Origin of the sequence: Paenibacillus agaridevorans (assembly GCF_018604145.1) — a bacterium.
GTDB lineage: Bacteria > Bacillota > Bacilli > Paenibacillales > Paenibacillaceae > Pristimantibacillus > Pristimantibacillus agaridevorans.
Map to the genome: position 1 here is coordinate 7,907,672 of NZ_CP075889.1, position 57,671 is coordinate 7,965,342.

General features: G+C 51.6%; 43 protein-coding genes and 2 pseudogenes (2 of these 45 running past the window's edge). 35 read left to right on the forward strand and 10 right to left on the reverse strand.

Translation table 11 applies throughout. The features are described 5' to 3' along the window. Both KJW29_RS31710 and KJW29_RS31715 read right to left on the reverse strand, forming a co-directional pair. Nucleotides 1-57 carry the 5' portion of a dihydroorotate dehydrogenase gene (locus KJW29_RS31710; protein WP_214627584.1) on the reverse strand. It extends 876 nt beyond the left edge of the window, so 57 of the gene's 933 nt are visible here — the first part of the coding sequence; it begins with the start codon at nucleotides 55-57; its stop codon lies beyond the left edge, outside the window. Further along, the gene (locus tag KJW29_RS31715) at nucleotides 38-739 is read right to left on the reverse strand and encodes an iron-sulfur cluster-binding protein (protein ID WP_214627585.1); all 702 of its coding nucleotides are present in this window, start codon (nucleotides 737-739) and stop codon (nucleotides 38-40) included. The genes KJW29_RS31710 and KJW29_RS31715 overlap by 20 nt, the downstream gene beginning before the upstream one ends. 156 nt (nucleotides 740-895) lie before the next feature. On the opposite strand from KJW29_RS31715, the gene KJW29_RS31720 reads away from it, so the two are divergent. The 10 genes from KJW29_RS31720 to KJW29_RS31765 all read left to right on the forward strand — a co-directional run bounded on the left by KJW29_RS31720 (nucleotide 896) and on the right by KJW29_RS31765 (nucleotide 9,683). Further along, complete coding sequence (locus tag KJW29_RS31720; RefSeq protein WP_214627586.1) at nucleotides 896-1,441, forward strand: NAD(P)H-dependent oxidoreductase; 546 nt, start codon at nucleotides 896-898, stop codon at nucleotides 1,439-1,441. A 144-nt stretch (nucleotides 1,442-1,585) separates the two neighbouring features. Next, on the forward strand, nucleotides 1,586-2,377 hold the full coding sequence (locus KJW29_RS31725; protein WP_214627587.1) for a formate/nitrite transporter family protein: 792 nt from the start codon (nucleotides 1,586-1,588) through the stop codon (nucleotides 2,375-2,377). Between the two features lie 14 nt (nucleotides 2,378-2,391). Continuing rightward, the gene (locus KJW29_RS31730) at nucleotides 2,392-2,940 is read left to right on the forward strand and encodes a hypothetical protein (protein ID WP_214627588.1); all 549 of its coding nucleotides are present in this window, start codon (nucleotides 2,392-2,394) and stop codon (nucleotides 2,938-2,940) included. 150 nt (nucleotides 2,941-3,090) lie between these two features. Beyond that, the gene (gene mobA / locus KJW29_RS31735; protein WP_214627589.1) at nucleotides 3,091-3,741 is read left to right on the forward strand and encodes a molybdenum cofactor guanylyltransferase; all 651 of its coding nucleotides are present in this window, start codon (nucleotides 3,091-3,093) and stop codon (nucleotides 3,739-3,741) included. 18 nt (nucleotides 3,742-3,759) lie between these two features. Then, entirely contained in the window at nucleotides 3,760-4,302 is a 543-nt protein-coding gene (locus tag KJW29_RS31740) for a hemerythrin domain-containing protein (protein ID WP_214627590.1), read from the forward strand. A gap of 60 nt (nucleotides 4,303-4,362) precedes the next feature. Next, a complete protein-coding gene (locus KJW29_RS31745; RefSeq protein ID WP_214627591.1) occupies nucleotides 4,363-6,420 on the forward strand; it encodes an anaerobic ribonucleoside triphosphate reductase in 2,058 nt (685 codons plus the stop codon). Beyond that, nucleotides 6,398-6,913 carry an anaerobic ribonucleoside-triphosphate reductase activating protein gene (gene nrdG, locus KJW29_RS31750; protein ID WP_246608464.1) on the forward strand — a complete coding sequence of 172 codons (516 nt, stop codon included), beginning with the start codon at nucleotides 6,398-6,400 and terminating at the stop codon, nucleotides 6,911-6,913. The genes KJW29_RS31745 and nrdG overlap by 23 nt, the downstream gene beginning before the upstream one ends. 2 nt (nucleotides 6,914-6,915) lie before the next feature. Then, on the forward strand, nucleotides 6,916-7,485 hold the full coding sequence (locus tag KJW29_RS31755) for a hypothetical protein (protein WP_214627593.1): 570 nt from the start codon (nucleotides 6,916-6,918) through the stop codon (nucleotides 7,483-7,485). 193 nt (nucleotides 7,486-7,678) lie between these two features. Next, the gene (locus tag KJW29_RS31760; protein WP_214627594.1) at nucleotides 7,679-9,019 is read left to right on the forward strand and encodes a sensor histidine kinase; all 1,341 of its coding nucleotides are present in this window, start codon (nucleotides 7,679-7,681) and stop codon (nucleotides 9,017-9,019) included. A gap of 1 nt (nucleotide 9,020) precedes the next feature. Beyond that, the gene (locus KJW29_RS31765) at nucleotides 9,021-9,683 is read left to right on the forward strand and encodes a response regulator transcription factor (RefSeq protein ID WP_214627595.1); all 663 of its coding nucleotides are present in this window, start codon (nucleotides 9,021-9,023) and stop codon (nucleotides 9,681-9,683) included. Nucleotides 9,684-10,477: 794 nt separating this feature from the next. Here the strand turns inward: KJW29_RS31765 and KJW29_RS31770 are convergent. Next, entirely contained in the window at nucleotides 10,478-12,481 is a 2,004-nt protein-coding gene (locus KJW29_RS31770) for a copper amine oxidase N-terminal domain-containing protein (RefSeq protein WP_214627596.1), read from the reverse strand. A 574-nt stretch (nucleotides 12,482-13,055) separates the two neighbouring features. Here KJW29_RS31770 and KJW29_RS31775 point away from each other — a divergent pair. Further along, the gene (locus KJW29_RS31775) at nucleotides 13,056-14,726 is read left to right on the forward strand and encodes a transposase (protein WP_246608394.1); all 1,671 of its coding nucleotides are present in this window, start codon (nucleotides 13,056-13,058) and stop codon (nucleotides 14,724-14,726) included. A gap of 398 nt (nucleotides 14,727-15,124) precedes the next feature. Here KJW29_RS31775 and KJW29_RS31780 read toward each other — a convergent pair. Next, nucleotides 15,125-15,925: pseudogene (locus KJW29_RS31780) on the reverse strand (DMT family transporter); the annotation flags it as partial. A 152-nt stretch (nucleotides 15,926-16,077) separates the two neighbouring features. Between KJW29_RS31780 and KJW29_RS31785 the strand changes: the two are divergent. The 3 genes from KJW29_RS31785 to KJW29_RS31795 all read left to right on the forward strand — a co-directional run bounded on the left by KJW29_RS31785 (nucleotide 16,078) and on the right by KJW29_RS31795 (nucleotide 18,738). Next, the gene (locus KJW29_RS31785; protein WP_214627598.1) at nucleotides 16,078-16,983 is read left to right on the forward strand and encodes an AraC family transcriptional regulator; all 906 of its coding nucleotides are present in this window, start codon (nucleotides 16,078-16,080) and stop codon (nucleotides 16,981-16,983) included. Nucleotides 16,984-17,123: 140 nt separating this feature from the next. Then, entirely contained in the window at nucleotides 17,124-18,077 is a 954-nt protein-coding gene (locus KJW29_RS31790; protein WP_214627599.1) for a DoxX-like family protein, read from the forward strand. Continuing rightward, a complete protein-coding gene (locus tag KJW29_RS31795; RefSeq protein WP_187103619.1) occupies nucleotides 18,061-18,738 on the forward strand; it encodes a DUF4166 domain-containing protein in 678 nt (225 codons plus the stop codon). The genes KJW29_RS31790 and KJW29_RS31795 overlap by 17 nt, the downstream gene beginning before the upstream one ends. 134 nt (nucleotides 18,739-18,872) lie before the next feature. Here KJW29_RS31795 and KJW29_RS31800 read toward each other — a convergent pair whose 3' ends face one another. Then, nucleotides 18,873-19,763, reverse strand: coding sequence for an AraC family transcriptional regulator (locus tag KJW29_RS31800; protein ID WP_214627600.1), 891 nt, complete (start codon nucleotides 19,761-19,763; stop codon nucleotides 18,873-18,875). Nucleotides 19,764-19,811: 48 nt separating this feature from the next. Continuing rightward, complete coding sequence (locus KJW29_RS31805; protein WP_246608465.1) at nucleotides 19,812-20,729, reverse strand: AraC family transcriptional regulator; 918 nt, start codon at nucleotides 20,727-20,729, stop codon at nucleotides 19,812-19,814. Nucleotides 20,730-20,806: 77 nt separating this feature from the next. On the opposite strand from KJW29_RS31805, the gene KJW29_RS31810 reads away from it, so the two are divergent. The 5 genes from KJW29_RS31810 (at nucleotide 20,807) to KJW29_RS31830 (ending at nucleotide 26,765) form a co-directional block, all read left to right on the forward strand. Continuing rightward, a complete protein-coding gene (locus KJW29_RS31810) occupies nucleotides 20,807-21,658 on the forward strand; it encodes an amidohydrolase family protein (protein WP_214627601.1) in 852 nt (283 codons plus the stop codon). Continuing rightward, the gene (locus tag KJW29_RS31815; RefSeq protein WP_214627602.1) at nucleotides 21,655-22,617 is read left to right on the forward strand and encodes an aldo/keto reductase; all 963 of its coding nucleotides are present in this window, start codon (nucleotides 21,655-21,657) and stop codon (nucleotides 22,615-22,617) included. The genes KJW29_RS31810 and KJW29_RS31815 overlap by 4 nt, the downstream gene beginning before the upstream one ends. 8 nt (nucleotides 22,618-22,625) lie before the next feature. Beyond that, entirely contained in the window at nucleotides 22,626-23,645 is a 1,020-nt protein-coding gene (locus KJW29_RS31820) for a zinc-binding alcohol dehydrogenase family protein (RefSeq protein WP_214627603.1), read from the forward strand. A 388-nt stretch (nucleotides 23,646-24,033) separates the two neighbouring features. Then, on the forward strand, nucleotides 24,034-25,440 hold the full coding sequence (locus KJW29_RS31825; RefSeq protein ID WP_214627604.1) for an MBOAT family O-acyltransferase: 1,407 nt from the start codon (nucleotides 24,034-24,036) through the stop codon (nucleotides 25,438-25,440). A gap of 41 nt (nucleotides 25,441-25,481) precedes the next feature. Further along, complete coding sequence (locus KJW29_RS31830; RefSeq protein WP_214627605.1) at nucleotides 25,482-26,765, forward strand: DHHW family protein; 1,284 nt, start codon at nucleotides 25,482-25,484, stop codon at nucleotides 26,763-26,765. 184 nt (nucleotides 26,766-26,949) lie between these two features. Here the strand turns inward: KJW29_RS31830 and KJW29_RS31835 are convergent, their stop codons facing one another. Together KJW29_RS31835 and KJW29_RS31840 are read right to left on the reverse strand one after the other, a co-directional pair. After that, nucleotides 26,950-29,313 carry an MMPL family transporter gene (locus tag KJW29_RS31835; RefSeq protein ID WP_214627606.1) on the reverse strand — a complete coding sequence of 788 codons (2,364 nt, stop codon included), beginning with the start codon at nucleotides 29,311-29,313 and terminating at the stop codon, nucleotides 26,950-26,952. Between the two features lie 97 nt (nucleotides 29,314-29,410). Next, nucleotides 29,411-30,025 (reverse strand): TetR/AcrR family transcriptional regulator, encoded by a 615-nt coding sequence (locus tag KJW29_RS31840; RefSeq protein WP_214627607.1) that lies wholly within the window; start codon nucleotides 30,023-30,025, stop codon nucleotides 29,411-29,413. Nucleotides 30,026-30,287: 262 nt separating this feature from the next. On the opposite strand from KJW29_RS31840, the gene KJW29_RS31845 reads away from it, so the two are divergent. The 4 genes and pseudogenes from KJW29_RS31845 to KJW29_RS36350 all read left to right on the forward strand — a co-directional run. Beyond that, the gene (locus tag KJW29_RS31845) at nucleotides 30,288-30,983 is read left to right on the forward strand and encodes a response regulator transcription factor (protein WP_214627608.1); all 696 of its coding nucleotides are present in this window, start codon (nucleotides 30,288-30,290) and stop codon (nucleotides 30,981-30,983) included. Continuing rightward, on the forward strand, nucleotides 30,973-32,433 hold the full coding sequence (locus tag KJW29_RS31850; RefSeq protein WP_214627609.1) for a sensor histidine kinase: 1,461 nt from the start codon (nucleotides 30,973-30,975) through the stop codon (nucleotides 32,431-32,433). Before KJW29_RS31845 ends, KJW29_RS31850 begins: the two co-directional genes overlap by 11 nt. Before the next feature lie 80 nt (nucleotides 32,434-32,513). Beyond that, the gene (locus tag KJW29_RS31855) at nucleotides 32,514-33,635 is read left to right on the forward strand and encodes a TolB family protein (RefSeq protein ID WP_214627610.1); all 1,122 of its coding nucleotides are present in this window, start codon (nucleotides 32,514-32,516) and stop codon (nucleotides 33,633-33,635) included. A 102-nt stretch (nucleotides 33,636-33,737) separates the two neighbouring features. Then, nucleotides 33,738-33,872, forward strand: a pseudogene (locus KJW29_RS36350) (mRNA-degrading endonuclease); the annotation flags it as partial. A gap of 503 nt (nucleotides 33,873-34,375) precedes the next feature. Here the strand turns inward: KJW29_RS36350 and KJW29_RS31860 are convergent. Continuing rightward, entirely contained in the window at nucleotides 34,376-35,953 is a 1,578-nt protein-coding gene (locus KJW29_RS31860; RefSeq protein ID WP_214627611.1) for an extracellular solute-binding protein, read from the reverse strand. Between the two features lie 159 nt (nucleotides 35,954-36,112). Between KJW29_RS31860 and KJW29_RS31865 the strand changes: the two genes are divergently transcribed. From KJW29_RS31865 to KJW29_RS31890, 6 genes are all read left to right on the forward strand, one after another. Continuing rightward, the gene (locus tag KJW29_RS31865) at nucleotides 36,113-38,350 is read left to right on the forward strand and encodes a helix-turn-helix domain-containing protein (RefSeq protein ID WP_214627612.1); all 2,238 of its coding nucleotides are present in this window, start codon (nucleotides 36,113-36,115) and stop codon (nucleotides 38,348-38,350) included. Nucleotides 38,351-38,631: 281 nt separating this feature from the next. Continuing rightward, a complete protein-coding gene (locus tag KJW29_RS31870) occupies nucleotides 38,632-40,131 on the forward strand; it encodes an ABC transporter substrate-binding protein (RefSeq protein WP_214627613.1) in 1,500 nt (499 codons plus the stop codon). 66 nt (nucleotides 40,132-40,197) lie between these two features. Next, a complete protein-coding gene (locus tag KJW29_RS31875; protein ID WP_246608466.1) occupies nucleotides 40,198-41,148 on the forward strand; it encodes a carbohydrate ABC transporter permease in 951 nt (316 codons plus the stop codon). A 31-nt stretch (nucleotides 41,149-41,179) separates the two neighbouring features. After that, nucleotides 41,180-42,016 (forward strand): carbohydrate ABC transporter permease, encoded by an 837-nt coding sequence (locus KJW29_RS31880; protein WP_108992994.1) that lies wholly within the window; start codon nucleotides 41,180-41,182, stop codon nucleotides 42,014-42,016. 127 nt (nucleotides 42,017-42,143) lie between these two features. Beyond that, on the forward strand, nucleotides 42,144-48,536 hold the full coding sequence (locus KJW29_RS31885; RefSeq protein WP_214627614.1) for an S-layer homology domain-containing protein: 6,393 nt from the start codon (nucleotides 42,144-42,146) through the stop codon (nucleotides 48,534-48,536). 178 nt (nucleotides 48,537-48,714) lie between these two features. After that, nucleotides 48,715-49,161 carry an OsmC family protein gene (locus tag KJW29_RS31890; protein WP_087572013.1) on the forward strand — a complete coding sequence of 149 codons (447 nt, stop codon included), beginning with the start codon at nucleotides 48,715-48,717 and terminating at the stop codon, nucleotides 49,159-49,161. An 83-nt stretch (nucleotides 49,162-49,244) separates the two neighbouring features. Here the strand turns inward: KJW29_RS31890 and KJW29_RS31895 are convergent, their stop codons facing one another. Next, a complete protein-coding gene (locus KJW29_RS31895) occupies nucleotides 49,245-50,024 on the reverse strand; it encodes a hypothetical protein (protein ID WP_214627615.1) in 780 nt (259 codons plus the stop codon). A gap of 299 nt (nucleotides 50,025-50,323) precedes the next feature. On the opposite strand from KJW29_RS31895, the gene KJW29_RS31900 reads away from it, so the two are divergent. The 6 genes from KJW29_RS31900 to KJW29_RS31925 all read left to right on the forward strand — a co-directional run. After that, on the forward strand, nucleotides 50,324-50,692 hold the full coding sequence (locus tag KJW29_RS31900; protein WP_214627616.1) for a group-specific protein: 369 nt from the start codon (nucleotides 50,324-50,326) through the stop codon (nucleotides 50,690-50,692). Nucleotides 50,693-51,601: 909 nt separating this feature from the next. Then, a complete protein-coding gene (locus tag KJW29_RS31905) occupies nucleotides 51,602-52,492 on the forward strand; it encodes a carbohydrate ABC transporter permease (protein WP_214627617.1) in 891 nt (296 codons plus the stop codon). A gap of 21 nt (nucleotides 52,493-52,513) precedes the next feature. After that, complete coding sequence (locus KJW29_RS31910; RefSeq protein ID WP_373271327.1) at nucleotides 52,514-53,344, forward strand: carbohydrate ABC transporter permease; 831 nt, start codon at nucleotides 52,514-52,516, stop codon at nucleotides 53,342-53,344. A 28-nt stretch (nucleotides 53,345-53,372) separates the two neighbouring features. Further along, nucleotides 53,373-55,145, forward strand: a complete 1,773-nt coding sequence (locus KJW29_RS31915) for a sensor histidine kinase (RefSeq protein WP_214627618.1) — start codon at nucleotides 53,373-53,375, stop codon at nucleotides 55,143-55,145. After that, the gene (locus KJW29_RS31920; protein ID WP_214627619.1) at nucleotides 55,142-56,761 is read left to right on the forward strand and encodes a helix-turn-helix domain-containing protein; all 1,620 of its coding nucleotides are present in this window, start codon (nucleotides 55,142-55,144) and stop codon (nucleotides 56,759-56,761) included. Before KJW29_RS31915 ends, KJW29_RS31920 begins: the two co-directional genes overlap by 4 nt. Before the next feature lie 78 nt (nucleotides 56,762-56,839). Continuing rightward, nucleotides 56,840-57,671 carry the 5' portion of an ABC transporter substrate-binding protein gene (locus tag KJW29_RS31925; RefSeq protein ID WP_246608467.1) on the forward strand. 671 nt of this gene lie beyond the right edge of the window, so only the first 832 of its 1,503 coding nucleotides appear in the window; it begins with the start codon at nucleotides 56,840-56,842; its stop codon lies beyond the right edge, outside the window.

A 57,671-nucleotide genomic window follows, 5' to 3' on the forward strand; every position in this document is an offset into this window, starting at 1 on the left:
CATTAAAATAGGATTGCGGAGCTTTACTCCGGCTAATTCAGAGCTCAAGCAGCTCATCGAAGTCCACCTCCTCGGCCCGAAAGACGGGTCCGACCGTGCAAGCCTTGTGATTGCCGGTTCCTACATTAATCGTACAGCCATTGCAGATGCCGATGCCGCAGGCCATCCTTTTTTCAATGGACACGTAAAGCTGGGCAGCTGTTTCTGTGGTCCGGCGCCTGAGCTCCGCCATCATCGGGAGAGGGCCGCATGCATAGATCCTGTCGAAGCTGTTCAAGTCGATCGCATCAAGTATCGTGCCACCGCTTTGGAAGGTAACATCCCCATGAAGCGCTTGATAAGAAGCAACGGCAAACGGCTCGCCGGAAAACCCAAGAAAAACTTTTGAAACCGGAAACCTCCTGGCGCTAAATAATATGGGAGCAATGCCCATGCCGCCGCCTACAAGGGCAACGCTCCCGACAGGCTCCGGAAAGCCGTTTCCGTAAGGGCCATGCAGACTCACCTTGTCGCCAGAAGATAATCGGGATAAAAGACGGGTGCCTTCGCCGTGTACGCGAAATAAAAAGGTCATTGCTGCTGGAGTAAGATCATGGATACTTATCGGTCTGGACAGCAAAGGGAATTTATCCCAGGAGCGGAGCATATAAAATTGACCGGGTTCACCATGAAAGCTGCCTTCGATTGCAAGCCGGAATACAGAAGCCGTCAGACGTTCGTTGGATAACACAGTTGCCATAAGCGTCAGCACGCCCTTTACTTGTAAATATCAAAAACGATTCCATAAAAATATCATAGTTGTCCCTATAAACCTGTGATATTGGTCATATTTGAACGCACAAATTGCTGCTACACTTTGAGCAGAGACAGTGAATTCAGCGAGGGAGGGGAACAAATGAAAACATTGGTTATCATTGCGCACCCGCAGCTTCATCAGGGATCGGGCGTGAACAAACGGCTTGCCGAGGCGCTGCAAGACGCCGGCCATGCGACCGTACATGAGCTGTATTCGGCGTATCCGAACGGAGTTATTGATGCAGCGCATGAACAAAAGTTAGTGATGGAGCATGAACGCATTATTTTGCAATTTCCGTTTTGGTGGTACAGCTCGCCGCCTTTATTAAAGCAATGGCTCGATGAGGTGCTGACCTTCGGCTGGGCGTACGGGCCAGGGGGAGACAAGCTCCGCGGCAAGGAACTGGGGCTGGCAATTACAACGGGAAGCGACGAAGAAGCTTACACGCCTGAAGGTTACAATCGCTTCACGATGGAAGAGCTGACTCGACCTTATGCAGCGACCAGCCATCTGATTGGCATGACCTTTCTTCCACTATTCGTCGTTCACGGGGCTATGCAAATCGAAGAAGAACAGCTTGAGGAAGCGGCCGAACAATATGTTCGCTATGTAAGCTCGAACGCTGCCGAAGCGGTAATGAATTAAAGAAGATCGGCTAACGGAAGGCAGCGGGCAAGCGTGCTGCGGACTGCCTTGGTATGTGAAAAAATTCACCAAGAAGATACCAGTTAAAAGATCATGTTATGTAGGAGCCCTTATAGACATCATGAGAGGGGGTTGAGGGAAAGGATGGGCTTTAAAAAGTCGGAGGAAATCGCAGAGGCGGCTATGCATGCGGGCTGCAAAAAAGCGAATATGCGAGTCTCCGAGCAAATTCCTCTTGGCTTTGCCGCAGGCGCGTTTATAGCGATAGGATATTTGCTCGCCATACGCCTGACCGCCGGATTGCCCGCCGATCTGGAATGGCTGAGTCCATTGCTAAGCGGTGCGGTGTTTCCGATCGGATTAATACTATGCCTTATTGCGGGGGGAGAGCTCTTAACCGGGAATATGATGAGTTTGTCGATGGCCTGTTTCAAAGGGCGGGCGTCGATCCGCAAGCTTGCCGGCAATTGGTTTATTATAACGATCGGCAATTTTGCAGGCGCGATATTTATTGCTTACGTATTTGGCCATCTGGGCGGAATGACGGAGCAAGCGCCGTATATGGATAAAATCATTGCGCTTACGCAATCCAAGCTTGATGAGTCGTTTATGCATGCGTTTATTTCCGGCATAGGATGCAACTGGCTTGTGTCGAGCGCGGTCTGGATGTCTTATGGCGCAAAGGACGGCGCCGGCAAAATATTGGCGATCTGGTTCCCGACGATGGCGTTTGTCGCGCTTGGCTTCCAGCATATTGTAGCGAACATGTTTTTAATTCCTGCCGCAATCTTTATTGGCGCCGCAACTTGGTTCGATTATTTCGCCAATTTCTTGCCCGTCTATTTGGGCAACTCGGTTGGAGGTGGTCTATTCGTCGCCGGAATTTATTATTTAGCTTACAGCAAAAGAAGTTCGTCCGTACATGATAAAAAATAAGGGAGAGAATCGAAATGAAAAAAATGCTCAGTTTAGCTTTGATTGCGGTCTTGACGGCAGGGTTGTTGGCCGGATGCGGAAACAACAATGAACCTGCGCCGGCTGCCACGCCTTCTCCTTCGGCTTCAGCGGATACGACAGACGCGATTACAACGGCTTCCATCGTCAACGATCCCGAAGCGTTCCTGAAGGCGATCAGCAAGGACGGCACATGGATTATCGCGGCGCTTAACGATCTTACATTCGATCAAGAGCTTGTGCTGGAAGGCGAGTTTAAAAACAAAGACGTAGTCGACCGTAAAATCGCCTTGTACACGCAAGACGAAAATCGCAAAATTACGGCATCCTTTAAGCTGACGGCTCCTAAATTAACGATCAAGAGCCCGAACGCGCGGTTGCAAGGCGGCACCTTTGTCGGCGATGTATATGTAGAAACTAACAAATTCATCCTGAAGGATGCGACGGTAGAAGGCAACGTATATTTTGCAACGGAAGAAGCGCTGAATACGTTCGACTCATCCGGCAACGGCAAAGTGACGGGCGTAACGGAAGTGAAAAAATAAATAAACAGGACCAAGAAGAGAAGGCTGAACAGGGATGCCATCCTGTTTAGCCTTTTATTTGCCCGCGTGATTCATTTCACTGTTGCAACGCCCTGTTTATGGTGTAATGAAATTATTCATTACACTTACTAAGCAGAGGGAGTGATCCAAATGCTGTCTGGCGTTATTCTTGCAGGCGGTCATCATCGGAGGATGAAAGGAGAAAATCGGGCTTTCCTCTTGTTGGAAGGCAGGACGCTGCTGGAGAGGCAAATTAGTGAAATGCGCACTTGTTGCAATGAAATTACGATTGTGGCCAATGATCCGCAGCCGTTCCTTAGAGCGGTTGACCGGGACATACGAATTATTACGGATTATTATACGGACAAAGGCGTGTTAAGCGGCATGCATGCCGGCCTGGCGCTGGCGCAGAATCAAAATGTATGGGTAGTCGGATGTCACATGCCGTTTCCGTCGGCTGATGCGGCCATGCTGTTGCAGGCTTATAAAACGGATCATGTGGATGCGGTTATTCCCTGGGTAGACAAAGGCGCATTCCCGCTGCACGGCATTTATGATCGTTCCTGCGCAGGACGAATCGGCGAGCAGTTAAATGAGGGAGACTCGTATCTATCAAGATTTTTAAATAGACTCAATTGGATCGAACTGAGCGAAACGGCCTTTCTCGCAAAGGGTGTCGGTTGTCATTTTACAAAGACGATACATTCGCCGGAGGATTATTATAGCTTGACCAACTCCTTTCTCCAGCATGAGTTCGAGTTGCTCTACGGTGGAGAAGATACAAGAAATATCGGTCTATGACGGGAGGAAAATCAAATCATGGAACAGAGTAAAGCAGGGCATACGGAGACGGGATCGGCCGTTTCGACCGTGCTGTCCGTCTTGGTCGACCGGCTGAAAGAGGAACATATCGAGTTAAAAAAAAGCATTTCCGACTTGGCGGTTAGGGCCAAGGCTGTCAAATCAGAGCAAGATTTAAGCACAGCCAGGCACGAGTTGTTTCAGCTAAGGTTACACGCCATGTCCTTCCGCGAAAAGCTGGAGCAGCATTCCGCATGGGAAGAGGAAATTTTGTTTCCTTTCTTAAGCAGCTATTTCGATCAATCCATTAAGCCTAGTCTGCTGGGTTCCATGTGGACGCTTGAGAAAGAACATGAGCTTGGAGATGACTACCTTCACTCTTTCTTGCGGACTGCAGATGAAATAAAGACCGTATCAGACAGAAAGCGGATGCATGCTGCCGCAGACGAGCTCATTCAAGCCTGTTGCATTTTGGGCAAGCACCTGGAGAGCGAGGAGCAAATTGTATTCCCGCTGACAGAGTCGGTACTGGTAGACATGGAACTCTTATTTTGCACATAAGGCGGCCATTCTCGTATCGATGGAACTGCCGATTAACAGGATAAGAGGAGTGTCGCATGGATGATTAATGATATTTGCAAGATTCAGGAAGTGAACACGCGTCTGATGAAATTATACGAAGATATAACCTTTCAAGATGCTGCTGATAGCGATATGAAGCGCGAGAATGCCAATATAGACGGCAATACCTCCATGGGCATGATGTTGAAGTACGGTTCGGAGGGCGCCAAACAATTTAACGAGCTGTTTCTTCTCAAGCCAGAGCATGCCGACGCTCATAAAAACGGGGATATCCATATTCACGATCTGGACTTCCTTTCCCTAACGACAACCTGTTGCCAGATCGATATTCGGCAATTGTTCGATGGAGGCTTCGGTACTGGGCATGGCCGTGTCAGGGAACCTAAGGATATAAGGAGTTATGCGGCGCTTGCGTGTATCGCGATTCAATCGAATCAGAACGATCAGCATGGTGGACAGAGCATCCCGAACTTTGATTACGGAATGGCGGGAGGCGTTGGCAAAACGTTTGTCCGTCATTACAGGGATAATCTGCTGAAAATGTTGAAATGGAAGTTCGGCTTGGGAGATGACGGGGAAAAGGCAGTGCTGCATCTATTCGATGAATTGAACGGTGCAGGACTGCTGCCTCGCATAAGTCGGAATCCGTATGAGAAGGAGCGGGAGAAAGAGCTGCTTGGCCAAGTGCTGAGCGATCCGATTGATATCCATGAAGCACAGCAGATCGCGGAAGCCCATGCACTGGCGGAAACGGAAAAAAGCACTTATCAAGCTATGGAGGCGCTGATCCATAACCTCAATACGATGCATAGCCGGGCCGGGGCGCAAATTCCGTTCAGCTCCATTAATTACGGGACGGATACAAGCCCGGAGGGCAGGATGATTATACGGAGTATCCTTTTGGCTACGGAACAAGGGCTTGGCAACGGGGAAACGCCTATTTTCCCTATTCAAATTTTCCGTGTGAAGGAAGGAATCAATTATAATCCGGGCGACCCGAATTACGATTTGTTGCAGCTCGCCTTCCGCGTAAGCGCCAAACGATTGTTCCCCAATTTTTCGTTCCAGGATGCGCCGTTTAACGCTCAATATTATACGGCGGGAAAACCGGAGACGGAAATTGCTTATATGGGATGCAGAACAAGGGTGATCGGGAATGTATACGACGATTCTCGTGAAATTACATTCGGAAGAGGGAATTTAAGCTTCACGACAATCAATTTGCCGAGGTTGGCTCTATTAAATAGAGGGAACATCACTTTGTTCCTCTATGAGCTTGATCGAATGATGGATATTGTCATTAAGCAGCTTCTGGACCGGTTTGAAATTCAGGCCCGCAAAAAGGTGAAAAATTTTCCGTTTTTGATGGGACAAGGGATATGGATCGATTCCGGGCTACTGAAGCCGGATGACGAAATTCGAGAGGTTATTAAGCATGGCAGCTTATCGGCAGGATTTATCGGACTGGCGGAATGTTTGAAAGCCCTCATCGGAAGCCATCATGGCGAATCCGAGGAGGCGAGGCAGTTGGGACTTCGAATAATCGGGAAAATGAGAGGGAAAATGGATGCGGCCGCCAAGGAGCATCAATTAAACTTTTCGTTGCTGGCTACACCGGCGGAAGGGCTGTCCGGCCGTTTTGTGCAGATGGACAGAACGAGATTTGGCGTCATACCGGATATTACGGATCGGGAATATTATACGAACAGCTTTCATCTTCCCGTCTATTATGCAACGACGGCCTATAAGAAAATAAGGATCGAAGCTCCCTATCACGCGTTGACGAACGCCGGGCATATCACATACGTCGAACTTGACGGCGATCCGTTAAACAACCTGCAAGTCTTTGAAAAAATGATCCGCGCCATGAAGGAGAACGGCATCGGCTACGGTTCTATCAATCATCCCGTTGACCGCGACTCCGTTTGCGGCTACACGGGCCTTATAAACGACAGTTGTCCATCCTGCGGCCGAACGGAAGAAGAAGGACCGGCTTTTGAGCGAATTCGAAGGATTACAGGGTATTTGGTCGGTACAATCGATCGCTTTAATGACGCGAAAAGGGCGGAGGAACGTGAACGAATCAAACATACCTGACAGTAAGGAGCCGGAATTGCGCATCGCCGGACTGGTACAGGAATCCATTGTGGATGGACCGGGTTTAAGACTTGTTGTATTTGCCCAAGGCTGTCCTCATCGCTGCCGGGGCTGCCACAATCCGCATACCCACTCGTATGAAGGCGGCTTAAACGTCAGTATCGACGCGATTACGAATGCCATTATTCAAAATCCGCTGCTTGATGGAGTGACCTTAAGCGGAGGCGAACCTTTTCTTCAAGCAAAGGGGTTCGCAGAGCTGGCCGCCAGAGTGAAAGCCATGGGTTTGCACGTGATGACATACACCGGATATATCTATGAAACGATCGTAGCCGGTTTAAACAGACATGACGGATGGCGCGGTTTGCTGGACAATACCGACGTTCTGGTGGACGGGCCGTTTGTGCTCAAGCAACGCAGCCTCTCTTTGCGGTACCGGGGCTCAAGCAATCAGCGGTTGATCGACGTGCAACAGCGAATTAGAGGAGGTTGACGATGAAATATTATCACCTTGTTGATCGGGATGCGCTGGAGGACCCTTCCCGCAAAACCATGTTTGTGCATAGCGCCAGACGGTTGAAGGATAAGCACTTCTATATGAGAAGAAAAATTGACACGATCTATGAGTTGAGTTTACGTATTTCTTCCGCTTCAACCGCCGACCATTTGTGCGAGTCTCTTACGGAACTTAGAGCGAAGGCGCTGGCGCTGTTCAATGCCTTGACCTGCCATGCGGAATGGGAGTCACGTGAATTTTTTGCGAGCCTGCGCTCGCTCGTCTATTTCCAAAACGATCCGAAGCTGCGCTCTTCCCTGGCATTGCTGGAGCATGATCAAGTGATCGCGCTGGACTACTTCAGAGCATTTTTGAAGAGAAGCGATGCCGCGCTTCATATTTTGCATAGCGGAGCCCTGCCTCATAACTTGGCGTTATATGAGCGGTTGAAGCAGACGGCGCATCCCGTTACCCAGGCATGTCTGATACTTAAGTGTCATTTTGATATGGAAGAAACATGTATCATCCCGCTGACTGATGAAATATTGCGGGCGATGAAGGCAGGGTAAGCTGCTTCCGTAGCCAAGAAGCCATACGAAAGCAGCAGCCGGAACGGAATTTCCAATATATGCTCCATCATTCCGAAGACTACCGGCAAAGAGGAGATCGCGCATCTGTTATCGAATACTATACCTCTCAAGTCCAACTAAACTCGGTCAAAGATCGCCAGGGCGACAAGACGGTATTCGGGGACGGGATTGCATGCTCTATTACTTCTTTGCGTTACTTGCCGCTGCCATCGTGCTGCTGGTCAACGATATTCAGAACGCCGCGAACAGGTGGGCGGCGTTCTTTCTGGTATTCGCCGCCATCGGCGGATTAGCCGACACGGCTGCGGATGCGGGATTGTCCATCGCGGCACGAGGCATCGAACTTCTTAATTTGACGGTGACTCCATATGGCGTACTTATGTTCGCGATGACGTATTCCGGACTTACGGATCGCCGTCGCAAGCCATATTCCCTGTTGAGATGGCTGCTCTTATTGCCGGTGTTCGCCATGCTTGCGGCAGGGCTGGCGATGCCGGGGCTGCCCATACGATACGGGTGGCTTCTGCTATGGAGCGGACCTTATTATGTAATATCCTGTATTTTGCTGGTTATGGCGCTATGGCGGGAGACGGATACCCGCAAGAGAAGGCAGCGTCTCGTGACGACGCTTCTGTTCGTACCTACGTTGCTGGCGGTTCTGATGTTCATCTATGTAGCGCGAACGTTCGCGCCGGACTTTCCTTTCTTCGGCTATGTGGCCGCCTTTATCTCCTATTCGCTGGCTGCGGGGCTGCTGCTCGCGTTCGCCTACGGCGTGCTCGGCGTGAGGCTGCGCTTCGAACGCGATCCTCTGGAGAGCGCCATGAAGGCGGCAAGCTCCGGGACGAATCTGCTCAATCATACGATTAAGAACGAGATCGGCAAAATCGCCATTAGCGCGGACAATGCACGCCGTTCGCTGCCGCCTGGCGTCGACGAAGAGGTGCAGCAGCATCTGGCGATTATCGAGCGATCTTCGGAGCATATGCGCGCCATGGTGGAACGGCTCCACGGCCGCACGAAGGCCATCGAGCTTCGGGAGGAGCCGGTCCGGCTCGACTTGCTGGCGAGCTCGGTCGCGGAGGATTACCGCGAACGCGCGGAGCGGGCCCAAGTCATTGTTGAAATTCATTGTCGCTGCGCTCCGACCGTGGTCTGCGACCCTGTGCATGTGAGAGAAGCGCTCGGCAATCTGCTGGCGAATGCGATAGAAGCGTCCCCTTCACCCGGCGGGAGAGTCGAGGTCGCTCTGAACGCGGGCAAACGAAACGTCACGCTGTCGGTTGGCGACAATGGTCCCGGCATGACGCGATCGCAAACGGCAAGGGCGTTCGAACCGTTTTATAGCACCAAAAACGGAGCGAATAATTACGGTCTGGGTCTCTCGTACGTCTATAATGTGATGCATGCGCACGGCGGATCGGCGGAGCTCTCGGGCAAGGAATCGGGCGGAGTGACGGCATCTCTCGTGTTCCCGCGTAAGAAGGTCTTGCGGCAGAATGGAGGCGGGTAAAATGGAGAGGAAGACGGAAGGCGGGAGCGGTCCCATTCGAATATTGATTGTGGAGGACGATCTTGACTGGATCAAAGCTATCTCTGCTTTTTTAAATAACGAATCCGACATGCTCGTGGTCGGCGCCGCAACGACAACGGATGAAGCGCTGCAACTGGCGGATACGCTGCCGTTTGACGTAGCGTTGGTGGACATCCAGTTGACGGCAGGCGGACACGAGGGGATCTACGCCGCTCTTGAGCTGCATCAGTCGCATGCGGCCAAGATCATCATGCTGACATCCGTAACCGATGAAGCCGTCATGACGCAGGCCTTTACCGCCGGGGCCGTCAATTACATCGAGAAGTCGCGCTACAGAGATCTTCCGGCAGCGATTCGAACCGCTTACCGCCATCCGGCGGCCATGGAGGCCTTGCTGAAGGAGTTCGCGCGACTGAAGCGCGAGGAGCAGCTCGGGGCGTTGACGCCGGCAGAGCGCGAGGTTTTCGAACTTATCGAGCAGGGGCATACGCAGTCGGAGATCGAGAGGAAGCTGTACAAGGCGGAGAGCACGCTTAAAAATCAGGTCAACAAAGTGTTGAAGAAGCTTGGCGTTCGGAGCAGCAAGGAAGCCGTGGAATTGGTACGCCGCAAGGGATTATTTCGCAGAGGAGACAAGCGGTAGACGCAGCAGGTAACAAAGGCGATCTGGGGGCGGCGCCCAACGCCAGACCCAACAAAAAAACAGTGGCCCGACAACAAACAGTCGCTGTTTTGGACGGGACGGCGGGTTCTTGGCTGCCACTGTTTTATTTTGAAATATAGGAAAGTATCATTTTCCCACACTTTTCCATTATTATATTGCTCGAAATCAAACGCGCAACGCCGCCAATGGAGGGAGGCCGTGACTTCGATCGAGGTATCTTCACCGTGGCAGCGAGTGGGAGGAGCGGCCAATCGTATACCGTATCGGAAAATTGAGGGAAAAGCTCCCTTTAATCTGGATAAAACGGGCTATCAGCTCGATTTAGAGGGAAAAGCGCCCTTTAATCGGGGCGATTCTACCAGAATCCAGCGTTCCGACCTGGATTAGAGGTAGGATTTCCCTCTAAAGCGCAAGCAAGGGCGTAGATGTGGGCAATAGAGGGCGTTTTTCCTCTTAGTCGAGAGGGATTCCTCCGAGCACCAATACTTCAGAAATACAATCCCATGCCCGGTAATGTCAATAATCTGCCTAAAAGCTGGAAAGATCGAAATGGTTTCTCCAATAGCAGGTAAGCCAGAAAACTGGCAAGGATATATTTTCTAAGGACTCCTAAGCAATTCTGTCAGATTAAAAACGAGCAGAAGGAGGCTGGGCGAGCTTGATAACATACAGCAGGGTACTACTCGACGTAGTACCCTTGCGGTGAGATGAGCAATGAAAAGGGCGGGAGATCACAAAATCAAAAATTTGCACAACGATTATGGAATAGTTTCTCAGTACGAATAAATCCCGGATACAGTGCCATTCGTGAATGCGATATATTGATAGCCGTATCTCCAGACTTCAATCGTAATGTTCTTTTCTACTACAGATGATTTATCATGCGGCAGTCCCCACGACAGCTCCACCTGGGCTTTATTCATACCAATGGCTACTTTAGAGGCTTTAATCTTCTCCCATGTTGCAGCGGACCAGTTATACTTTTTGTAGGGATCATATGTGAGGAACTTGGAGGAGTCCCCCAGCACATTTGGGATAACCGTCTTGTGTATGATTTCGGACTTGAGTTGCCCCCCGTCGCCCTTCTGAAAGACGATTTCGAAATTATCATTGCCTAGGGGCACGACATCCGAGACAGTAAGCTTAATAAATCTTCCCCAATTATTGTATTGATTTACCCAATAGACCTTGCCGATGTAATTGACCAGGCTGCCTTGCGCTTCCTTCTTTTTGATTTTTGGAGTGTCCGCTGACTCGATGATCATGGTCGCTGAACCAATTGATACTTTCATCTGCTTGAGCTTCGCATCCCATTGATTTTTGGAGCCTAAGGAGTTGCTTAACAAAACTGCGGGAAATAGCGCTACTCCTTTTTCTTCACGTACGGCCTGACCGAGACCGACATCCTTGCCATTTACCTTCGCTGTTTTCTGACCGACTTTTAGCTGAATCGTTGTACTACCGAGCTTGATGTCATACGTTTTATTCGCTGCGGTGTAGGTAACGACACCTCCTAGAGATTTAAAGACCGTTTGAATCGGGAGATAAATGATAGAGTTTGCATGCAGCGCACCTGTTAGGTTGTTCCCTAGACTTGAGGATATAACCAGGCTTTTACTGATCCCTCCTGCGGTAACAGTAACTTTGGCTTCTCCAACACCCAGTACCTTATAGGAACCATCATTCATCGCCTGAAGTAGGTGGGGCTTATCTACCATCAGCGGCGCGGCGGCTCTGTCTAGCGTTTCTTTATAACCATTGTTGTAATTCTGCACCACTTTGAAATAAACAAGATTGCCCACTACAGGTTTGGCGTTGTTGGTCGTGAAGGCAATGTCCGTTACTTGCGGCGCGTTAAACGAAACAGACTGATCGCCGTCGTAAAATTTCCAGTTACCATCTTTCTGCTGGACCACAATATCGGCATTAAATGTAACGAAACGATCATTGTCTGAACGTTTTGGATCATCTAATCCACCGGAGAAATGGTAGGGCATAGCCTTTGCCGCATTTTTTATGGCCTTTAATTGCGTTGCTTTTTGATCCCACACCGTTACGAGCCATACGGTTCCGTTCTTTTTGGTTGCGAGGAGGTGGTCTTCATCAATAAACTCCATATGGACGACATTTTCTAACAATAACTTTGAATAGTAAGTAAAGACTCCGTTTTCATAATCGAACCAAGAGCTACTATACATCATTACTTTACCTGCCTTATCCAGGTAAGCCATAGAATCATCGCCCGAGACCTTCAGCGAAACGATCGAAGAAGGATCTTCGATTGTTTCGACTACTTTATTTAAATTTTCCCAATTGGAATGATAGATCTCTCCATCCTCACTTAAATATGCGAATTCTCCATTAAAATAGTCAACCAGGAGAGCCTCTTTTACATCTTTCCGTTTATTGCCGCCGTAATCCCAGACCGTTCCATCCTTTTTTAAATAATAGCCGTAGAACAGCTCCTTAATGCCGGTTTGCTTTTTGTCTAAAACGGGGAGAGTTTGGTATTCCCAAGAGATCAGCTCTCCTTTACTATTAAGGGCATATCCGCCATTGCCGGTGTCTTGAATTTCAACGGCATCAATATTTATATATTCATAGCCTGATGATGTCCAAAGTCTTTTAATCCATATACTTCCATCACTCAGAAGGATGGTATTACCTTGAACATCCACGATTTTAGGAGCTTCCGTGGCAGCAAACGTTGCTTGTGGTGCGGGAAGCGCCCCTACGATAAGACAAAATGCGATAAAAAAGGTAACGAATCTCCTCATATAATTTCAACCCCTTCTTTTAATAGGAATAATGTACCATATATTTACTACTTTTGATATAAATCAATCGGAATATGTATAAGTCATGATATAGTCTGCAAATGCGCCTACAATTGCAAGGAAAACAGCCCAGTCTCCGATCTGCGAGTCTCCCTCGACGCTCTTTCCAACAGCTGCAAACTTGCCGACAAAATCATGCCCCGACGAATAATTCATAATTCGTTAAACTGTCTTAGTGAATGCCAATGAGAGAGAACGGCGCAAAAAACAGCAGCAACCAAAGACTTTATAGTCCTTGGCTGCTGCTGTCTTTTTGTAATAAAGGAAAGCAATAATTTCCCAAACTTTCTCTATAGTTCTTAGAATGAAACGCGCAACGCCGTCAAAGGACCGCGCAGTCTTTTCGCCTTGGTATATAGGAAATGATGCAACTTCAAGACTTGTGAACAACGGGTTAAAAAATCTAACGGACAGGAAGAGGCTGTCGATTCATTGTGAATAACTGATCTTCCATAGTCCATCTCCCCTGAACCCAGGTATAATGGAAGATATACTTGGGCCGGGGGTTTGTGCTGTGTTGAATAGACGTGTGCGTTACAAAGAGTTCGATCAAATGTCTTTTGCAGATATGATGGTATACTCCAAGCTTCCTGAGCATCCTTTTTGGAGTCACTTAGAGAAGAAGATAGACTTTTCTTTTGCAGATTCACTGTGCTCCGTGCTCTACTCGGGGCGCGGACAGCACCCGTATGCGCCTTCACTGAAGCTTAAAGTCCATCTTATTCAGATATACTACGGTCTTTCCGACCGCCAGGTGGAAGAGCGCATAATTAGCGACTTGTTCATCAAGCGTTTCTTAGGCTTGCCCGTCGACTTCTTTGGGTTTGATCACAGTACGATTGGCTTGGACCGCTCACGTATGGGAACCGCCATGTTTAAAGCCTGCCACTTCTACATTCTTGCCCAAATGTACAGCCATGGCCTTTGGGGCGATCACTCGGAGAAATGGATCATCGACTCGTTTGCCTCAAATCCCGCACTCTCGAAGCCGCGCACCTATCGCTTGATTCAACATGCTATGATCCGGGTCCTTCAACATTTAAAACGTAGCCATCGTGCGATATACCAACTCGCACTCGCTTCGGTTGAGACCGATGGACTCTACGCTCGCACCTCCGTACAACCATCTACTGCTGGTCACATGCTCGCTTTCAGCAAGTTGGTGGCACAAGCTTATGGTTTGCTTCAATGGTTTCAACTCGAGGATGTGTCTGCTTTGTTGCAAAAAGAACTCACGGAAAAAGAGCGCGAGACTTCTCAGCATTTGCAACGCATTTTGCAGGACATTTTAGAGCAGAACAGCCGACCTGTACCGCCGACTGATGGCGACCCGATTGACTCTGCGCGGAACCAAACCGAACAAGAGATTGTGTTTGAAAAAATCCCGAGCCATGAAAGAGCAAAGGATCGTCTTATGAGCGCTGTTGACCCGCACGCTCGAGTCGGGAGAAAGAATACATCCACCGTCACATGTGGCTACAAACTACAAAATTTGTGTGGGACCAGCTCCGTTGTGCTGAATGTGAACGCCGTACCTGCGAATGAACATGACAGAGAAGCTATGTACGCAATGGCCAAAGAAGTACAAAGCTTTTTCGAAATTTCGCCACGCGCCATGTTAGGTGACACCGCCTACGGCCACGGGTTGCAGCGCACTATGCTTGCCACTATTGGCATCCCTGTAGTAGCCCCTGTCATCCTGGGAAGTAACCCCTCAAAGGGATACGACCTCACCCGATTTAGCTATGACAAGGAAAAGGACTGCTACACTTGTCCGAACGAAAAGGATACCGTAAAAAAGCGTCATATTCCTCAAAGCAGCGGTTGGCAATACTATTTTGAAAAGACAGACTGTGAAAGTTGCCCCTTACGCTCGGCATGTACAACAGGAAAAGCAGAGCGCCGGGTATTTCACAGTGACTATTATGAAGTGTACGAGGCTGCCAAGGATTACAACGCTACGATTAGCGGCAAATTAGATCGCAAACAGCGCATGCTGGTTGAACGAAAGAACCAAGAATTGAAGAATGACTGTGGTTTAGAGAGACCCTTAACGAAAAGCCGAAAAGCGTTGCAGCTTAAAGGTTACTTGGCTGCCATGGTCGTTAATTTGAAACTCACGTTGAGGAAGCTACTTCCTCAAAGACCTGGGTTTATTCGACGTCGAAATGCCATTAGTTACTAAGTAGAATCCGACTCCCCAGCCCTCCGATCATCCCACTCAGCGGCTCCCTCCAGCACAAAATTTCCCCATTCCAGCACGCAACTCGTTCTTATCTACAGTGAATAGACAGCCTCAGGAAAGTCACTATTGGGTCGCAATGGAGCCAATTTGACCGGTGATGATGCCAATAAGGTCGTGTATGTCCTTTAAATTTTCGAAAACCTAAAAAATCGAAAAATAGCGTTATTAATGTCCGTTAGACAGCAAGTGGCTGCCGAAATCAATTTCGAGCTTAATGGCGGGCGTTCGCGCTTCCGCAAAAAACTCCGCCTTCGCAATCGTTCCGACACGAATATCGAGTACAACCCCATGCCCAGTAATGTCAATAATCCGCCTAAAAACTGAAAGAACGAAATGGTTTCTCCCAATAGCAGGTAAGCAAGAAAAATGGCAAGGATCGGTTCACCGATAATGCCGACAGAGATCGTAGTCGCACCGATCGAATTCAGCAGTAGATTAAAAATATATTGTCCGAAAATAGTGGGGATAACGGCAAGCATTAAAAAGTAAGTCCAATCGGACGAGTCGTACCCCTTCAAAGAAACTTGATTCGCCAAATTGTACGCGAGCATGACGGTGCCGCCGATCAGAAACACGATGACACTGTACGCATTGGCATGGATTTTGCGGCTGACTTGCTGCCCGGCGAGCAGATAGGCCGACACAAAAAGCGTGCCGAGCAAAGATAATCCGTCTCCGAGCAAAGCTGCTCTCGAAATCCCGATGTCCCCCCAAGCTATTACGATCGAACCCAAAAGCGCAACGATCAGGCAAATCACGGTAAGCAGACGAGCCCGTTCTTTGAACCATACATATGAGCCGATCATGACGAATAACGGCTGCAAGGATAAGATTACCATAGAACTTGCAACAGAGGTATAGACCAGCGATTCCATCCAGAATAAGAAGTGCAAGCCAAGCAGAACGCCGGCAAGAATTACGATGCTCCAGTCTTTTTTATTCAAGTTCAAGGTACGAAACGATCTCCAGGGCACAAAAGCAAGCATGATGAACACGGAAATAAACAATCTGTACATTCCGGCCACAGATGTGGGCGTATCCGAAAACTTGATCATGATGGAAGAGAAAGAGACGGACAAGATGCTGACGAACAACAAAATAAACGAACGGGACGAAGAAAATTTATTGCATGCAAACATGGTTCCTCCCAGATGCTAGAACAATTGCCTGTGCACGGAATTGTTAAAGTATGCTTAAGCTGAATATAATAATATCATCACAGTCTTTAATTTCGTGCAATAATATCTTTAATTTGTATAGAAATATCGTCATATAAAGGAGTTGCGGCCCCGTGGGGAAACCACTGCACGAAACCATACAATATCCGGACGAAGCTTTTCCGTACGTAATGTACACGCATACGAACGAAGGATCGATTCCCGATGGCAGGGGAATCAACGATCTGCATTGGCATGAAGAATTGCAGATGACCCTGGTGACCAAAGGGGAGATGACAATACAAATTAACGGCATCGATTATCGTCTGTCGACAGGCGAAGCCATATTTATCAATAAAAGCGTGCTGCACATCGTATCCCGTCTAACCCATGGCGGCGAATACGTCAGCTTTAACTTCCCGGAGAAGCTGCTCGCCTTCTACCCGGACAGCGCTATGGAGCAACTTTACGTGCACCCGGTTACTCATTCTTCTTTACTGTCATTGATAATCAGGGGGGATTCGGAGTGGCATAATCAGATTCTGAACATGCTGTGGGATATGAAGCAGGAATTCGAGAAACAAAAAGCCTGGGGATGGCAATACGAGATCTCCATTCGAACGGTACAGTTATGGATGATTCTTGTCTCAAATATGACATTGCCTGCGGAGGAGTCCTCCAAACATAACAGGCTTCAACAAGAGAGACTGCAATTAATGCTTAGCTTTATTCACCAAAACTACACGGATAATATAACCTTGAAGGAAATAGCCGAGGCCGCGCATCTGAGCGTGTCGGAGTGCACTCGCGGCTTTAAGAAAAGCATTCACATGACGCCATACTTCTACTTGGTTAAGTACCGCATCCGAAAAAGCCGCGAGCTGTTAGACTCCACGGATCATTCCGTAACCGAGATCGCCAGGAGAGTTGGTTTTAATCACGTCAATCATTTTATCCAGTCTTTCAAAAAACATTGCGATATGACTCCTAAGGAATTCCGTAACATTAAAAACGAGCAGAAGGAGGCTGGTCGAGCTTGATAGCATACAACAAGGGTACTACGCCGCGTAGTACCCTTGCCGCGCGTGGACCCACAATAGTTGGAACTGCCGCGTTCGGCCGACTGGCGTTACAATTATCGCAACAACCCGGGCGAAGGGAAGAACAGGGGAGAGCGCATATGAGAACGACGCCGATCTACGTAGAACTGGATATCGCTGCCGATATGGATGCTATATGGAGTCACACTCAGGAGCCGAACTTGCACCGGCAATGGGATTTACGTTTTACCGATATTACGTATCTTCCGAAAGAAGGAGAGAACTCTCCGCAGCGGTTTCTCTACCGGACCCGTATCGGCTTCGGGATTGCAATCGCGGGCACTGGCGAGTCAAGGAGCTCCAGATCAATCGCAACCGGAGGCGCGCTCTCCACGCTCGCATTCGAATCCGAGCAGCCGATTTCGCTTATACGACGGGGCGGCGGATACTGGCGGTACAAGCCAAACGGCGATCGAATAACCTTTAGCACGAAGTTCAATTATACGACGCGGTTCGGGATTGTCGGCCGGCTGTTGGATCGGCTGGCGTTCCGTCCGTTGTTCGGCTATGCGACCGCCTGGAGCTTCGATATGCTGCGGATCTGGTTAGAGCGCGGCATCGCGCCTGCCGTTACGATTCAGAGAGCGGTCATTCATTATGCGTGCGTAGCGTTATTGTCTCTCCTGTGGCTGTATGAGGGGCTTGTGCCGAAGCTGATTAGTCCGGATAGCGGGGAGCTTCAAATCTATCAGGCGACCGGCTTGTTCCCGAACGTGGAGCATGTATTGCTGCCTTTGTTGGGAGTGGCGGAGATCGGCATGGGGATTGCGATAGCGATATGGCATCGGCGAAGAGCGGCTTATGTCGGCCAATCTATTTTGCTCGTCCTGCTGGGGGGCGCGGCGATTGCCGGAACGCCGGAGCTGCTGTTATCGCCATTTAATCCCCTCGTGTTGACTGCTCCCATGCTGGCATTGGCGATCATTGCCGCTATGACGGCGTCTGGCGTACCGAAGGCCGGCCGTTGCCGTCGGAGGAACGAGGATGAAGTCAGCGTGGAGAAAGGAGGCGGCAGTCATGAAGTCTATCTATGAGAAGGCGCTGGGCGCCGATTTCTCCAAGCTGCACCCCCGCATAAGAGAGCGCTTCGGCTTTAGCAGCTCCGACCGGGTTAAGTCCGTTGGCCGAGGAACGATGGAGCGAATCCGTTACGCCAAGCTGGCGGCACTGCCTCTTTATGCAGGAACGAAGCGTCATATCATGTTTCCACAGGGAGGGCGCGACATCCCCTTTACAATCGAGAATTACGCTTATGTGGACGGGTATGGAAGAGAGACGGTGACATGGATTCGTTCCTTCAAGTTTCCGAACGCCATCCGCCGTTTCGACGCCACGATGATCTATAGCGATAGTCGCGGGAGGATCGTCGATTATTTGGGCACCAAGCAGCATCTCGCGGTCGACCTGCAAATATCGGCAGCTCCCAACGGGGGCATTCGCATTCGCTCGGGAGAGCAGCGCTTCTACGAAGGACTGCTGCAATTCCGATTCCCCGCAAGTCTGACCGGCATCGCCGACGTCTGCGAATGGTACGACGATCGGGCAGACTGTTACCGGATTTCGGTCGAGGTAAATAATCCGTTGATCGGCACCGTATTCGAGTACGAAGGTTCGTTCCAGGCGAGACTGGCGGAGACGGAGCAGGGCGAGATCCCGCTCGACGTCAAGCCGCTGCGCGAGGAACCGCGGGAGTAGTTGAGCGGTCAAGGCCCGGATTAGAGGGGCTCCCATTAACCGAGATGATTCAGCCCAAAAACGGCAATTCGAGCAGGATTAGAGGTAGGGTTTTCCTCTAAAGCACAAGCAAGGGCGGAGACGGGGAGTTTTTCCTACTCCAACGCCTTCTGACGGTATTGCCTCGGCGTAATGCCGCTCTCTCTTCGAAATACATGGTAAAAGTGGGACAGATCGCCGAAGCCCGATTGAGCGGCAATCTCCGTCATCGGCCAGTCGGTGCCCGCGAGGAGCCGTTTCGCCTGATTAAGCCGATATTCCGTCAGCAATTGCGTCACCGTAAAGCCCGTTGTCGCCTTAAAGAGCTGCAGCAGCTTCGAACGCGATACGGGAAACCGTTCCAGCAAGCCGTCGATCGTAATTGGGTCGCGGTACGACACGGCCATGCAGGCGACCACCTCCTGAATAAGCCGCTCGTTCGCGCCGCTGGCGAGCTGCTGCTCCGCCGGCGAATGCTGCAGCTCCCCGATCAGCAGCATCACTTCCGTCAGGCGATGCAGCATCGCTAGCTCCCGTAGCGGATCCGGCGAGCACAGAAGCTCGGCCAACCCTGCGGCCGCCGAGCGGGCGCGCTCCGATTGCGCCGCCGTCAGGAAGTAGTGGCTGCTTGTCGAGGAGCCCCCTAACAACTGGCCGAAGGGGCTTATCTTCCATCCGCATAGCTGCCCCATTGTTGCCAGATAGGCTTCGTCTATCGTCAAAATATAGCGGCTGAACGAATCCTCTCCAGAGTAGGGATGATGCACGACGTTGGGGCCGATAATCGTAAGCGTCCCGGCATGGAGCGGGTACAGCTTCTCTTCGACGATATAAGAGCCGCTGCCGCCGAGGCACAAATAAATTTCGCAGCCTTCGTGAAAATGCAGTCGCTTGCGGGGCAATTTCCCGGTTCGAAACTCGCAATGAACGGGATGCCGTTTCAGAAAGCTGTTCGTAACCTCGTCTTTTTCGTAAAGCTGCCGCGTCTCGTCTAAGGAGCTGGACACTTGTATCTCCTCCTCGCTTCAAAATCCATTTATCTGATTGATGATCAATCAGGTTTTCATTTGATCCCGATAAGCTTTGGGCGTTAACCCCGTTAACTTCCTGAACTGCTCGTAGAAGTGGCGCATGCCCAGGAAGCCGCAAGCCGCTGCGATATCTTCGATGTTGTCGTCCGTCGACAGCAGCAGATCTTTGGCGCGGACAAGCCGCTTGGCGTTTACGTAGTCGGTCACGGTCATGCCGGTCAGCCCCTTAAAGACGCGGGAGAAGTGGCTGGGGCTCACGTCCGCGCGTCCCGCCAGATCAGCAAGTCCTCCGCAGCCGACGGGATCGCGGTTCATGTCGCGCAGCGCCTGCCGGATCCAGGCCGGTCCGAAGCCGCCGGAGGCTGCGGCGGGGGCTGCGTGTACGGCAGGCAACCGCGCGAGCTCCAGCAAGAGGCGCAGCAGATGGAGCCGGATCGCGTGCCGGTAGCCCGCCTCCTGGCTGGCCATCTCCTCCGACATTGCGCGGAGCAGAAGCTCGATGCCGGTATGATCGGTCTCCGCCGGGGTCAGTTTGTAGCGCTTCTGTCCCCTGGCCATGTTGTAGCATTGGAGCGGCTCGTATCGATCGCCGAGCGAGTCGGCCTCCACGAGCGGAGGCGAGAAGAACAACGCGGTCGAAACGATGGGCTCGTCGGCGGACGGAAACGCGCGGTGCACGGTGTTGCCGGGAATGAGAAACAGGTCGCCGGGGCCTTTCTCGTAGATAGTGTGGTCGATGAAGAAGGACCCCGTGCCTTCGTGGATGTATACAAGCTCGTAAAGGTCATGCAGATGGTCCGGCCACTCGTTGTCCGAATAGCGGACTCCCTTGTAGACAAGCTCGAATGGAAAGACGGGATCGAGATGGAACGGTTTGCGAACAGGCTGCAAGCGGCAAGCCTCCAATCCGGTTATTGCCCTCAATATATCAAAATCGGACATATTATTGCAATGCGGCGACATTTCAATTTCCGATCGGCGTTCGTACAATAGAGGGAGAAGAGAGGAGTGATTGCGTCATGCGCATTGATGCCCATCAGCATTACTGGACGATGTCCCGGGACGACTACGGATGGATCACGCCGGAGCTGCCGGTTCTGTACAGGGATTTCCTGCCTCGGGACCTGGAGCCGGAGCTTGCCAGGCATGGGCTGGACGGCACCATCGTCGTTCAAGCGGCACCTACCCTTGAGGAGACGGAATATTTGTTGTCTCTGGCGGACGCTTCGGATAACATTTTTGGCGTAGTGGGCTGGCTGGATCTATTCGATCCCGCTCACAAGGAGCATTACGAGCGGTTCCGGCAGTATCCCAAATTCGTCGGCTTCCGCATCATGATTCAAGATATGCCGGATGCCAGGCGCATACTGGAGCCTCCTTTCGTGGAAGCGCTGCGCTTTTACTCCGAGCTGGACGTACCCGTCGATCTGTTGGCGACAGCCGATCAATTGGATCCTCTGCTAGAACTGCTGGATGCCGTTCCGAACCTGCGGGGCGTCATCGACCATATCGCCAAACCGCATATTGCGGCAGGGACGTTACAGCCGTGGACGGAGCAGATGGAGCGGGCCGCGTCTCATCCCCGGTTGTACTGCAAGCTGTCCGGCATGGTGACGGAGGCCGATCATCGGAGTTGGAAGCCGGAGCACTTCGAAGTGTATATCCGCCACGTTCTGGCCGTCTTTGGCGAGGATCGAGTGATGTTCGGTACGGACTGGCCGGTGTGTCTGCTTGCGGCAAGCTACGGCGAGGTCGTCGCTCTGCTGGAGGGAGCTCTGCCGAAAGACTGGGGAGAGCGGTCGCGGTCCAAGCTGTTCGGCGAGAACGCAAGACGGTTCTACAAGCTGCAAGAGACGGAGGGATCGCGATGAAATATCGTTTGCTCGGCAAGACCGGCCTTGAAGTGTCGCGGCTTGGTTTCGGCGCTTCTTCCCTGGGCTCCGTGTTCCGTCAGACGGATGACGCGGAAGGAATTCGCGCGGTGCATGCGGCATTGGACGCCGGCATTAATCTGATCGACGTTTCGCCGTATTATGGAGCGACGAAGGCCGAGACCGTGCTAGGCCAGGCTATTGCGCAGACTTCGCGGGACCGCTTTTACTTGTCCACGAAAGCAGGCAGGTACGGCGAGAACGCGTTCGACTTCTCGGCAGCGCGGATCGAGTCGAGCCTGGAGGAAAGTCTGCGGCGCCTGAATACGGATTACGTCGATATGCTGTTCCTGCATGATATCGAGTTCGTGGAACCGGACATCATCGTGGGCGAAGCCATTCCTGCCTTGCAACGACTGAAGAAGGAAGGCAAAATCCGGTTCGCGGGCATTTGCGGACTTCCGCTGGCTCTATTCGAGCAAATGCTGCCGCAGGCCGACGTGGATGTCATCATCTCGTATTGCCATTATTCGCTTAACGATACTTCGCTGCTGGGCCTGCTGCCGCTGCTGGAGGAGCGCGGCGTCGGATTGGTTAACGCTTCGCCGATCTCAATGGGGCTTTTGAGCACGAGAGGCACTCCGGACTGGCATCCGGCAAGCGCCGAGCTCAAGGAGACTTGCCTGCGAGCGGCTCGGCTCGTGGAAGAACGGGGCGAGGACATCGCGAAGCTGGCGATTCAGTTCTCGACAGCGGAGGAGCGTATCCCTACAACGCTTGTCAGTACGGCCAACCCGGCTAATATCGCGAGAAACGCGGCATGGACGGACGAGCCGATGGATCCGGAGCTGCTCTCCGAGGTGCTTGATGTGCTGAAGCCGGTGCATAACGAGACTTGGAACAGCGGTCTGCCGCGTTACAACGAATCGACGGGATCGTTTATGACAGAGAGAAAGTAGGGACATAGATGAAGGGAATCGTATGCGAGGAAATGGAGTCGTTCCGCCTGAGGGACGACCTGCCCGAGCCGGAGCTTACGGAGGGGCATGCCATCGTCGCCATTCGGAGGATCGGCATCTGCGGCACGGATTATCATGCGTTCAAGGGGCAGCAGCCCTTCTTCCAGTACCCGCGTATACTGGGTCACGAGCTGTCCGGCATTATTATTGCGATCGACGGAAACGATAGCGGCTTGTCCCCAGGCGATCGCGTGGCGATCATTCCGTACTTGCATTGCGGCAGTTGCCGGGCATGCCGGAGCGGGCAGACAAATTGCTGCGCAGAGATGCGGGTCCTCGGCGTGCATCGGGATGGCGGAATGAGGGAACGCATCTCCGTGCCGGTGTCCCATCTGCTCAACGTAAATTCTTTGTCGCTGGACGACGCTGCTCTAGTAGAGCCGTTAGCCATAGGAGCGCACGCGGTCAGGCGAGGCGGCGTCATGCCGTCCGATACGGTGCTCGTTATCGGCTCCGGTCCCATTGGGCTGGGCGTCATGGCTTTCGCCAAACATGCAGGCGCCCGCGTCATCGCGATGGACATCTCGCGGGAGCGGCTGGACTTCTGCGCTTCGTGGGCGGGGGCCGACGAGCGGATCGACGCGCTGGCGCCGAACGCGAAGGAGCAGCTTGCCGCGCTTACGGACGGCGAATATCCCGCCGTTGTATTCGACGCAACGGGCAACGCCAAGTCTATGGAGAAGGCGTTCGAGCTGGTCTCCTTTGGCGGCAAGCTGGTCTTCGTCGGTCTTGTAAAAGGCGAGATCGCCTTCTCGGATCCCGAATTCCACAAGCGGGAGCTGACGTTGATGGGCAGCCGCAACGCGACGGCGGCCGACTTTCAGCATGTGCTCGACGTTGTCGGGCAAGGTTATCTGGACATGGGCCGCTTTATTACGCATCGTTCGTCGTTCGAGGGTATGATCGAAGCGTTTGGCGATTGGCTGAATCCGGCGTCGAAGGTAATCAAGGCCGTTGTAGAAGTATAACGCTGTTATGACCCAATAAAAACCGAGTTTTGCACGGATATCATCCGGGCAAGCTCGGTTTATTTGTCTGATGCCTCTTGCCAGGTTCGGAAGTTGGGGTTATTCTTTCAAGACCCGTTAAAAAATGAATTTTCGCTGGATAAGGAGAAGTTCAATGAAATTATTGGGAGATATAAAGGGAGAGGGACAACTTTTTTGGCCGCAACCATCTTACACTTGGGATCGTCAGGAGGTTGGGATTTATCATAACGGAAGCGTTCAGGAAGGAATGCCTCGCATGCAGTGACATCTTAAAACCGTTTTATGGGAGCGGAGGGACGTGGCAACGCTCCGCTACTCCATTTTTTCAGACAATTATTGAATTATTCAACCTAGGGGGAAGCACGTTTTGGTTTTCAGTTCCGTCATCTTTTTGTTTTATTTTCTGCCGCTTATCCTGGTCTTGTACTTCGTTTTTCCGTTCAAATATAAAAATATCATTCTATTGATTTTCAGCTTGATCTTCTACGCCTGGGGAGAGCCTCGGTATGTATTTCTCATGATCGTATCCATTCTTATCAACTATGGCTATGGTATTTGGATAGATCGGTCGGAGAACAGCGATAAGAAGAGGGTTTATATACTGGCTACCGCCATTGCGGTCAATATCGGGCTTTTGGGTTTTTTCAAATATGCCAACTTCGTCGTTGATGCGGTCAATGCCGCCTTGCATACGAATTTTCATCTACAAACGATACCGCTTCCGATCGGTATTTCCTTTTATACGTTTCATGCGCTGAGCTATCTCATTGATATTTATCGCAGACAAGAGCAAGCCCAGCGGAATTTGTTCAAATTATCGTTATATATTACCTTTTTCCCGCAGCTAGTAGCAGGTCCGATAATCCGTTACAACGATGTCGCCAAGCAGTTGAGCCGGCGCGTCTTCTCCTCCACTCAATTCGCCCAAGGCATCCAACGGTTTATTCTGGGTTTGTCCAAAAAAATTCTGCTGGCCAACCCGCTCGGCGCCGTAGCGGACACGATATTTATGACATCGACATCCGACCTTTCCACTGGCAGTGCGTGGATTGGCATTATAGCGTATACGCTGCAGATTTATTTTGATTTCTCGGGCTACAGCGATATGGCGATCGGTCTGGGCAAAATGTTTGGATTCGAGTTCAAAGAGAATTTCAACTATCCCTATATCGCCAAGAGCATCTCGGAGTTCTGGCGGCGTTGGCATATCTCTCTCGGCAGTTGGTTCAGGGACTACGTCTACATCCCGCTGGGTGGAAGCAGAGTGTCGAAGTGGAAGCTGTGCCGCAATCTACTGATCGTGTGGGCATTGACAGGGTTCTGGCATGGAGCCAGCTGGACTTTCATGGCTTGGGGCATCTATTACGGAGCGCTCATCGCTTTGGAGAAATTTTATCTGGAGAAGTGGCTGTCCAAGCTCTATCCGTTCAATCATGTGCTGGTGCTGCTGCTTGTGATGATTGGCTGGGTGTTCTTCCGAGCCGACAATTTCAGCTACGCAACAGATTACCTGGCCGCAATGTTTTCTTCTCGCGGTAAAGAGATTTTGGATGCCCAGGCATTGTCGCTGCTGTCTTTGAACTGGTTCTATTTCGCCATTGCGGTTATTGTAGCCATGCCGGTATATCCGCTGTTGCAGAAACGGAAGCTTCATCCTTCGATGGGCATTGTACGCGAAGTTGTTTCATTGATTTTCTGCTTTTTCTTATTTGCGCAAGTGATATTGTATCTGGTTAATTCGACGTACAATCCGTTCTTGTATTTCAGATTTTAGCATGATGTCCAACAAAATCAAAGTTATTAGGGAGTATCAACTTGAACAGAACGTTAGCAAAAGTCTATATCGGAGCCTTTCTTACCATAATATTCGGATTTTCTATAGCCAGCGTGGTCATGCCGGACAACAGCTTCTCGGCTACCGAGAAGAGAACGTTAAGTAAGTTGCCGGCGTTCAGAGCCTCTTTGCTCTTCTCGCGAAGCTTCTTCGAGGATATGAATCAATATGCGAACGACCAGATTGTGCTTCGCGACGAGATGGTGAAGATGTATCAACGGCAGCAAAACTCCAAGGTGTTCAATGCGATGCTGTTCGAAAACTTGCTCCGTCCCGCCCCTTCGCCGAATCCGGAGAATGGGACGATTGTGACGGATTCTCGTATTGTGTCGAAGCTTGTGCTGATCAACAAGAAGTGGATATTCCCTGTTCCCAGCAAAAACGTCTTTACCAAACAGATTGACTCCGCGACCGCAAAATTGAACGAAGCGGTGAAATTTGCCGAGGAGCAAGGAACCGAAACGTATTTTGTCTTCAATCCGTCGAGAACGAAAGCATTAATGCATCTGTATCCCGCATATTTGAAAACCGATGCTTACAGCATGTCAAAACAGTATTTTTTATCCAAGCTGGATTCTTCGGTGAATGTCGTTGATATCGGGAACAAGTTCGATACGTTTAAGAAGGCGGAGCTGGAAGGGATGTACTTGGAAACCGACCACCATTGGAATGTAAGAGGCGCCTTCACCGCGTATCAGGAAATGATTGAACAAATCTCGGGCAGGTCGCCTATCTTCTCGGATGAGCCTATGGCATTGGACGATATCCACATCTCTCAATTAACGGACGGCGCGTTCGAGGGCAGCTACAACAACCAGATCAACGAAATTATCAATCCGAAGAAAGCCGACCGAACGATCATTTACGAGCCTCGAATTCCCTTCTCCTTCTCGCATTTCGAGGTCATTAACAAGGACGGTTCACAAACGATCAAATCGTTTGACGAGTTTTACGGATTCAAGCGGGGTCGAAGCACCTATACTTACGGGGCGATCTTCGGGGGCGACCGTCAGAAGATCGTATATGAGAATTCGCAAGCGAATAATGATTTGAATGTCCTGCTGCTGAAGGATTCGTTCATGAACCCGCTTACGCCATACTTGGCTCAACACTTCAACAAGCTGACCGTTCTGGACAATCGGTATTATACGGAGTTCAGTTTGCGGGACGTGCTCACCCAAGAGCATTACGATATGCTTATTATCGCCTTTCACGACGATAATCTGTTTAGCGGCACTTACGCTTTCGAGAAGAAAGCGGAATGATGGGGCCCCGCGAGTGGTTTTGCCTTGATAGCTGTTAGAATAAAAGAGAAGCTTCCATCCGATTTTGGGTGGAAGCTTCTTTGTGCGCTTTGGGGGAGCCCGATTGGCCGTCTTTACCGGTTGAATGCCATACCCGTAGCTTATTATGCCGCCAGTCCTTGAACGGTCGGCGTCTGCTAGCTGCCTAGTGAGCCTTGGACCCCTCTTTGGCTTGCAGCTCGGCGATCAGCTTGTCGCCTTCGACGTCGAGGTTCGGCAGCAGGCGGTCGAGCCACTTCGGCAGCCACCAGGCTTTGTCGCCGAAGATGGCCATGACGGCCGGCACCAGCGCCATACGAACGAAGAACGCGTCGATCAGAATGCCAAGCGCGAGCGCGAAGCCGATCTGTTTGATCATAATATCGTGCGTCAGGACGAAGCCGGCGAATACGGCAACCATGATGACGGCGGCCGCGACAACGACTCGGCTGGCTTGGTCGTAGCCATGGATGACGCTGCTTCTGCCGCGATGGCCGTGCACGTACGATTCGCGCATGGAGGAGACGAGGAATACCTGATAGTCCATCGCGAGTCCGTACAGAATACCTGTCACGAGAATCGGAATGAAGCTCATAAGCGGTCCGCCGGTATCCACGCCGAACAGATTGCTCGCCCATCCCCATTGGAATACGGCGGTCGTAATGCCGAACGTGGCAAGCACGCTGAGCAAGAAGCCTACCGTCGCTTTGATCGGAACAAGAATGGAACGGAAGACGAGCAGCAGAATGATCAGCGACAGGATCACGATAACGCCGATGTAGGTCGGGAATACTTCCGCAAGCCTGCTGGACATGTCGATGTTAATGGCGGTGAAGCCTGTTACGCCAAGCGTAACGCCGAAATGGCTTGCGATAGCGGAATCATCTTCGCGAAGCTCCTGCACGAGGTCCTTCGTCGCCGTGTCCGTCGGACCCGTCTTCGGAATCAGGCTGAGAATGGCGATGTTGCCTTCCGCGTTCATTCCCATCGGCTGCACGACGGATACGTTTTCGTTTTTCTGAATTTCCTGCACGATGCCCCCGAGCACCTCCGGAGCGATGACGCCTGCGGAATCCTTTGGTTCGGCGACGATGAGCAGAGGGCCGTTAAAGCCTTCTCCGAAACCGGCGGAAATCGCATCGTAGCTCTGGCGGGCGGCTGTATCCAGGTTCGCGCTGGCGCCGGACGGAATGCCCAGCTCCATCTTCGCTGCCGGGATCGCCGCTGCGCCCAGCAAGACGATAACCGCGAGGATGACCGGCCAGCGGAACTTCACGATGCCTTTTACCCATGCGTCGGCGACGCCATGTTGTTTGGTTGCGGCTTTGGCGCGGTTCTTCTCGCGTGCCTTATCGGAGCAGATACGTTCGCCGATCAGACCAAGCAATGCCGGCAACAGCGTAAGAGCGATCAGCACGCTGAGAAGCACCGTAACCGAAGCGACGAGAGCCATCATGCTGAGGAAGGAAATGCCGATAACGAGCAGGCCGCACAAGGCGATGATAACCGTCAGACCGGCGAAGAATACGGCGCTGCCTGCCGTTCCGACCGCGCGGCCGGCGGCTTCGCGGGCTGTCAGGCCTTGGTCGAAGATGAGTCGGCGCTGTCTGTTTACGATAAAGAGCGCATAGTCGATGCCAACCGCCAGTCCGATCATGAGGGCCAGAACAGGCGTGAACGATGTCATCGTCACAAAGGTGGAGAGGGCGAACGCGCCTCCGACGCCGATCCCTACGCCAAAGAGCGCGGTGATGATGGGCAGGCCGGCAGCGACGAGCGAGCCCAGCGATATAACGAGAACGACGGCCGCGATCAGAAGCCCGAACACTTCATTAATGCCGATAGGGACCACGACAGCCTTTAGCGAGTCGCTTGGCAGCGCGGTAATACCGCTTCCGTCGACGGATTCGGTAACGGCTTCCACCACCGTATCCGTTACGCCTTGCGGCAGCGAGTTCTGTTGCACGGTGAATTGGAATTGGAACAGGGCGATGCTTCCGTCCGTTGCGATCAACACGCCTGGTACAGGCATCCCGTTGATCATAAGCGGCATGTAAGGAGGGAGTTCGCCGCCTGCAGCATTAGCCGCATCGGCCGCTCCTGCCGCAGCGCCGGCGTCAGCGCCCTGAGCGGCCCCTGCCAGGGCACCGCCTTGCGCGGCTTGCCCTGCGCTCAGGTCCGCGCCGGCTGCGGCCGCCAGCTCGGCGGGATTAATAATGTACTCGAGCTCGTACACCTTGCCCACGGTCTCGGTAATCGTTGCGATGCGTTCCGGCGTGTCGAGTCTCTCGCCTTCAGGCGCGGTGAAGAGCACGCTGGCTTGGCCGCCGGACGCCTCCGGCAGCTCTTGCTCCAGCTTGTCGAGCACCTTCTGCGACTCCGTGCCTTCAATCTTCATCTCGGAGCTGACGCTCATGCCGTTGATGCCGAGCATGGCGCCGACGATGCCGATGATCAGAATCCATGCCGCGATAAACGCCCAAGGCTTGCCAAAGGCGGATTTGCCGATACGATACAATAATTTGGACATGCAGTTAGTGTCTCCTTTAATAGCTGAGTTTGAGCTAAAAGATTTCATTCGAACACGTCAAACGTTATTCGGTCCAATGACCTTTGGAACTACCTCGTTAGAAGCCATTCCGCAAGTAACGGAACGCCGTATCGAAGTATTCGTCGAAGGATTGCGCTTCGGGATCGTTGTCGGGCGATTCTCCCGGCAGCAACACGCGGAGCGTTCCGTCGAGCAGCGGCACAATGGTGGAGCATACGGAGCCGGCGAGCAAGTAAGTATAGTCGGGAGGATGCGTCTCCCTGAACAAGCCGGTCAAGAGATTTTGCGCTTCCCGCTGCAAGAGGTGAACAGCGCCCAGGGTGTAGGGTTTCAGGTTGGGGTAACTTTTGGACAGGGTAAAGAGCTGCTTCATTCGGCGCAAGGATTCCTCCGCCAGCTGCATCTTCACGAACTGGTACATGGCGTCGATGGGCGAGGTGGAGTCGGGCATCCGGTTTAGCAGCTCGTAGAATTCGCCGACGTCGTGATACGGCACCGACGCCGTAGCGACGGCTTCTTCCTTGCAGGAGAAATAGTTCGCGAACGTGCGGCGGGAGTATCCGGCCCGCTGGACGATATCCTCCACGACGAAGCCGTCCATCCCGCGTTCCAGCGCCAGCTGAAATGCGGCTTCCGCCAGAGCGTGCCCCGTCGCTTCTTTTTTGATTTCGCGCAAATTTGATTTGTTCATTCTTTTCAGTCACCTCCGCTCATCAAGCGCCGATCTCATAGAAGTCTGAATTCAATATAACATCGAATTTGCTCAATGAGCAATATTGCACAATGGGCAAATATTTAATATATTGTGAACGTTTCACGATCCAAGCTTCATTGTTCTAGCCTCTGTCACAATGTTGAGGTTAAACGTTTATTTGCTTAGATGGATTTTGGTTCCAGCCGGAAACCCCTTATAATAGAAGCAGACGATAACGACATGGGGCAGGTGAAATGCCATGCACGAATCAATCATGGTCATCGAGGACGAAAAAGCGATCGCGGATGCGATCGCCTATGCCTTAAAGCGCGAAGGGTATACGGTGGAGGTCATCGATCGCGGGGATCTGGCGGCGAAACGGTTAAGCGAAACTCGGCCCGACGCCATTATTCTGGATGTGATGCTGCCCGGCATGGACGGCTACGACGTGCTAAAGAAGCTGCAGGATAAGGGACAGATCGGCGTCATCATGCTGACGGCCAAGGAAGACATCGTAAACAAGGTGCTAGGGCTGGAGCTCGGGGCTGACGATTACATGACGAAACCCTTCGATATGCGGGAGCTGCTCGCGCGGCTCAAGTCCCTGCTGAGGCGGATGCAGGCCGTCGGCGAGAAGAAGGAGCCGGGAGAGATCCAGCTTGGCGGAGTGAAGGTGCATGTCGCAAGAAGATCGGTTGTCGCGGGAGAACAGAAGCTGGAGCTGACGCCCAAGGAATTTGATTTGATGGCGCTGCTGGCCTCGAATCCCGACAGAGTGTACGCAAGGGAACAATTGCTGGACCTGGTGTGGGGGATGGACTATTACGGCGGTACGCGTACGGTGGATATCCATGTGCAACGGCTTCGCAAGAAGCTGGGACCGGATCATGGCGAGATCATCCAAACCGTGCACGGCATCGGCTACAAGGCGTCCGGAGGATACAGTGAGAATTAGCATCAAGCTGAAGTTCAGTCTGTTCCTCGCCGGTCTCCTGTTGCTTACGGTAATCGTGCTCAGCCTGCTGGTCCTGCAGGGAATCGAACGGAATCAGCGCGCGCAGACGGAGGGGCTCCTCGCGCAGCAAGCCGACACGGCGAACGTCTATCTCTACCAGTCCATCATGGCGGCATCCAGCAAAGTGCCCGAGACTTATCTAAAAACCAAAGGCGCGGACTTCGGCGAGCAACTGGAGAAGCTGGTCAGCGGGCAACCGGTTGTCTTGTACGATGGGAGCGGCTCCGTTATAAGCAGGAGGACCGCGACTCCTCCATCCGCGAGCGTCAAGCAGACGCTGGCTTATGCGCTGGAGAACAAGACAGCTTACTTGGTGGAAGGGGACTCCATGTATTATTTGACCCCTTTGCGGGTGTTGGGCGAGCAGGTCGGCGTCGTCCAGTTCTATTATTCCCTCGGCGACCATCAAGCCTTTTATGACGAAATCAAGCAGTTGTTCATCTATATCGGAGCCGGCGTATTCGTGCTTAGCTTTTTATTGGCTTATCTGTATTTCAACTCGTTCGCTCGGGGCATCATCAGGCTTAACGATACGGTAGGCCGTATTCGGGAGGGACAGTTCGGGGCCCCGGTCATAAAGCGCAGGGACGAGATCGGAGAGCTTGGCGCCGGCATTGCCGCCATGAGCGAACGTCTTATGCTCACGATGCGGGATAAGGACCAGGAGCGGGAGAAGCTGTCGCTTGCGGTTCGCAAGCTGTCGGAGCTGGACCGTCAGCAGAAGGAATTTATCGGCAACGTTACTCATGAGTTCAAGACGCCGCTGACTTCCATTAAAGCTTATCTTGATCTGCTCGACATGTATCCCGACGACGAGGAGCTGCTGGCCACGGCCAAAACCCACATTGCGGGCGAGACGCAGAGGCTCTACGAGATGGTGGAGAAAGTGCTGCAATTATCGGCGATGGAGAAGTACGATTTTGAATACAGCAAGGAACGGCTCGAGGTTGCCTCAACGATTGGGTCGGTGCTGGACGGCCTTAAGGGAAAGATGGACAAGTTCGGGCTTACGCTTACGACGGACTTGCGCGAAGCTTATATAGAAGCCGACAAGGATTACATGAATATCGTGCTGGCGAACCTGCTGGACAACGCGATCAAATACAACAAGGCAAACGGCCGCATCCGCGTCAGCAACGTCGCCTTGGACAATGAGGTCGTCATCGAAATTTCCGATACGGGAATCGGCATTCCGGAAGGGGTAGCGGATAAAATTTTCGAAGCGTTTTATACAGTGGACAAAAACCGATCAAGGGAGCATGGCGGCGCGGGGCTAGGCCTGTCGCTAGCGAAGCGTTATGCCGAGACGCAGGGAGGCGCCATCTCCATCGCGAAGTCGGATGGCAGCGGTACAACGTTTCGAATCGCGTTCCCGATTCAAACCCGATAAGATTGTTTACAACTTGGAAACAACTCTTCGTTCATTCGCAACAAATGGTTGGTATTGTAAGCATCAAGGAGGCGATCACATTGAACAAAACAAAATTAGCCATCATGGCATGCGTACCCGCATTGCTGCTTACAATAACCGCTTGCAGCGGGGATGACGGAGGAAACCGCGAGATCATTCGGGAGCCAGGGAAAACCATCACCGTCATCGATAATGGGGGCAAGACTCCAGCGGCCGGACCGGCCATTACGATTGGGGGCATACAGCGATACGAGAAGGTGGATATATTCGGCTGGGTGGACGAGGACACGGTCATTATATCCAGGGAAAACGAGAAGTTGGCGAAGATGGAGCTGTCGGAGCTGTCGGATTCCTACCCGCGCAGTCTGTACAAGTTTAATCTGAAGACGAAAGAACTCGTGCCGCTGAAAGAACAGGAGAACGTCTTTTTGGGAGCGGCCAGCTTGTCGCCGGACAAAAAACAACTGATCTACCAAGAGTACACGCTTGGCGATCCCGTTTTTTATGTCATGGACCTGGAGACGTTGAAGTCGTTCCGTCTATCCGGCGAACCCATCGGAGGGGCTATGAGCGCCAGGTGGACGGACGATGGCAGCGTCATTGGCGCCTCGTACGCCGGCGGGGCCTTCACGTCTACCAAGGGCGGAGACCTTGCAAAGATGCCGGAGCTGGAGGAAGAAGGAGCATTGATCCTCGTCGCCAAGCTGGGCAGCAAGGTCTTGTACAACTCCAATGCGAATGAGACGTTAAGAGTGCTGGATCTGGACACCAAAGCGATCAAGGACATGGGATTGGGCGCCGTGAGCAACATCATTCCTTCGCCTGATGGGAAGCAGCTGCTGGTGGAACAATACGAAGGCTCCAAGGTGAAGCTGTTGCTCTGCGATCTGGACGGAGGCAACGCGAAGACGATCGCGGAAGGAGCGGAGCTTGGCGGAATCTCCTGGTCGGCGGATCAGCGGCTGATTGCATACGGCATGCAAGCCGAGGTGAGCGGCGCGACAGTCAAGGGCCTGTACGTTCACGATTTGCTGTCCGACGAAGTTACCCGGATCGCGGCCGACGTCGAAAACGTGGCAAACACCTCGTGGAGCCCGTCCGGCGACGCGTTGTCTTACTCGGTGTGGAATGGCAGCGGCTACGAAAGCAGCGTCGTCGAGATTCGTACGTCGCAAGAATAATAATAAGCGGAAACGGAGTCTCCGAACTTCGTGATCGCCTGGCGAGAGCAGTGGTCGGGGTGCGGCATTTACACCCCGACCACAACATTATTTTCTGAGGAATTGGTATTTAACGGGGTGATTTTGACGGATCAGGTCAAAAATCTCGATTGGCGAGCACTGCGTATAGATGTCGTCGGTAGAGCTCCCGATGAAGTAGTCAATGAGTGCCTGGATAAAATACGCACTTTTTTGTAAGTCGGCTCCATTTTGTAGCCCGTATTGTTCACTCTTTGTTGCATAGGGCTTTGCAAAGCCTAAGGTCGCTCATCTCCAAGAGGCCCACCGTATATCGCAATGGAAAATAGAGGGAAAATCTCCCTTTAATCTGGAAAAATCGGAATATCGGCTCCGCTTAGAGGGAAAACCTCCCTTTAATCGGGGTGGTTCGACCAGAAAACAGTGATTCGGCCAGAATTAGAGGGAGGATTTCCCTCTAAAGAGCAAGCATAGGCGGAGACGAGGGTATTAGGGGGAGTTTTTCCTCTTATTCGAGAGACCAAACAGACAGGAGTGACGCCGTTGCTTCTTTCTGGCGCCAGCACAAAAAGGACCGTCAGGATGATCTATCCTGACGGTTTTCCTTGCTACAATAGATTTATAAGTTTTCGAGAACTCGAAGACGAAATTCTATTTGGCGATAAATCCTCCCGTTAAACGCAGTCGCTCATCACTGAGAGGCCACGATAGAGGATTTCTTATTATTGGGCTGCCTCTCGCACCTGCTGCTCAAAATTGGCGATAATTTCATTGCCATAATAGTTATTCATCAGGTCGGCATGGTATTCCGGCCAGCGCGCGCCCGATTTATCGTAGAAGAGCAGCTTTTTCAGCAGTTCATTTTGCTTGGTACGAAACACGCCGACATCAATGCCGATCGGCGGCGATAACGTGACGCCCAGCTTAGGTCTTGCGGGCATTTGGGCCAGAAATTCTCTGATTTGCTTGTCTCGCTCGGTCAAGCGCGGATCGATAATCTGCAAGCCAAGCGCCATAGGGGTTTCGGGCGTGAAAAAACGCCAGATGGATAACCAGTCCAAGTCGCCAGAATCGACTGTTGGGCCGCTATTGTTCAAGAGAGTTATCGTGTTGCCGCTCCGTGTGTAGTGTTTCCCCTCCAATCCGTAATGGGTCAGCAGAAAACCTTCCTCGCTGCCAAGCCAATCCAGTATGGCGATAATCTGCTTGGCCTTTGCCGGCGCTTTATCCACAACTTTCTTGGAAAAAACGAACGGAGCGCCAGGCGAAGGGATCGTTCCTAACGGTTCGCGGCCAAGGGGGTTGAAAGGAACCCAGTTGGCTTCGGGATTGTAGGCGCGGGATAGAGACTGCAGGCTGCCAGGGTTGGCATCCAACGCAAACTCCGCCGTTTGCCCAAACACGATGCCTATTTTTCCTTTAATCGCCTTTTCCACATGCGCTGATCCTGCATTCAAAAACCAATCTCGGTCAACCACGCCCGCATCAACAACTTTTAAAATATCCTCGACCACAGCTTGCATTCGCAAATCGGATTCCATGTCAATTAATTTATCCTTGCTCATGTAAGCGGGATAGACGAGCCCGTGAAGGCCGTACTCCGGCCAATCGGTAGTGAGGCTGTTGCTGTTGCCGGATACAGAGAAGCCATACGTGTCCTGCAGCTTGTTGCCGTCAGGATCATCGTAGGTAAAGGCATGCAGCACCTCGATATATTCCTCGTAGTTGGAGGGCAGCTTCAAGCCTAGCGCATCCAGCCAATCTTGACGAATATAGTAACTGCGATAAGAATTTTTGTCATAAGGGAGCGGCGCGCGAGAGAAGCGGTTATGGATGCGATATTGCTTCAATTCCTTCTCGGTGACCCAATACTTGAAGTAATTCGGCATGGAGGCAGGGGAAACGTAAGGGCCCAAATCGGCTAGTACGCCATATAAGGCCAGCGTAGCCCCCAGATCCTCGGATTGTTCAATCCACATGTCGGGCGGATCATTGGCCAGCAGCTTTGCTTCCAGCTCTGCGGCGTAAGCTGCACCGGATGGGGCGCTCAATAGCTGCACCTGAACGCCAAATTTCTCCTCAATCGCCTGCAGGACGAAATCCTCGCCATCGGCAGGAAGGGAAGCTTGAGGATTGGCAGGAACAAATAGCGTAATTGTTTTGTCCGACACAGGGTCGGCCGCCGATATCGAATGCAGCAGGGGAACCTGCCGTGAATTCATAACCCAGACAAGGGCGCTCAGTAGAAGAAATGGCGCTACAATAAAAATTGCAATGTAAGTTCGACTAATCGTGCGCATGTTGTCCTCCCCGCCATGTACTGTAGCGCTTTCAAAACAGGATTGATGATTGTACATCGCCTGTGCTTTAATTATGTTAAACGAATTATAGGGGAAAATCAACGAACTTGACATCAAAAGCAGGACTGGCCGGTAAGGCGGTATGAAAGAGGGAGCAGCATGAAAAGCAACTGGTTCAATCGTTTGCTGATATCTTATTTGCCTATTTTTTTTATTATCAGTCTAAGCTTGTTATTTATGACCTATTTCACTTTAAATGAAATGTCTCGAGATGCCGCCATCCGTGCAAATCAAGCTTTGACAGGCAATATTGCCAAGTTGTTGGATAGCAATCTCGCAAGCATTGATGCGCTCATGCTCTATGAGATCCGCAACAATGCCAGCCTGCGGGATTTTTTCTCCGATGGAGCGGGACCGCAGCAACAGTTAATCGATGTGCAGGCGTCCGGTTTCTTGAAAGAATTTGTGCAGAACAATCCGATGCTGCATTCCCTGTACTTGTATCGTACACCCGATATGACGGTGCTTACGCCAGCTACGCGTACGAAGCTGGAGCATTTCGCGGATCGCCAGCATATTGGGCTGATGGTGAACAGCAGCGAGCTTTATAAGTGGACGGCACGTGCTATTCCCACGGATGGCGGGGATCAGGATACAGGATTGCCAGTCATTAGTTTGGCGAAAACCGCCAACTTGAAAAACTTGAGCATCATGGTTGCCAATGTGCGCATCGAACTGCTCTACGAATGGATTACAAGCATGGTAGATAAGCAATTGACATTTGTCCATATTATAGATCCACAGGGCAATATCATCGTCTCTACTGTCGAGGCTGCGAAAACGGGCACAGCGGCCAGCGCCAAGGATGTGCTATCGACAACCTCCTCGGAGCAGACAGGCTGGATTATCGCCAGCGGCAACCGCGACGTCGGCTTGTTTTCTTTTGTTTCCTCCCAATTCTATTTGTGGATGGGGGGAGCTGCTTTTATTGTGGTAGCAGGCTTTTCTTGGATTGTTTTTGTATCCAGGCGGCAATATAAACCGATTCAGGGCTTGATCAGTCTGGCTGCGCGTGCCAGGCAAGGACAAGCCTCCGCCTCGGTTGCCGTTGCAGAGGATGAATTCAAACTGATTGGTTCGGCCATCGAGGAGTTGCTTGACGAGTCGAATGCCTTGCAGGAGCAGCAGAAGGAACTATCCATTTATCACAAGCGCCATCTGTTTCTCAGCTTGATGGAAGAGGTTCACACGGAAGCCAATTTCGGGTCTTATTTGACAGAGGAAATGCTGCGGCTTGGGATAGACAAACCGACGACGGGCACGATGGTTGCTATCGTCGAAATCGATAGCTACGAGGAGTTTGCCAACCAGTATCGGGATGACCAGCACTTGCTGAAATATATTCTTGGCGCCGCCATCAAGGAAGTGACGGAAAATAAACCCTATACCGTTTGGACAGAATGGATTTCAAATGCCAAATTGGGCGTCCTGTATTTGTTCCATGATGGGGAGAGCGAGCAAGAAGCGTATGAGCGCAGTGAGGAGCTGCGCGACTGGGTTGCCAATAATATGGACTTTACGGTTACAATCGGCATCGGCAGCATGGCGCAGCGGTTAGAGCTTACGGCAGAATCGTTTCAAGGGGCGATTGCGGCTATCGGCTATAAATTCTCACTCGGTATGAACCGCCTTATTTGTTCAAGCGATATTAGCGCCCAGCCCAAGGGGGAACTGTTTCGGCAATTGCAATATGTGCGTGTCATAAGCAAATCGATAAGGCAAGGCGAGGACAAGTGGCAAGCCTACTACGAAGAGATGCTGCAAGTGTTAAGCGGGCAATTAAACACTCGGGAAGATGTCATTAATTTGATGCAAGCGTTGACTGGTTACTTACAGAAGGACATGGCTGAACTAGGGGATGAAATTTATGCGATGTGGATGGAGGAAGTCCATCCGTCACTGCAATTGATTCTAGAAGAAGAAACGCAAAAGGAAGTTGTTCATGCCTATCAGCAGCAGTTAAAAAAGGGTTTTGAGCAAATCCGTCAGTTGCGTGAAAGTAAACTGGCACATCAGCAGATGCATGTTATCAAACAATACATTGAGGAACAATATAACAACGCCGATCTGTCGCTATCCCATCTTAGCGATGTATTCAATTTTAGCACCAGCTATTTGAGCCGTCTGTTTCGTGAAGCCTTCGGCATGAAATTCATTGACTTTGTTACCAGGGTACGGATGGAAAAGGCAATTGAATTGCTTGCCGAAACGGAGGAAGCCATTCAGGATATCGGACGTGCAGTCGGTTATGACCAATCGTTGACCTTTATCCGGGTGTTTAAAAAGTATACGGGGGAGACACCGGGGCAATATCGAAAGAAACTTTGGACGGAATAAGGGGCAGGATCAAGAAGGCGACCATCAAGTTAAAGCCATAAATGGCGGTGCAATCTCCATTGCATCGCCATTTTTTGCGCCGTTTTATAAGGAAAGTATAAAAAAAGGCTATTGTATATAAAAGGTCTATCGACGGTTTTGCAGCCTGGGTAGAGGTTTCATCTATATCAAATAATTCGTCTATGTACATAAGCAATTTGCGGATGTTACGTTGGCAAGGCAATCGTAATAACAATTCATTTGGAAAGGGGATCAACATGAAAATGAAAGGGAGAATGAGAATGGGTTTGAAGCAAGGAATGAGAAAAACGGGGTTTCAGTTTGTTTTGATTAGTTTATTGATTGTCGGATTGTTATCCGCCTGCGCCGGTGGAAACAACACAGGGGGGAACGGCAACGCCGGGAGCGGGCAGCAGGAAAATGTAAATCCGGAAAGCAGCTCTAATAGCGGAGCCGATTCTTCGACCGGAGTGTATGCAGAGAATGGCTTGTCGAAAGAGGAGAAAGTTACTCTAAAATTGGCCTTCTGGGAAAATGGCGGCGGACGGGAATGGATCGACCACGCTATTGAAACGTTTACGGCAAAGTTTCCAAATGTAACTTTTGATGTTACCTACTCTCCGACGATTGAAACCATCATCGCTACCAAAATTGCAGCCAATAACGATAGCGATATGTATGATATTTTTTCTACCTCGATAGCCGGGGAGGGCATACATCAGAGTCTGGCTGCCGCCAAGAAAATAGAGCCTCAGGATGATCTGTGGGATCGCAAAACCTATGATAGCGACAAAACGTTGCGAGAACAGCAATCCGGTGTTTATGAAGGAACGGGCAGTATAGAAGGCATTATGTACTCGTTGCCAACAACGCAAAGCGTTACCGGATTGTTTTTTGATAAAAATCTATTCGAAGAAAAAGGATGGAATCAAAATCCCCGCACCTGGTCGGAGTTCATTGAACTGGTAGATACGATAAAGGCGGATGGACTTACTCCAATTACTTATCCCGGCAAATATCCGGCTTATCTGAATTTCAGCTTCGGCTTGGCCCAACAATATTCTATCGCCGAAGCTAATGGCAAACTGGACGAATTTAATGATGTATATCGCAATTATAAGCATCCTTACTTTACTCGCGAGGAGACCAAGCAACTCTACAACAATATTTATGAGTTAGGTAAAAAGGGAGCTTTTCCGAACGGTGTTGCGGCTTTAACACATACGCAATCGCAGATGCAATTGCTGCAAGGCCAGGCTGCGATGGCTTCCACGGGGGAATGGGTACAAAATGAAATGAAGGAGTCTACGCCAAATGGCTTCCAATGGGGCTTCATGCTTGTGCCGATGACCGAGAATCCGGATGATACCAAGTATCATATGAGCTATACCCAGGGCGGCCACTATATTTGGGCGGCTAAACCGGAGTTGAACAAGCAATGGGCAAAAGAATTTATCGTTTGGCTCTGGAACCTGGACGTGCAATCTCTTGTTGCGGAAAAAGGAGGCTCTCTGCCTGTTCGCAGCGATTTTATGAATAACCCGGAATTGGTAGAGAAATTGCAAGATGCCCCCAAGGCGGTTATGGAGTATATGAAAAACAATCAAGTGAAAGGTGCCAGCTTTTCTCGTGATGGTGTAGTTTCCGATATTAATGCCGATCGAGCTAACACGATTGTGACGGAAATGCTTAATGATGTGGCTTTGGGCAGGCTTGACCCGGCTGCCACATTGCAGGAAGCGGATGACTTGTTGAAAAAAGCAATCGAGTCAGTAAAATAATAGCTGGCTTTGGTCAGGCGCTTGCTGCGGAGGCAGCGCTTGGCCATACAGAAGGAGAAGAATAAATTGATTCAAAAACAGGAGCGTGCAGCATCGCTAAATTATGGAAATCGTCCGGGTTGGAAAAGCAAAGAAGCTTCGCAAAAGTGGATATTTATTTTAATGGCCACGATTCCGGCATTCGGCGGTTATCTATTATTTACACTCTATCCGAATCTACTGTCGGTGTACTACGCGTTGCTTGACTGGGACGGCATCCGCGAACCGAAATTTGTCGGTATTCAAAACTTTATCGTCATGTTTGAAGATCCATTCGTCTGGCGGGCGCTAAAAAATAATGTACTATATGGCGTTATCGTGCCGCCGTTTGTCATTGTCGTATCGATCTTGCTGTCTTACATTTTGGTATATAAGAGCTATCGTATGAATGCCGTTTACAAGGTGCTATTTTTTTTCCCGAATGTGCTGTCTGTCGTCGCGGTAGCCCTCTTATGGGCATTTATATATGATGGATCATTCGGCATCTTAAATGCCGGTTTGAAGCTGGTTGGCATTGACGTTGGCAACTATTATTGGCTGGGGGAAAAAAGCACCGCTATGTGGGCCATTATTCCGCCGACGGTATGGTGGGCAGTGGGCTTCTACTTTGTCATTTTTATGAATGCCATGGTCGGAATACCCAAATCGCTTTATGAAGCTGCTATTTTGGAAGGGGCCTCTCATAGACAACGGCTTGTGCAAATTACGTTTCCGCTCCTCATGCCGATTATTCGGGTCTCGGCGATCTTTCTCATGTTAAGCATGTTCAAAGGCTTTGAAAATATATTGATTTTAACAAATGGCGGACCTTCGGGATCTACCAATGTCATCGGACTCTACATGTTTAATATTGCTTTTGGCACGGGCAATCATAATTATGGTTATGCATCAGCAATCGGGATGTTTCTGTTCGTTATTCTCGTATTGGCGAAGCTGCTCATTGATAAGCTGACTGCTGGCCGGGATGCGGAGTATTAAGCTTGCTTCGCAAGGTTTGGGAGGATTTGTTGTGAAAGAAAAAAAATCAATTGCGGATTGGCTGTGGAATCTTGCGCTTCTGTTATGGGCGCTAACCATTATTTTTCCATTAGCCTGGATTTTTTATGAGTCGCTGAAGACGAATCAGGAGTTTTTTCAAGATGTGTGGAAGCTGCCTGGCCAACTGATTTGGCAAAATTATTCGGATGCCTGGAACGAATACAGAATCGGGCAGGCAATGCTTAACACCGTTTATTATGTTGGCGTTAGCCTTATAATCGGCACTTTTCTGACAGCGATTAATGCATATGTGTTGACTCGCATGCAATTTAAGGGACGCTCGGTCATGTGGGGACTTATTATGTTGTCCCTATTTTTACCTGGCATTAATGCGCTTGTACCCCAGTATGTGCTAATGCGCGATCTGGGGCTTACAAACAGTCTGACAGGCCTTATTATCCTCGATAGTTTTAGTGAAAGCGCTTTTTACCTCATGATGTTAGGCGGATTTATGCAATCCTTGCCCAAGGAATTGGAAGAGAGCGCATCTATTGACGGCGCTTCCATATTTCAAACGTTTTTTAGAATCATTCTTCCGCTGTCGACTGCGGGGATTGTAACGGTTGCGATCTTTAAATTTTTGAATTTGTACAATAACTTTTTAGGTCCGTTTATTTATCTCAGCGATCCGGACAAGTATACGGTTGGCGTAGCCATGTATCAGGCGAATCAGATTATGCATTACAAGTCCGACTGGGTAACGTTATTTGCCGGGCTGATGATTACGATGGTGCCACTGATTGTTATGTATATGGTGTTTCAGAACCGGGTTCGGGAAGGAGCCACATTAGGGGCGATAAAAGGGTAGCTGCCTGCTGGCAAATGACCGTGTTGCAAAGTGTTTACTAACGGATCGAATCGTACTTCCCCCTTTCCTGCGCATAGAAAGGGGGAAGCGGCCTGGTCCGAACTACTGGTAGAGGAGCAGATATCGCATGAAAAATAAAAGATTCAAAAAAACAGGCGTTATGGTTCTTATTTGTGCCTTGTTAAGCTCACTTGTCGCCAATGTAAGCGTACTGGCCAATGAATCCTTTTCAGTTGATCCCACATTCGACAGGCATGCTTTTCCGATTGGCATATATGTTCCGCCGGCGCCGCATGAAAGCAACAGCACAGTAATGAAGGAAATCGCCGATATGAATGTCAATTTTATCGTCGGCGGCAATTCCAACTATTACATCGATACGAATCAACGGATTCTGGATTTATCCTTTGAGAATGATCTTGATCTGTTGGTTGCGCACACCAGCTTTCTTTTCAAGGAAGAGTTTATTAACCAGTTCAACAGTGATCAAGAAGTGACAGTCGCACCAGGACAAACCTGGGTGCAATCTTTCCAGGTCCCGCTTGAAGGCGAGGGATGGAGCATTTATGATGTCAACTTTGCAGTGTCCGATTGGCCCGAAGAGGCGATTCTCAAAGTCGTTGTTTACGGTGCTGATTCTGTAAGCGGCATAAGAACCAGCGAAAAGGTGTTAGAACTCGCTAATATGTCCTATATTCCCAGGGATGAAGAGGGGTACCTGATTCCTAAAATCGGGTTCGGCGAGTTTCCAGTCAACAAGGGACAAACGTATTATTTTGAATTGAGCACTACGCATGCGGAAGGAATCAAGATCAGATCGAATTCCGCCAATGTGTATCCGCAAGGAATATCCTATCTGAATGGCGCTGCCCAGGCGGGAGATCTCAGGTTCAAAGTCGACTTTGGCGCTCATCTGTATCAAGAGGGCTTCAATGGCACAGAACGGGCAATGCCGTCACCGGAAGCGCTGGGCACCGTGTCAGATTACTTCAAGCACCATCCTGCCATGATGGGCTACACGCTGCTGGACGAGCCTTCCGCCGATGAGTTTCCTGGTGTGGAAGCAACAATGAATATGTTGAAGGAGTCGGACCCGTACAATCCGTCTTTTGTAAATCTGTACCCCAGTGAAGCGCAATCGCCGGATTTACGCTGGGATCAATTGAAGATAGATGCCAATGCGACTACGGAAGAGCTAAGCTCGGCCAAGCCTCTCGGGCAGACTTTCCGCACAGGCAGCGATCAGACCGGGCTGCATACGGTGCAGTGGTTTGTTGACCAGGCTACCTGGTCCAATGAGGAAGAGCTGACGCTCACGCTGTGGGATTCGCAGAACAAGGAACAAATTGTGGCGCGGCAAACGCTGAACCGTTCAGAGGTTACGGATAATTGGCCGGTATTCACGTTGCATGCTGAAGTTGAGCCGGGTACGATGTACTATATGGAGCTGACCCATAATGGCGGCGGCAATGATGCCATTGCTGTTACTCGTTCTGTAATTGGGCACAAATGGTACAATTACGGAAACGCTTACATTGAAGGCAGCAACGTGAAGGCGGACTTCTGGTACACCATTAATCGGGTTATTGAAGGTTTTAGCTATGACGATTATGTATACAGATGGGTGAGGGCAGAGCCGGAGTATGTTGGTTTTGACACGTACCCGTTCAGAGTGAATGGGCTTTTCGAAGCGTACTATTACAATCTGGAAACGATACGACGACAATCGAAAGAATCCGAACTGGACTTTTGGTCCTTTTTGCAATCAATCGGATTTGGCGATCAGAATGAGCCTTTGAGCGCGCGGGTGCCTAATGAAGATGATTTGCGCTACAATATTTTCACCAATCTTGCGTACGGCGCCAAGGGGCTGATGTATTTCACCTATAAGACGCCGCCATATCCGTATTTTATTGACGGCATTATTCGCCCTGACGGCACCAAATATCAATCCTACGAATGGGCGAGGAAGCTGAATGAGCAACTGCTGTACCTGGGACCGACCTTGACCCGGCTTACATCGCAAGAGGTGTATCACCACAGCCCGGGGAGTTTGCCGCGCGGAACGACGGGGATTCCCCAAAATTTCTTCTGGCAGCCGAATCAAGGCGACGTGCCTCAAATTATTAGTACCTTCCATGATGAAGAGGGCGTCATTTATGTCATGGTTGTAAACCGCAATATCAATGAGACGGGAGGACCTTCACCAGGAAACCGCACGCTTACGTTCAGCTTAGATCCAGCTATTAATCATATTGTGGAAATTTCCAAAGAGAGCGGTCGGGAGGTACCAGTCAATTTCAATACATCAACCGGGTTGTTGTCTGCAGCGTTTGCTCCGGGCGAAGGGAAGTTGTACAAAACGAATCTTCGCGCTGATCTGAACCGAAAGCCGGTTGCCTACAGTCTCTATAAAGAGATAGCTGACTTGAATCCGGTTGAAGGCACCCTGAGTGCGAATGATCCTGATGGAGACGCATTGGTGTATGAACTTGTTGGCAACCCGTCAGGGGGAGAGGTTGTTCTGGGCAGCGGAGGGACCTTTACTTTCACTCCAGACCAGACCTTCGGCAAAACGGGATCATTCGCTTATAGGACGACCGACGACAAGGCCGATTCGAATGTTGCGACAGTTACAGTGGCGCTGGCGTCAGAGAGCTCCGGTTCTCATAGCGCACCTGCTGTGGCAGATGCATCTCTATCACCCGGGAACACGGTTGGAACAACTCAAGTTTTGGCGCAGCCGGAAGCAGGCAATACGATCATGGCGCAAGTTGCGCAGCAACCGGTCAGCGTGCCTCGAGCCGGAAATGAGGCGCCGCCATTAACCGAGTATGATGGAAGCGAGCTTCCTGCTGCAGTTGGCGATTATGTCGCTGTATATGAAGTCGACAGCAATAATAAAGTTGTCCGTTTCAGCCTCCTATCCGTCAAGCTTAGTCATATTCAGACCAAAATCGGCTTTGCATTTGAAGGCAGGTTTCCAATCGGCGTTAATCATACGGTAAAGCCGCAGGAAGGAAGTGCATTTCTTGAGCAAGTTGATCGCATTCGTAATATGAACGCGAACTTGATTATTGCCTCTGATTCCGTGAACAGTATGGCTTATCAAAAGCAACTGCTTCAGGAAGCAAGCGATAAAGGAGTAAAGGTTCTGGCCGGGTATCAATACGCCCAACCATCGGAAACGATCAGCCAGCCTGAAGTCAATATGGTTTATGGAGTGCTTCCCTGGTACTGGCATGGACAATTATTTACTACACCTGCCAATAGTGGAACCTGGAGCTTGGAATCGATTGCTTTAAATACCAGAATCAATGCTTCCGAGCCGTTGCAAGCTCCAGTGAATCTGGAGTTGATCGTATATGAGTCTCCTGACAGATCCAAGGAAATCACCAGAAGTTCATTGGTTCTGCCAGCCGGTGAATCAGGCGAGCATACACGCGTGTTTACATTTAGCGGTGCGGCTTTGGAGCCGGACAAAGAATACTATATGCAATTGATGACGGATTCGATATCCAATACTGGCATCGGCTATTACAATCAGGCAAATACCGGCTATGATAGTGGAGGGGCTTATGTTGGCGGTCATGCCAGCCAGCTTGGCGAGTATCGGAATTATGAGGATCTTGCCTATGAAATCTCACTGGCCCAAGTTGAAGGGGATACGTTTACGCCAGACAGCCGTCCATCCGATGAACATCTGTCATGGCTATTCGATGAGCTGGGCGATTATAACTCATTGCTGGGCTACAATTTGCAACGGAGAGCCTATGAGCCGCTATATGACCAATTAGCTGCTGCCGCCGCCTATCTAAAGACGATTGATCCAGATCGGTTATCCTATGTAAGTTTGCCAGGCGTTGATCGAAACGGAGGGTTCCTTAATCCTGCTCAGCTAATCCGCGAACGGGTCCGCACAAAGCCTGGGCAAACATTGCTTCAGTCCATAAAAATGTCTAATGGTATGAGCACAAATATATGGGCGCCGGCGCGAGTAAACGTTTATGATGCCGAGACGGAAAGCCTGCTGGGAAAATCGGAGCAGATTCACTCCAAGCCTGCCGATAGCCAACCGACGTTTACATTTAGTCCGCCGCTCTCCTTAGCCGAGAATACGGAATATATTTTTGAACTTGATCTCGATAACGGTTATGAAAACCAGGTTTGGACCAACTGGAGAATCGATCCTTACGGAACATTAGAAGTGGATGGTCAATTAAAGGGAGGAAAACTTTTTACAACAATCAATGGAGAAGAACATGATGACCAGGTAGCGGAATGGATGAGTGCTGCCGCAAGCACGGGGTTGCTCGTTATGGATTCTTATAATTACCACCATGGCGGCGTTCAACTGGACAATTACTTTTTGTTGCTTGATCGATTTAGCAAGCAGGCAAGGGAAAATGGAGTTCCGTTCTGGGCAACTATTCAGTCCGCCGCAGAAAGCTTCCAATCCGTACCTGTACCCGTTACTTCGCAAGGTCAAATGCGCTTTCAAGCCTATGCTGCGCTTGGTTACGGCGCAAAAGGTTTGCTATATTCCGCCTATGCTTCCGATGCCAATTATACCGATGCTCTAGTTGGCAGTGACGGGACGCCTGCAGCTTCGTACGGCTGGGCACAGCAGCTAAACAGTGAAGTTGCGGAACTGGGAGAAGCAATGCTGCAATTGGAGCTTGAGCGTGTATATCATGCTTATCCTGTTCATGATATCCCTGAATTAGGCGTTAGCAAGCTGCAAGCAGACGATTGGGTGCAGTTGCCTTCCAATACTCCGAGAGTCATGATCAGTACCTTTACAGACACAGAGGGAGAGCGATATTGGCTGGCGGTTAACAAGGATACTGAAAACGCGCAAAATTTTACGTTTACCATACCTTCTGCTCCGTCTCAACTACTGGAAGTATCGAAGACCGATGGTGATCATGTACCTGTTCATAATTACAATCAATTGGATGGAAGCTTCAACGCAACATTAGCCCCCGGAGAAGGCAAGCTCTATAAAATGACCTATGTTTTGTCAGCCGCCGATCATAGTGTAACTGTCAAGCAAGGTGAAATTTTTAAGGGGAACTTGCCGGCAAGCGGTCTGGTTTACTCCATGGCAGAGCATCCATCAAAAGGCATTGTTTATTTGGATAGGTCAACTGGCAGCTTCGAATACGTACCTCATCAGGGAGCAATGGGGAATGACTCGTTCCAATACAAGGTTTCCAACGGTTCTCAAACCGAGACAGCTACCGTGCACCTGAATATTGTTCCCTATGCGCCAGAAGTAGCGGGGGGAGCAGCTATTGCCATCGATAACGGCGAAGTAGGCATAATGGCTTCGGCTGGGCAGAATGAACGCCTGGTGCTCAAGACGAGCAAAGAACAGATGTACCAACGCAGTATTGAACGATTTAAAACACCGCATGTCGGGGATCCAGCTCCTGTCGGCTACGACGTAATTGATAACTATACCGGCGGCAATCTTGATCTGGAGACGGACTTGCCATTAGGAGAAGGCAGCTATATCGGTGTGTACGTGGTAGGAAACGACAATACCATTCGAGCATTCAGTTTGTTGCGATACACGATGAACCATGCGCCCGTTTCCCAAAATGTTTCGCTGGATGCCTATGCGGGACAAGATTCGCAAGGAACGTTTTTGGCAACTGATGCGGATGAGGACACACTGACATTCCGCATATGGGAACAGCCTGCACAAGGTCATTTAAAGGTGGATCGGCACTCCAATAGTTTCATCTATACGCCTCGAAATGGTGCAAAGGGTACGGACACCTTTACTTACTATGCGATTGATGGCAAGGACCGCTCCAATTATGCCACGGTTACAGTTACTTTGCACGAGCAACCAGGGGGAGGAGGAACTTCCCCCGGCACTGGAGGAGAAGGAGGAACGCCCGCAGGCACTGGAGGAGAAGGCGGCACGACTCCAGGCACTGAAGGAGAAGGCGGAACGTCTCCAGGTACTAACACGGTGTTTAGCGATATAAAGGGACACTGGGCGGAGATTTCCATTTTAGAGGCTGCACGCCGAGGAATTATTTTAGGCTTTGGCGACGACACCTTCCGTCCACAGCACGAAGTTACTCGCGCTCAATTTATCGTTATGCTGCAGCGGGTGCTGCACTTCGACGGAAACGAGTCGGATCGCAGTTTCTCCGACCTGCATGCGGTTGGATCATGGGCGCGTTCGCCGCTGCTGAAAGCTGTGGAAGCGGGATGGCTGACCGGATATCCGGATGGAACATTACGTCCTAACGGTCCGATTACCCGCACGGAGATGGCAGTGATTATTACAAGAGCGTTAGAACTTCAGCTGGACAATTCTCACCAGCCCTCATTTGCGGATGCCGAGCAAATTCCGAAATGGGGCAAGGCTGCCGTAGAAGCAGCGAGAAGCAACGGTCTGCTGCGCGGGCAAGCTAACAACCGCTTCAATCCTGGCGCCAATACGACCCGTGCGGAAGCGGCAACGCTGATGCTGCGCCTAAACGTTGATGTAGAATGATACGGTGAAACGGAAGGGCCATCCTGCGAGGGATGGCCCTTTGGTCGTCTTACAACAGGAGAAGGCGGAAGAGATTGACAGTCATCAAAATCAACTCTATAATACTCATAATACCTATTGGATAAGTGAGAATTAATTATTATGGGAATATACCTGATCATCAAAGGAGAAATAGGACATGGCTGCTGTTCAAACATTCAAAGCAACTGCAAATTTACTAGATGGAGTTAAAGTTAAAACAAGCGTCCGACAGTTCGAGCTCATAATCGATGAACCTAAGAGTCTGGGAGGGACGGATACCGGGATGAATCCGGTAGAAGCTCTGCTTGCCTCGCTGGGCGCTTGCCAATCTATCGTTGCTAGAGTCTATGCACCTAAGTTTGGTGTTAAGCTCGATGATTTTCAAGTAGACGTTGAAGGAGAAATTGACCTCGATGGATTTTTTGACAGATCCTCGGTCCGTCCGGGCTACTCCGACATCCGATATACTTTCCGAATCAAAACAGATTCACCGAAAGAAAAGGTTGATGAGTTCGTACAATTTTTGGAGAGTAAATGCCCGGTTGGAGATACGATTGCAAATCCGGTCAATCTTAAACTAAATAGCGTCATTATTGAAAATTAAGAAGCCGCGCTAGAACGTGGCTGAGGGCTGTGACAGGTTGCCGAGGGGCAGGCAACCGGTTACAGCCCTTGTTGGCTTTTCGTTTAAACCTTTTGAATTTTGGCTGGGTTGTTGATTTTGTACGGAACGGGGTGCTTCGTCAGCTTCTTGGGCACCAGCTTTGCCTCGAACGTGATGGTGTCGCCGACGGCCAGCTCCAACTTCTTCAACGTTGCGCTATGGCTCGACCAAGCGCTGCCTAACTCAAGTAGCGGTTCTGAGATCGTTACGGCTTCGTAAATGATAACCTCGTCGTCATTGTCCGAGAAGTGGTTGGGAACGGTCGTGAACTCTTGTACCGTTGCAGTCACGCTTACTTTGCCATCCGGGAGCTCGATCTTCTCCTTTTTGCTTTTCTTGGCTGGAGCGTCCGGCTTTGGCGTAGCCGGCAGGGATGAAGGATCGCTTGCTTGCGCGTTGTCAGCGGCATCTGTATCCCAAGGCGGCGCATCGGCCGTAGCGGTGTCAACTGCCTCGGCTTCGTCCTGAACGGCAACTTCGGAGTCGGCTTGCAAGGCGGCTTCTTCCGCACTCTCGACTGCGGCAGGGGCTTTGCCCCCGAAGCTTGCCGCCTGCATTTCCTTCAGATAGGAGGGATGTATGCTGTGCAGTTGGCCGTTCTCGAAACGAATGACAGCCGTTACTTTATCAGTGTATCCGACAATTTCGCAGGATAGGCTTTTGCCGTCCCGCTTGTATGCTAGAACTTTCATCTTGGCGGCCTTCTCCGAGATGAGCCCCCATTCCTTGCCCTTCTCAAGCAATTCGCTTTCATTGTCGAACGTCGTATAGGCGCTCGGCTCAATCGTGAAGACATGTTCCATGGCTTGTCCGCCTTTCCCATAGTGATGACATGATTTTACCATTTTTCATACCAAAGGGGTAATGACGAAATTTGCGGGGAAGATGAGAAACGGTTTGTTTGAATCGTCATGCATCCTGGTTCGTTTATAGTTTTCGAAAATTCACAGAAGAGTTGACATCTCCAACTGTAATCATTATAATTACAGTAACAACCAATAAATAATTGGTTTTGAAGGAAAGTATTTTTTTGAGTGAAGTGTACACGCAGTTGTTACAGTTGGGTGATGACAAATACAATGGGGATAGGCGGTGCATGGAGATGAACATAAACGTCAGCGATTGGGTGCATGGAAGAACGAGCGATGGCGAGATGGTATACGGCTTTGTGGAGTCGATGGATGTGCTGCAAGGACTTGTCGCGCTGCACGTGGTCAAGTCGGATAACGAAGAACGGGTAGGGCGGCCCGTTAGGGTAAGATTGGCTACGATCAAGCCCGTCTCCGATTCCGCTTCGACGGATCTTAGGCACGCCGACGAACTGATCGATCTGGCCCTGGCGACGTGGGACGAGGAGTGGTTCATGGAACTGACGACATCGAATTCGGGAAAAGAGCGTAAGCGGCAGAAACACGAGGCGGTTATTCAAACGGCTCCTCCGGTCAATCGATTGGGCAAGTTTATTCGGTAAAGCAAGATGGGTACGAGTGAGCGCGTGTGGGGGAGTGTGCGTGCGTGCGGGAAACAATCAACGGGGAGAAGGGCCGATTGCATCAGCGGCCTGCCCTCCCCTTCGAACATATAGATAACGGGGCTGTTCTCATCGTCGACCGTGACGTTGGGAGCAGCCTTGTTGTGGTTGATGGAGTATTCAATTCTCAATTGCAGCTATTCGGCTTGCAGAGGAGGGTGCCGAGACGGAAGTATACGCACTGGTGCCCGATCCGCCGTAATGTAGCTGAAAAATCAGCTACAATGCGCCACGGAGGGGCCCAAATCGCCGAATGTAGCTGAAAAATCAGCTACAATGCGCCGCGCTGGGGCCCGATCCGCCGAATGTAGCTGAAAAATCAGCTACAATGCGCCGCGCTGGTGCCCGATCCACCGAATGTAGCTGAAAAATCAGCTACAATGAGCCGCGCTGGGGCCCGATCCGCCGAATGTAGCTGAAAAATCAGCTACAATGCGCCGCGCTGGTGCCCGATCCACCGAATGTAGCTGAAAAATCAGCTACAATGCGCCACGGAGGGCCTAAACCGCCGAATGTAGCTGAAAAATCAGCTACAATGCGCCGCGCTGGGGCCCGATCCACCGAATGTAGCTGAAAAATCAGCTACAATGCGCCGCGCTTCCCCTCCCTGCTCATGCTCTCAACTAACGATCATGAGCATTATGCGGCCCTCGACAATCTTATCGTGCCTTGTACAGTCGTTTCGTCCCCCCAATACAGTGAATTGCTCCGTCACTCCCGACGGGGCTTTTTTCTTAGAATATAGGAAAGTAAATGTAATGAAACTTCCTGGGCCGCCCAAGGACGGAGACAGAAGTTTCACCTTGCAATGAATCTATAGTTGGAGCCACGAAACGGAGGAGACGCAGCATGCACAAAAACCGGCTAGGAGCTTACCTGTTCAGCTTTCCCAGCTTCTTCCTGACCATGGCGCTCGGGATCTATCCCGTCGTCTGGGCGCTTCGATACATGTTCTACGATTACCAGGGGTTCGGCCAGCCGAAGTTCATCGGCCTCGACAACTTCGTGCGGGTGGCCAGAGATACGGAGTTCTGGCAGTCCGTCGCCAACACGTTCGTGTACGCGGGCGGCAAGCTGATCATCACGCTTCCGCTATCGCTTATCCTCGCCGTTATTCTCAACCGCAAGCTGAGGGGACGCCACGCGTTCCGGGCGATCATCTTTCTGCCCACGATCTTCAGCGCGTCGGTTATGTCCATCATCTTTTATATTATTTTCAACTCGTACAACGGCATTATCAATCAATACTTGATGAAGCTGCATCTCGTGTCGGCCCCGGTCGATTGGCTGGGCGCTTCGAAAGCCATGCTGACCATCGTCATCATCGCCGTGTGGGGCGCCGTCGGCAACTATATGCTCCTGTTCATCGCGGGCCTGCAAAGCATTCCGGAGGATGTGTACGAAGCGGCTTCGCTCGACGGCGTGAATTCGGCGCAAAGGCTCTGGTACATCACCATTCCGATGCTGGGGCCGGTGCTTCAGATGATCGTCATGCTCGCCATCACGACTTCGCTCAAAGGTTACGAGAGCATCATGGTATTGACGGAGGGCGGACCGTTCGGCAAGACGGAAGTGATGTACCTGTACTTGTACAAGCTGTTCTTCCCGCTGACGACCGCGGGCACATCCGTGCAAAATATCGGCTACGGCAGCGCGGTAGGCTTCACGACGGCCGTCATCGTCGGCCTGATCACCTGGCTGTACTTCTGGATGTCGCGGAAGCTGAACAACATCTACTAAGGAGGGACCATCATGACCATTATGCGCAAATTCGCCCTGAGGCTGCCCGTCTGGACGCTGCTCGTCCTTGTGTCCGCAGCAATGTTGTTCCCCGTCGCCGTCGCGATCCTCGGTTCGTTCAAATCCAATCTGGAGCTGACGACGGGCGCCACGTTTTTCCCGGAATCCTGGCAATTCCGCAACTACCTGCAGGCTTGGACGGGCGCGGACTTCGCGAGCTTCACGTTCAATAGCGTTTTCGTGGCGGTGTTCGTGACGATCGGCACGCTGCTCGTGGCCTCCATGGCGGCCTATGCGGTGGACCGGGTGGCGTTCAAAGGCAAGAAGATCTTCATCTTCCTGCAATCGTTCACGCTGTTCATCTCCATCGGCGCGGTCGTGCTGCGCCCGCAGTTCGACCTGATGGTGGGCATCGGTTTGCAGAAATCATTATGGGGTGTCATAATCATTCTCATTAGCGCCCACGCCACCGCGTTCTTCATGATTATCGGCTTCTTCCGCGGCATCCCGAAGGATCTGGACGAGGCGGCGCTGATCGACGGCTGCAACTTTTACTCCATCTTCTGGCGCATCATCTTGCCGCTGCTGAGACCGGCGCTTGCCGTCGTGACGCTGTTCACCTTCCGCGGAGCATGGAACGAATACATTCTGCCGTTAGTGTTCTCCTTGTCCCGCCCGGACATGCAGACGCTGCCGGTGGGTCTCGCCAATCTCCGGTACGGCGCCGGAGCCGCGGTCGAGAACCAGCTGATGCTGGCCGGAGCGTGCATCTCGCTGCTGCCCCTGCTGATCGTGTATTTGTTCGCCAACCGTTCCTTCATGCAGGTTACGGTGGGCTCCGTCAAAGGTTAATCCTTTCTGGAATGAGGCGATGTGCAAGATGAAACAATTGTTTCGCCGAATATCGTTGAAGAGAAGACTGTGGGTATCCTTCGTGATGCTCACAGTCGTTTGCATATCCGTCACGGGAGCTTACGTTTCCGTGTTTTTTGCATCCGAGATGAAGACGCAGGCGACGACGACGAGCCAGAACACGCTGAACAAGACGGCGCAGGTGTTCGACGAACGTCTGCGCAATATCGTCGTATCCATCTCCACGCTCATGATGGGCGAGCCGTTCCAGCGCACGATGCGGGACGTGCAGGCGGGGAACGGCGCGGATTATTACAACCGGCTGTCCCAGTTGCAGACGCCGTTCGCCCAGATGATGCTGGCGGAGCAATCCATCGATTCCGTGCTCATCCACACGCCGATCGGCGAATTCTACCCCACCGAGAATTGGCGCGTAGGGGAGATGCCGTTCCAAGACACGACCGTGGCCAAAGCGATCGGGGATTATGAAGGACGGCCCTGGAACACGATATGGGTGCGCGGCCATTCCGACGAGCTGTTCTCCCGCGGCAGGGAGGTGATCTCGCTTGTCATCAAGCCGTTGTTCGATACGCTGCTTTCGGGCGTGTACGTCGTGGTCAACATTCGCGAGGACCATCTGCTGGATCTAATCAAGGCCAATCTGCAGGAAGGCAGCCTGAAGCAGAAGCTGATCGACCGCGGGGGCACGGGCGTATTCTCCTCTACCGAGACGGAAGGCGGACAAGCGCGACCGCTGCAAGATTATATCGGAAGCAGCGATCGGGGACACTTTGAATACGAAACCGCTTCGGGCGTCTACCTGGTCAACTACGCCGGGCTCGGGATGAATCCCGACTGGGTGCTGATCGGCTATCAATCCAAGAAGCAGCTGCTCGCGCCCGTCGCCCAGATGCGCTGGACGATCCTGACGATTATGGGCGTCTGCGTCCTGCTCGCGCTCGTCCTCTCCAGCATGCTGTCGGAGCTTCTGCTGAAGCCGTTGTTCAAGCTGCGCAATCTGATGTTCAAGGTCGAGCAGAGCAAGCTGGACGTGCGTTTCGAGAGTCCTTTCGAGGACGAGATCAGCCAGGTTGGTTATAAGTTCAACCGCATGATGGACCAGATCGGCGAGCTGATCGAGGAGGTCAAAACGTCGGAGCAGGAGAAGCGGTATTCCGAGATCAAGGCGCTGCAGGCGCAGATCGATCCGCATTTTCTCTACAACACGTTGAACACGATCTATTGGAAAAGCGAGATGGAGGAGCAGCAGGCCGTCAGCGAGATGATCGTGTCCTTGTCGCTGCTGTTCCGGCTAGGGCTGAATAACGGCAAGGAAATCACGACGCTCCGCCAGGAGCTGAACCACGTCGAGCAGTACCTGAAGCTGCAGACGATGTGTTATCCCGAGCTATTCACTTACGAGTTCCATTGCGAGGACGAAGGCCTTCTAGAGGTGCCCGTGCTGAAAATCATGCTCCAACCGCTGGTCGAGAACAGCATTCTTCACGCTTTCCAGGAGCTGGACCGGCCGGGTCGTCTCGATATTACGGCCGCCGCGAACGGGGGCATGCTGACGCTTGCCGTCGCCGACAACGGGAGCGGCATGAGCCCCGAAGTATTGGAGCGGCTCCGGGCGGGCATGGACGGCGGCGGCTCCTCCGGTGGCTACGCTTTGTCCAACATCAGGGCCAGATTGTCGCTTTATTACGGGCATCTGACCGACATGCAGCTGGAGAGCTCGCCGGGCGAGGGAACCACAGTGAAGCTAGTCATTCCGATGCAAGAGGTGAGAGAAGCATGAGCAACATGAGCATGTGCATTATAGACGACGTGAGAACGGTCATCGACGGCATTCTGAAGAAGGTGGATTGGGCGGCGCACGGCATCGACATCGCCGGAACGGCCGTGAACGGCAAGGAAGGGCTGCAGCTCATTCGGGAGCGGCAGCCGGACATCATATTGACGGACATCCGGATGCCGCTGGCGAGCGGCCTCGATATGGTGCGGGAGCTGCAAGAGAGCGGCACGACCGCCAAGGTCATCTTCTTCAGCGGGTATTCGGAATTCGAATACGCGCGGGAATCGATGAGGCTCGGCGCCTTCGACTACGTGCTGAAGCCGTTCACGGTAAAGCAGATCGAGGAAGTGGTGCTCCGCGCCAAAGCGCAGATCGAGGAGGAGCGGGCGAAGAAGCTGGACCGCCTGGCGCTGGAGCGGAAGCTGCGGGAGAGCCTGCCCTATCTGCGGCAGGAATACTTCCGGCTGTTGATCCGCCACGAGGAGCAGCCTGCGCGGGCGGCGGACAAGTGGGAGTTCCTCGGCATCGACATGGAGCCGCGGGGCTTTATCGCGATGGCGGTCCAGATCGACGGGCTGCCGGAGGAGAACTCGCCGATGCCGGTGCGCGAGGTGGAGCTTAGCCGTTTCGCGGTGCAGAATATTCTGGAGGAGACGCTCAAGAAACACGTCAAAGGCGTGTTGTTCCGCGAGCAATCGGGCCCGTTCGTCATCCTGGTCAACGACGGCGACGACCCCGACGTGCTGGCGCTGGCGGAGGCTTGCCGCAATAACGTCAGCCTGTACGCGAAGCGGGACATCTCCATCGGTATCGGGGGCCACGCGGACACGATCGGCGAGATCGCCATGTCCTACGCGCAGGCGAGGACGGCGCTGAGCTATCAGTTTTATTTTGGCAGCGGGAGCATGATCGCATATAAGGATATCGAACGCCAGGTCGGCATGACGCCGCAATATTCGCCGGAGAAGGAGACGGAGCTGCTCTATTGTCTTCGGTCCGGCAACCGCGAAGGAACGGAGCGCCTTCTGGGGGATATGTTCGAGGAATGTCTGCGTTACCCGGCCCCGCCCGATCCCGATAATCTGACCAACCTGTTCTACGGGCTCGCGTTCGCGATGTACCGGGTGCTTGCCGAGAAGGCCGATCCGGAACAGCGAAGATGGCTGGACGAACGTCTCGTGGCGCTCAAGAAAGGAAAGTACGCCTCGACGTCGGAGCTGATGGACGGGGTGCGGGAGCTTGGGCTGACGGGCTGCGACTGGATGCAGAAGCGGCAGAAGAACGACGCCGGCCAGTTGATCCACCAGGCCATCCAGTACGCGAGCGAACGTCTGGGTACGGACCTGTCGGTGCAGGAATGCGCGGCCGCCGTTCATCTGAGTCCCAGCTATTTCTCCAATCTGTTCAAGAAGGAGACGGGCATGACCTTCATGCAGCACGTCACAGGCGCAAGGATGGAGAAAGCCAAGAAGCTGCTGCTGGAGGGCATGCAGGTGCAGGACGTGACGTTCGAGCTGGGCTATCGGGACCGTCCGTACTTCAGCGAGCTGTTCAAGAAACACGCGGGCATGACGCCTACGGAATTCAGGAGCAAATATGAAGGCGGAGGGACGGAGTAAGCTAGGACAGGGGGAACAGGAGAGTCATTTTACCCTACATGAATCGTTATTTTGCCCTTCTTGGAGGAGGAGCCGGAGGTGCTACAATCAGGACAGGCAAGCAAGTTGCCGGTCGAAGCGCTTCGGGCGGCCCGCGAGCCAGATAAAGGGGAGGTAAGGCAGATGAAGAGAGTATTCGGTGGAAAGTATGCGCTTACGTTAAGCGGTTTGACGATTCTTGCCCTGCTTGCGTCGGCTTGTTCTTCGGGGACGGGCGGCAACGCGAACGTGAACGGGGGCAACCAAGGCGAGCAAGGCGGAGCCTCCGGAGAGAAGACGAAGATTACCTACTGGACGATGGATCGCCATGATATGGATTACATGCAGACGAAGGTAGATGAATATAACGCGACCAACACGGACAACATCGTGGTCGAGATGAAAGTCATGGCGGACAACTACAACCAGGCGGTCGACGTGGCATTCTCCAGCAACCAGGCGCCGGACGTGCTGAAGGTCAACGACTTCCCGACCTACGTGAATAAAGGATATCTGGCTCCGCTGGGAGAGCTGCTCGGCGCGGAATTCCTGGCGCAATTCGACGGCTTGCTGGTCGACAACGTCTATCAGATGGACGGAGTCGTCTATACGCTTCCGAACACCGGCCAGTTCTGGAGACTGCTCTACAACGTGGATCTGATGGAGCAAGCGGGTTATTCCGAGCCTCCGAAGACGTTGGACGAGATGGTCGACGCCGCCAAAAAAATCACGGAAGCCGGCAAATCGCAAGGCATCTACGGCTTCGCCAGCAACTTCAAGAGCGGCTCCGGCTTCACTCGCCCGGCTTACGCGTCGGGCACGCTGGACTCCGCGACGAGCCACGAGGGCTACAACTACCAGACGGGCGAGTTCGACTTCGAAATGTATCGCG

Excerpts from the sequence above, each read along its gene's own strand:
- KJW29_RS31715 (WP_214627585.1), bottom strand. The coding sequence starts at position 739 with ATGGCAACTGTGTTATCCAACGAACGTCTGACGGCTTCTGTATTCCGG.
- KJW29_RS31720 (WP_214627586.1), top strand. The coding sequence starts at position 896 with ATGAAAACATTGGTTATCATTGCGCACCCGCAGCTTCATCAGGGATCG.
- KJW29_RS31725 (WP_214627587.1), top strand. The coding sequence starts at position 1,586 with ATGGGCTTTAAAAAGTCGGAGGAAATCGCAGAGGCGGCTATGCATGCG.
- KJW29_RS31730 (WP_214627588.1), top strand. The coding sequence starts at position 2,392 with ATGAAAAAAATGCTCAGTTTAGCTTTGATTGCGGTCTTGACGGCAGGG.
- mobA (WP_214627589.1), top strand. The coding sequence starts at position 3,091 with ATGCTGTCTGGCGTTATTCTTGCAGGCGGTCATCATCGGAGGATGAAA.
- KJW29_RS31740 (WP_214627590.1), top strand. The coding sequence starts at position 3,760 with ATGGAACAGAGTAAAGCAGGGCATACGGAGACGGGATCGGCCGTTTCG.
- KJW29_RS31745 (WP_214627591.1), top strand. The coding sequence starts at position 4,363 with ATGATTAATGATATTTGCAAGATTCAGGAAGTGAACACGCGTCTGATG.
- KJW29_RS31755 (WP_214627593.1), top strand. The coding sequence starts at position 6,916 with ATGAAATATTATCACCTTGTTGATCGGGATGCGCTGGAGGACCCTTCC.
- KJW29_RS31760 (WP_214627594.1), top strand. The coding sequence starts at position 7,679 with ATGCTCTATTACTTCTTTGCGTTACTTGCCGCTGCCATCGTGCTGCTG.
- KJW29_RS31765 (WP_214627595.1), top strand. The coding sequence starts at position 9,021 with ATGGAGAGGAAGACGGAAGGCGGGAGCGGTCCCATTCGAATATTGATT.
- KJW29_RS31770 (WP_214627596.1), bottom strand. The coding sequence starts at position 12,481 with ATGAGGAGATTCGTTACCTTTTTTATCGCATTTTGTCTTATCGTAGGG.
- KJW29_RS31790 (WP_214627599.1), top strand. The coding sequence starts at position 17,124 with ATGAGAACGACGCCGATCTACGTAGAACTGGATATCGCTGCCGATATG.
- KJW29_RS31795 (WP_187103619.1), top strand. The coding sequence starts at position 18,061 with ATGAAGTCTATCTATGAGAAGGCGCTGGGCGCCGATTTCTCCAAGCTG.
- KJW29_RS31805 (WP_246608465.1), bottom strand. The coding sequence starts at position 20,729 with ATGTCCGATTTTGATATATTGAGGGCAATAACCGGATTGGAGGCTTGC.
- KJW29_RS31810 (WP_214627601.1), top strand. The coding sequence starts at position 20,807 with ATGCGCATTGATGCCCATCAGCATTACTGGACGATGTCCCGGGACGAC.
- KJW29_RS31815 (WP_214627602.1), top strand. The coding sequence starts at position 21,655 with ATGAAATATCGTTTGCTCGGCAAGACCGGCCTTGAAGTGTCGCGGCTT.
- KJW29_RS31820 (WP_214627603.1), top strand. The coding sequence starts at position 22,626 with ATGAAGGGAATCGTATGCGAGGAAATGGAGTCGTTCCGCCTGAGGGAC.
- KJW29_RS31835 (WP_214627606.1), bottom strand. The coding sequence starts at position 29,313 with ATGTCCAAATTATTGTATCGTATCGGCAAATCCGCCTTTGGCAAGCCT.
- KJW29_RS31840 (WP_214627607.1), bottom strand. The coding sequence starts at position 30,025 with ATGAACAAATCAAATTTGCGCGAAATCAAAAAAGAAGCGACGGGGCAC.
- KJW29_RS31845 (WP_214627608.1), top strand. The coding sequence starts at position 30,288 with ATGCACGAATCAATCATGGTCATCGAGGACGAAAAAGCGATCGCGGAT.
- KJW29_RS31860 (WP_214627611.1), bottom strand. The coding sequence starts at position 35,953 with ATGCGCACGATTAGTCGAACTTACATTGCAATTTTTATTGTAGCGCCA.
- KJW29_RS31865 (WP_214627612.1), top strand. The coding sequence starts at position 36,113 with ATGAAAAGCAACTGGTTCAATCGTTTGCTGATATCTTATTTGCCTATT.
- KJW29_RS31870 (WP_214627613.1), top strand. The coding sequence starts at position 38,632 with ATGGGTTTGAAGCAAGGAATGAGAAAAACGGGGTTTCAGTTTGTTTTG.
- KJW29_RS31885 (WP_214627614.1), top strand. The coding sequence starts at position 42,144 with ATGAAAAATAAAAGATTCAAAAAAACAGGCGTTATGGTTCTTATTTGT.
- KJW29_RS31890 (WP_087572013.1), top strand. The coding sequence starts at position 48,715 with ATGGCTGCTGTTCAAACATTCAAAGCAACTGCAAATTTACTAGATGGA.
- KJW29_RS31895 (WP_214627615.1), bottom strand. The coding sequence starts at position 50,024 with ATGGAACATGTCTTCACGATTGAGCCGAGCGCCTATACGACGTTCGAC.
- KJW29_RS31900 (WP_214627616.1), top strand. The coding sequence starts at position 50,324 with ATGAACATAAACGTCAGCGATTGGGTGCATGGAAGAACGAGCGATGGC.
- KJW29_RS31905 (WP_214627617.1), top strand. The coding sequence starts at position 51,602 with ATGCACAAAAACCGGCTAGGAGCTTACCTGTTCAGCTTTCCCAGCTTC.
- KJW29_RS31910 (WP_373271327.1), top strand. The coding sequence starts at position 52,514 with ATGCGCAAATTCGCCCTGAGGCTGCCCGTCTGGACGCTGCTCGTCCTT.
- KJW29_RS31915 (WP_214627618.1), top strand. The coding sequence starts at position 53,373 with ATGAAACAATTGTTTCGCCGAATATCGTTGAAGAGAAGACTGTGGGTA.
- KJW29_RS31920 (WP_214627619.1), top strand. The coding sequence starts at position 55,142 with ATGAGCAACATGAGCATGTGCATTATAGACGACGTGAGAACGGTCATC.